This window comes from Janthinobacterium longum (assembly GCF_051380735.1).
Classification (GTDB): Bacteria; Pseudomonadota; Gammaproteobacteria; order Burkholderiales; family Burkholderiaceae_D; genus Janthinobacterium.
Genome location: NZ_JBNYXQ010000003.1, coordinates 397,138 through 437,914, shown reverse-complemented (window position 1 = coordinate 437,914; position 40,777 = coordinate 397,138). Strand labels below are relative to the sequence as shown.

Annotated in this window: 32 protein-coding genes, 2 rRNA genes and 1 pseudogene (1 of these 35 cut by a window edge); 20 read left to right on the top strand and 15 right to left on the bottom strand. The window is 60.1% G+C overall.

The annotated features are described in order from the left end of the window. Together ACQ4WM_RS12740 and rrf are read left to right on the top strand one after the other, a co-directional pair. Positions 1-93 (top strand): 23S ribosomal RNA (locus ACQ4WM_RS12740); the annotation flags it as partial. A gap of 137 nt (positions 94-230) precedes the next feature. Continuing rightward, positions 231-343, top strand: a 5S ribosomal RNA gene (rrf, locus tag ACQ4WM_RS12735). A 180-nt stretch (positions 344-523) separates the two neighbouring features. On the opposite strand, the gene uraH is transcribed toward rrf, so the two are convergent. Next, the gene (uraH, locus tag ACQ4WM_RS12730; RefSeq protein WP_436547029.1) at positions 524-877 is read right to left on the bottom strand and encodes a hydroxyisourate hydrolase; all 354 of its coding nucleotides are present in this window, start codon (positions 875-877) and stop codon (positions 524-526) included. A 113-nt stretch (positions 878-990) separates the two neighbouring features. Between uraH and puuE the strand changes: the two genes are divergently transcribed. The 10 genes from puuE (at position 991) to ACQ4WM_RS12680 (ending at position 18,188) form a co-directional block, all read left to right on the top strand. After that, entirely contained in the window at positions 991-1,944 is a 954-nt protein-coding gene (gene puuE / locus ACQ4WM_RS12725) for an allantoinase PuuE (protein ID WP_436547028.1), read from the top strand. 98 nt (positions 1,945-2,042) lie between these two features. Next, on the top strand, positions 2,043-3,509 hold the full coding sequence (xdhA, locus tag ACQ4WM_RS12720) for a xanthine dehydrogenase small subunit (protein ID WP_436547027.1): 1,467 nt from the start codon (positions 2,043-2,045) through the stop codon (positions 3,507-3,509). Positions 3,510-3,519: 10 nt separating this feature from the next. Next, positions 3,520-5,874, top strand: a complete 2,355-nt coding sequence (gene xdhB, locus ACQ4WM_RS12715; RefSeq protein WP_436547026.1) for a xanthine dehydrogenase molybdopterin binding subunit — start codon at positions 3,520-3,522, stop codon at positions 5,872-5,874. Between the two features lie 3 nt (positions 5,875-5,877). Continuing rightward, positions 5,878-6,945 (top strand): xanthine dehydrogenase accessory protein XdhC, encoded by a 1,068-nt coding sequence (gene xdhC / locus ACQ4WM_RS12710; protein WP_436547025.1) that lies wholly within the window; start codon positions 5,878-5,880, stop codon positions 6,943-6,945. 9 nt (positions 6,946-6,954) lie between these two features. Then, the gene (guaD, locus tag ACQ4WM_RS12705; RefSeq protein WP_436547024.1) at positions 6,955-8,271 is read left to right on the top strand and encodes a guanine deaminase; all 1,317 of its coding nucleotides are present in this window, start codon (positions 6,955-6,957) and stop codon (positions 8,269-8,271) included. A 38-nt stretch (positions 8,272-8,309) separates the two neighbouring features. Then, positions 8,310-9,806: an adenosine deaminase family protein gene (locus ACQ4WM_RS12700; RefSeq protein ID WP_436547023.1), complete on the top strand. Its 1,497-nt coding sequence runs from the start codon at positions 8,310-8,312 to the stop codon at positions 9,804-9,806. Positions 9,807-10,598: 792 nt separating this feature from the next. Continuing rightward, positions 10,599-14,072 (top strand): TonB-dependent receptor, encoded by a 3,474-nt coding sequence (locus tag ACQ4WM_RS12695; protein WP_436547022.1) that lies wholly within the window; start codon positions 10,599-10,601, stop codon positions 14,070-14,072. Positions 14,073-14,184: 112 nt separating this feature from the next. Then, complete coding sequence (locus ACQ4WM_RS12690; RefSeq protein WP_436547021.1) at positions 14,185-15,885, top strand: bifunctional metallophosphatase/5'-nucleotidase; 1,701 nt, start codon at positions 14,185-14,187, stop codon at positions 15,883-15,885. An 18-nt stretch (positions 15,886-15,903) separates the two neighbouring features. Further along, positions 15,904-17,127: a phospholipase D-like domain-containing protein gene (locus ACQ4WM_RS12685; protein ID WP_436547020.1), complete on the top strand. Its 1,224-nt coding sequence runs from the start codon at positions 15,904-15,906 to the stop codon at positions 17,125-17,127. After that, positions 17,124-18,188: a S1/P1 nuclease gene (locus tag ACQ4WM_RS12680; protein WP_436547019.1), complete on the top strand. Its 1,065-nt coding sequence runs from the start codon at positions 17,124-17,126 to the stop codon at positions 18,186-18,188. Before ACQ4WM_RS12685 ends, ACQ4WM_RS12680 begins: the two co-directional genes overlap by 4 nt. A gap of 3 nt (positions 18,189-18,191) precedes the next feature. On the opposite strand, the gene ACQ4WM_RS12675 is transcribed toward ACQ4WM_RS12680, so the two are convergent. Then, positions 18,192-18,956, bottom strand: a complete 765-nt coding sequence (locus tag ACQ4WM_RS12675) for a DeoR/GlpR family DNA-binding transcription regulator (protein ID WP_436547018.1) — start codon at positions 18,954-18,956, stop codon at positions 18,192-18,194. Between the two features lie 75 nt (positions 18,957-19,031). Between ACQ4WM_RS12675 and ACQ4WM_RS12670 the strand changes: the two are divergent. Beyond that, a pseudogene (locus tag ACQ4WM_RS12670) lies at positions 19,032-19,607 on the top strand (NUDIX domain-containing protein); the annotation flags it as partial. Positions 19,608-20,023: 416 nt separating this feature from the next. On the opposite strand, the gene ACQ4WM_RS12665 reads toward ACQ4WM_RS12670, so the two are convergent. The 7 genes from ACQ4WM_RS12665 to ACQ4WM_RS12635 all read right to left on the bottom strand — a co-directional run bounded on the left by ACQ4WM_RS12665 (position 20,024) and on the right by ACQ4WM_RS12635 (position 28,187). After that, positions 20,024-20,995, bottom strand: coding sequence for an ABC transporter permease (locus ACQ4WM_RS12665; RefSeq protein ID WP_436547017.1), 972 nt, complete (start codon positions 20,993-20,995; stop codon positions 20,024-20,026). A 4-nt stretch (positions 20,996-20,999) separates the two neighbouring features. Further along, complete coding sequence (locus tag ACQ4WM_RS12660; protein WP_436547016.1) at positions 21,000-22,079, bottom strand: ABC transporter permease; 1,080 nt, start codon at positions 22,077-22,079, stop codon at positions 21,000-21,002. After that, positions 22,076-23,605 carry an ABC transporter ATP-binding protein gene (locus ACQ4WM_RS12655; protein ID WP_436547015.1) on the bottom strand — a complete coding sequence of 510 codons (1,530 nt, stop codon included), beginning with the start codon at positions 23,603-23,605 and terminating at the stop codon, positions 22,076-22,078. The genes ACQ4WM_RS12660 and ACQ4WM_RS12655 overlap by 4 nt, the downstream gene beginning before the upstream one ends. Before the next feature lie 79 nt (positions 23,606-23,684). Beyond that, entirely contained in the window at positions 23,685-24,680 is a 996-nt protein-coding gene (locus tag ACQ4WM_RS12650; RefSeq protein WP_436547014.1) for a BMP family lipoprotein, read from the bottom strand. A gap of 283 nt (positions 24,681-24,963) precedes the next feature. Further along, positions 24,964-25,866: a LysR family transcriptional regulator gene (locus tag ACQ4WM_RS12645; RefSeq protein WP_436547013.1), complete on the bottom strand. Its 903-nt coding sequence runs from the start codon at positions 25,864-25,866 to the stop codon at positions 24,964-24,966. A gap of 245 nt (positions 25,867-26,111) precedes the next feature. Continuing rightward, complete coding sequence (locus ACQ4WM_RS12640; protein WP_436547041.1) at positions 26,112-27,032, bottom strand: pseudouridine-5'-phosphate glycosidase; 921 nt, start codon at positions 27,030-27,032, stop codon at positions 26,112-26,114. A 21-nt stretch (positions 27,033-27,053) separates the two neighbouring features. Further along, positions 27,054-28,187: a carbohydrate kinase gene (locus tag ACQ4WM_RS12635; protein WP_436547012.1), complete on the bottom strand. Its 1,134-nt coding sequence runs from the start codon at positions 28,185-28,187 to the stop codon at positions 27,054-27,056. A gap of 298 nt (positions 28,188-28,485) precedes the next feature. Here ACQ4WM_RS12635 and xapA point away from each other — a divergent pair, with 298 nt between their 5' ends. The 5 genes from xapA to ACQ4WM_RS12610 all read left to right on the top strand — a co-directional run bounded on the left by xapA (position 28,486) and on the right by ACQ4WM_RS12610 (position 33,707). After that, on the top strand, positions 28,486-29,325 hold the full coding sequence (gene xapA, locus ACQ4WM_RS12630; RefSeq protein ID WP_436547011.1) for a xanthosine phosphorylase: 840 nt from the start codon (positions 28,486-28,488) through the stop codon (positions 29,323-29,325). A 22-nt stretch (positions 29,326-29,347) separates the two neighbouring features. After that, positions 29,348-30,541, top strand: a complete 1,194-nt coding sequence (locus tag ACQ4WM_RS12625; protein ID WP_436547010.1) for a phosphopentomutase — start codon at positions 29,348-29,350, stop codon at positions 30,539-30,541. A gap of 113 nt (positions 30,542-30,654) precedes the next feature. Beyond that, positions 30,655-31,977 (top strand): thymidine phosphorylase, encoded by a 1,323-nt coding sequence (deoA, locus tag ACQ4WM_RS12620; RefSeq protein ID WP_436547009.1) that lies wholly within the window; start codon positions 30,655-30,657, stop codon positions 31,975-31,977. Positions 31,978-32,080: 103 nt separating this feature from the next. Further along, positions 32,081-32,488, top strand: a complete 408-nt coding sequence (locus ACQ4WM_RS12615; protein ID WP_436547008.1) for a cytidine deaminase — start codon at positions 32,081-32,083, stop codon at positions 32,486-32,488. A gap of 7 nt (positions 32,489-32,495) precedes the next feature. Then, the gene (locus ACQ4WM_RS12610; protein WP_436547007.1) at positions 32,496-33,707 is read left to right on the top strand and encodes a nucleoside deaminase; all 1,212 of its coding nucleotides are present in this window, start codon (positions 32,496-32,498) and stop codon (positions 33,705-33,707) included. On the opposite strand, the gene ACQ4WM_RS12605 is transcribed toward ACQ4WM_RS12610, so the two are convergent. The 4 genes from ACQ4WM_RS12605 to ACQ4WM_RS12590 all read right to left on the bottom strand — a co-directional run bounded on the left by ACQ4WM_RS12605 (position 33,638) and on the right by ACQ4WM_RS12590 (position 36,338). After that, a complete protein-coding gene (locus tag ACQ4WM_RS12605) occupies positions 33,638-34,864 on the bottom strand; it encodes a dipeptidase (RefSeq protein ID WP_436547006.1) in 1,227 nt (408 codons plus the stop codon). The genes ACQ4WM_RS12610 and ACQ4WM_RS12605 overlap by 70 nt on opposite strands. Before the next feature lie 11 nt (positions 34,865-34,875). Further along, entirely contained in the window at positions 34,876-35,310 is a 435-nt protein-coding gene (locus ACQ4WM_RS12600; RefSeq protein WP_436547005.1) for a VOC family protein, read from the bottom strand. Positions 35,311-35,435: 125 nt separating this feature from the next. Further along, positions 35,436-35,702 carry a hypothetical protein gene (locus ACQ4WM_RS12595; protein ID WP_436547004.1) on the bottom strand — a complete coding sequence of 89 codons (267 nt, stop codon included), beginning with the start codon at positions 35,700-35,702 and terminating at the stop codon, positions 35,436-35,438. Positions 35,703-35,840: 138 nt separating this feature from the next. After that, a complete protein-coding gene (locus ACQ4WM_RS12590) occupies positions 35,841-36,338 on the bottom strand; it encodes a hypothetical protein (protein WP_436547003.1) in 498 nt (165 codons plus the stop codon). A gap of 226 nt (positions 36,339-36,564) precedes the next feature. Here ACQ4WM_RS12590 and ACQ4WM_RS12585 point away from each other — a divergent pair, with 226 nt between their 5' ends. After that, a complete protein-coding gene (locus ACQ4WM_RS12585) occupies positions 36,565-37,518 on the top strand; it encodes a collagen-binding domain-containing protein (RefSeq protein WP_436547002.1) in 954 nt (317 codons plus the stop codon). Positions 37,519-37,548: 30 nt separating this feature from the next. Here ACQ4WM_RS12585 and ACQ4WM_RS12580 read toward each other — a convergent pair whose 3' ends face one another. Next, positions 37,549-38,229, bottom strand: a complete 681-nt coding sequence (locus ACQ4WM_RS12580) for a TetR/AcrR family transcriptional regulator (protein ID WP_436547001.1) — start codon at positions 38,227-38,229, stop codon at positions 37,549-37,551. Positions 38,230-38,239: 10 nt separating this feature from the next. Beyond that, positions 38,240-39,709 carry an aminotransferase-like domain-containing protein gene (locus tag ACQ4WM_RS12575; RefSeq protein ID WP_436547000.1) on the bottom strand — a complete coding sequence of 490 codons (1,470 nt, stop codon included), beginning with the start codon at positions 39,707-39,709 and terminating at the stop codon, positions 38,240-38,242. Positions 39,710-39,908: 199 nt separating this feature from the next. Between ACQ4WM_RS12575 and aptA the strand changes: the two genes are divergently transcribed. After that, positions 39,909-40,777 carry the 5' portion of an omega-aminotransferase AptA gene (aptA, locus tag ACQ4WM_RS12570; protein WP_436546999.1) on the top strand. 460 nt of this gene lie beyond the right edge of the window, so the window shows 869 of its 1,329 coding nt (coding positions 1-869); it begins with the start codon at positions 39,909-39,911; its stop codon lies beyond the right edge, outside the window.

Sequence of the window (40,777 nt, the reverse complement as noted above, 5' to 3'; positions counted from 1 at the left end):
GGTCGTTCGAGACCAGGACGTTGATAGGCTGGGTGTGGAAGTGCAGTAATGCATTAAGCTAACCAGTACTAATTGCCCGTACGGCTTGTCCCTATAACCTTAGCAGGTACAGAGGATAAGACGGTACAACGTTGTGAGTTTGTTGATACTACTATTCATTACCCGATCTTTGCTTCTTCCAGATTCAGGCTTTGTCGCTCCATCGAGGACAAATGCCAGTACAAGTTATGCCTGATGACCATAGCAAGTTGGTCCCACCCCTTCCCATCCCGAACAGGACCGTGAAACAACTTTGCGCCGATGATAGTGCTGCAACCAGTGTGAAAGTAGGTTATCGTCAGGCTTGTTATTCGTAGTAGAGAGAAACCCGTCAAGAAATTGGCGGGTTTTTTTTCGTCTGGTGATTTGTCATTGTTAACCCCAAGCGAAGTCTGGGGTCAGACCCCCACGACCGACGGCGCAAGCCTCTGAGTTTGCGGCATTGAGGGTCTGACCCCGGCTGTTCACGGTTTATGATTCAATATCAACTGCCGCGATACGTCGAATACGACCATGGCGATACCACCAGCGGCACATGGTAATTCTCATCGGTGTGGGCAATGCCAAATGACAGGGTTACCAGGTCGATAAAACGGGGCGAGGGCAATTGCACACCCTGGGCGGTAAAGTAGTCGCCGGCGTTGAAGACCAGTTCATACTGGCCCGCTTTCATCGCATCGCCTTCCAGCAGCGGCGTGCTGCAGCGGCCGTCCTGGTTGGTCACATCCATCTTCAGCAAGACCTTGCCTTCCGGTGCGACCGAGAACAGGGCAACCTTGACGCCGGCGCCGGGCCGGCCGTGGGCGATGTCGAGTACATGCGTGCTGAGTTTTCCCATTTGCTATCCTATACGTTAACGGTGAATGTGCTTATCGCACAAATGATATACCTGTCGCCGCGCCTGGCTATATGATTGGGCATATATTTCACATTCTTCCCAAGGCGAGCCGCATGAGCACTTACGACAATTATCCGCGTGACCTGATCGGCTATGGCCGCACGCCACCCCATCCGCAGTGGCCGGGCCAGGCCCGCATCGCGCTGCAATTCGTGCTCAACTATGAAGAGGGGGCGGAAAACAGCGTGCTGCATGGCGATGCGGCATCGGAAACGTTTTTATCTGAAATGATCGGTGCGGCGGCGTTTCCCACGCGCCACCTGAGTATGGAATCGATCTATGAGTATGGTTCACGCGCGGGACTGTGGCGCTTGCTGCGCATGTTCGAGGAGCGGCGCTTGCCCTTGACGGTGTTTGGCGTGGCTATGGCCTTGAAGCGCAATCCGGAAGCGGTGGCTGCTTTTCAGCAACTTGGTCATGAAATCGCCTGTCATGGCTTGCGCTGGATTTCGTACCAGAACATGGATGAGGCAAGCGAGCGCGAACATATGCGCGAAGCCGTGCAGATTATCCGCGAACTGACTGGTTCTGCACCGCAGGGCTGGTACACCGGGCGCGATTCGCCGAATACGCGCAAACTGGTGGTCGAACATGGCGGCTTTCGCTATGACGCCGACTATTATGGCGACGACCTGCCGTTCTGGGAAAAAGTGGCATACACCGATGCGTCCGGCGCATCGATCGTGCAGCCGCAGCTGATCGTGCCGTACACGCTCGATACCAACGATATGCGCTTTGCCGCCATGCAGGGCTTTAATTCGGGCACGCAGTTTTTTGATTACCTGAAAGATGCATTCGACGTGCTGTATGCGGAAGGCGATCCGAACGGCTTGAACCAGCCGAAGATGTTGTCGGTAGGGTTGCACTGCCGGCTGGTTGGCCGGCCCGGCCGCGCGGCGGCGCTGGCACGTTTTCTTGACTATGTGCAAGGACATGACAAGGTATGGATCACGCGCCGCATCGATATTGCCGAGCATTGGCATGCAACCCATCCATTCCAAGCCTGATCTTATTCATAAATATAGATAAGCAAAATACGTATTAGCATATAGTTGTACCGTATGCCGGTGTTACTCTGTACCACGAGGACTATACCGAGGCCAGCATGTCAGAACCGATTCGTTTTTATTACCGTGGCGCCGTGCAGGAAGTGCACACTGCTGCCCCCACGCAGACTGTATTGCAGCATTTGCGCGAGGACCTGCACTGCACCGGTACCAAGGAAGGCTGCGCCGAAGGTGATTGCGGCGCTTGCACGGTAGTGCTGGCCAGCCTGGTCGATGGACAGGTGGAAATGAAAACCGTAAACGCCTGCATACAGTTGACCCCCACGCTCGACGGCAAGGCACTGTTTTCCGTGGAAGACTTGCAACAGCCGGATGGCGAGCTGCATCCGGTGCAGCAGGCCATGGTCGAATGCCACGGTTCGCAATGCGGCTTTTGCACGCCCGGTTTCGTGATGTCGCTGTGGGGCATGTATCTGAAAAAAGATGGCGCCACACCCACCCGCTGCGAGATCGATGATGGCCTGTCCGGCAATCTGTGCCGCTGCACCGGCTACCGTCCCATTATCGATGCAGCCAAACGCATGAGCGAATTGCCGAAAGTGACGTTTGACCGCGCTGCGCTGGCCTTGCAGCTACAAGCTTTGCAGCGCGACAGCCTGCACACCTACGCCGCCTGTGGCCAGCAGTTCCATGCGCCACGCACCGTTGAGGAACTGGTACAACTGCGTGCCGACAAGCCACAAGCTACCTTGCTGGCCGGTTCCACCGATGTGGGCCTGTGGGTCACCAAGCAAATGCGCGAATTGAGCGAGATCATTTACCTGGGCAATGTGGCCGCCCTGAAAACCATCGCTACTCGCGATGGCATGCTGGAAATCGGCGCCAGCGCCAGCCTGAACGATGCATATGCGGCGCTGTGCGAGCATTACCGCGATGAACTGTCGGAACTGTGGCAGCGCTTTGCCTCCTTGCCGATCCGTAATGCCGGCACCCTGGGTGGCAATGTGGCCAATGGTTCGCCGATCGGCGATTCGATGCCATGGCTGATTGCGCTTGGCACGCAGATCGTGCTGCGCGGTGCTGCTGGCCAGCGCGAGATGCCGCTGGAAGATTTTTATCTCGGCTATCAAAAGAAAGACCTGCGGCCCGGCGAATTTGTCGAAGCGCTGAGGGTGCCGCTGCCGCGTGCGCAAATAAAGTTCCGCACTTATAAACTGGCGAAACGGTTTGACCAAGATATCTCGGCCGTCTGCGCCGCGTTTGCTTTCGAGTTCGACGGCGAGCGCATCGTTGACGCGCGCATCGCTTTTGGCGGCATGGCGGCCACGCCGCAGCGTGCCACGCAGACGGAAACCTTCCTGCGCAATCAAAGCTGGACCGAAGACAATCTGGTGATCGCCATGGGCTTGCTGGCGGACGACTATGCGCCGCTGTCGGACATGCGCGCTTCGAATACGTATCGCATGACGACAGCGCAAAACCTGCTGCGCCGCTTCTGGCTGGAAACACGCCACAGTGCGCCGCTGCTGCGCACGTCCTTGAACGCCTATGCCTGCCGCGCCTGAAAGGACCAGCATGAACCATCCTGTCACGCCTGAACTGCAAGCGGCCGCCTGGGCCGCCGTCGGCAAATCGAGCCCGCATGAATCGGCGCAATTGCACGTGCTGGGCCAGGCGACGTATACCGACGATATCGCCGAACTGCAGGGCACCCTGCATGCAGCGCTGGGCCTGTCGCAAAAGCCGCATGCGCGCATCACCGCCATGGATTTATCGAAGGTGCGCGCCAGCGCCGGCGTCACCGCTGTGTTCACGGCGCAAGACATTCCCGGCACCAACGATTGCGGCCCGATTATCCATGACGACCCCATCCTGGCCGACAGCCTGGTGCAGTATGTGGGCCAACCCATCTTTATCGTGGTGGCCGATACGCATGACCACGCACGCCGCGCCGCCCGCCTGGCGCAGGTCACGTATGAAGAATTGCCGGCCATTATGACGCCGCAGGCGGCAAAGGCGGCGCAGTCGTATGTGCTGCCGCCGATGCGCCTCACGCGCGGCGACGTCGAGTCGGCATTCAACCGTGCGCCGCATGTGGTCAAGGGCCAGCTGTACGTAGGCGGACAGGAACAGTTTTATCTGGAAGGCCAGATTTCCTACGCGATTCCGAAGGAGGCGCAGGGCATGCTGGTGCTGTGTTCGACCCAGCACCCGAGCGAAATGCAGCATGTGGTGGCGCATGCGCTGGGCGTGCATTCGCATAACATCACGGTCGAATGCCGGCGCATGGGTGGCGGCTTTGGCGGCAAGGAATCGCAGTCGGCGCTGTGGGCGGCAGCCGCTTCGATTGCGGCGGCAAAACTCAAGCGCCCCGTGAAATTGCGTGCCGACCGCGACGACGACATGCTCGTTACCGGCAAGCGCCACTGTTTTTATTATGAATACGAGGTCGGGTACGACGAGACCGGCAAGATCCTCGCTGCCAAGGTCGACATGACCTCGCGCGCCGGTTATTCGGCCGACCTGTCCGGCCCGGTTGCCACGCGCGCCGTCTGCCATTTTGATAATACCTATTATTTGTCCGATGTCGATATCCGCGCCGCCTGCGGCAAGACCAATACCCAGTCGAACACGGCGTTTCGCGGTTTCGGCGGACCGCAGGGCGCGATTGCCATCGAATATGTGATCGATGAAATCGCGCGGCACCTGCAGCGCGATGCGCTCGATATCCGCCTGCTCAATTTCTATGGCCGCGACGGCAGCGACGGGCGCAATGTGACGCCGTATGGCCAGGTGATCGTCGACAATGTGATCCATGAACTGGTGGCCGAGCTTGAACATAGCAGCGACTACCGCGCGCGCCGGCTTGCCATCGATGCGTACAACGAAGCGAGCCCGGTGTTGAAAAAGGGCCTGGCCTTCACGCCGCTGAAATTCGGCATCGCCTTCAATGTCAGCCATCTGAACCAGGCCGGCGCCCTGGTGCACGTGTATGTCGACGGCTCCGTGCTCGTCAACCATGGCGGCACGGAGATGGGGCAGGGCATCAATACCAAGGTGATGCAGGTGGTGGCGCATGAACTGGGCCTGGACCTGGAACGGGTGCGCGCCACCGCCACCGATACCAGCAAGGTAGCCAACACTTCGGCCACGGCGGCGTCCACCGGCGCCGACCTGAACGGCAAGGCAGCCCAGGATGCGGCGCGCCAGATACGTGCACGCATCAGCGATTACGCCGTCAAGCTGTACGGTGGTGCGGTGTCCGATGTACGCTTTTTCGACAACCATATTCACGTCAACGGCCATGTGGTGCCGTTTGCCGAACTGGTGCAAAAAGCCTACCTGGCCCGCGTGCAACTGTGGTCCGATGGTTTTTATGCCACACCGGGCCTGCACTGGGACGCGAAAACCATGACTGGCCACCCGTTTTCCTACTACGCGTATGGCGCGGCGGTGGCCGAAGTGGTGGTCGACACTTTGAGCGGCGAATGGAAACTGTTGCGCGCCGACGCCCTGTACGATGCTGGCCAGTCGCTCAACCCGGCCATCGATATCGGCCAGGTGGAAGGCGCGTTTATCCAGGGCATGGGCTGGCTGACGACGGAAGAGCTGTGGTGGAATGCGGCGGGCAAGCTGATGACGCATGCACCGTCGACCTATAAAATCCCCGGCATTTCCGATTGCCCCGAGGACTTTCGTGTGCGCCTGTTCCAGAACCGCAATGTGGAAGAGAGCATCCACCGTTCGAAAGCCGTCGGCGAGCCGCCGCTGCTGCTGCCGTTTTCCGTTTTCTTTGCGATCCGCGACGCCATTTCCAGCGTTGGCGGCCATGCCGTGCAGCCACCGTTGAATGCGCCAGCCACCGGCGAGGAAATCCTCAAGGCGGTGATGGCGGTGCAAGCGGCATCAACCGTGGCCGCCCGGGAGTAGCGCATGCATGACTGGCTGACGGCACTGCTGCATGATGACATTCCTTCGGTGCTGGTGACGGTGGCGCTGGTGGAAGGCTCCGGTCCGCGCGAAGCGGGTGCCCGGATGCGCGTCACCAATGAACGGCAACTGGACACCATCGGCGGCGGCCACCTGGAATTGCGCGCCGTGGAAATCGCCAAAACCATGCTGGCGCTCAAGCAAACCCGACCGCAGTTTCAACGCTTTGCGCTGGGCCCCAGCCTGGGCCAGTGCTGCGGCGGCGTGGTGCACCTGGCGTTCGAGCTGGTTGACGCCAGCGTGCATGCCCAGCTGCAAGCCTTGCGCGCGCGCCGGTCGCAAGACAGCTGGCGCGTGATCGCGCTCGATGGCGAGCCGGCATCGAGCCTGTTCGATGCCGATGGCACATGGCTGGCCGGCACGGCCGGCCAGGCGCCCGATACGTTTTCGCGCGAGCGCGGCGCCCATCTGGTGCAAGACGGCGCAGGCCGGCGCTGGCTGGTCGCCCCCTGCCTGGCGCCGCGCGCCCACCTGACCTTGTTCGGCGCCGGCCATGTGGGCGCGGCCATTGTGCGTGCGCTGGCCCATTTGCCATGCACTGTCACCTGGGTCGATGAACGCGAGGAGATGTTTCCGCAACAATTGCCCGATAATGTGTGCATCGCCGCCACCGATACGCCGGAAGAATTTGTCGCCATGGCGCCGGCCGGCGGCAGTTTCCTGGTCATGACGCACAGCCATGCGCTGGACCAGCGCCTGACGGAAGCGATCATGGCGCGCGAGGATGGCGGCTGGTTCGGCCTGATCGGTTCGCTCACCAAGCGCAAACAGTTTGAACACCGGCTGCAGGCAAAGGGCATTTCCGCTGTACGGATCGCGACCATGGTCTGCCCGATCGGTATGCCTGGCATCGGCAACAAGGCGCCGGCGGTGATCGCCGCCTCGGTAGCCTGTCAATTATTAATGGTGTGGGAGCAAGCCGAGCAAGCGGCCCTGGCCACGCCGCTGCGGCTGGTCCCTGCCAGCACGCCACCGCGCCGCAAGTCACGCGCTGCGGTTCACCAGTCATAGAAAGAAGTCATGCCGATAGTTCCTGTTTCAGTGCAAGCTTACCGTGCCAGCTTGCTGCACTTTCACGCCGATCCCGCCTTCAGCGAGGATGCGCACGCGTTTCATACGGATGGCTTGCTGATCGTGGCCGATGGCAAGGTGCTTGCCGCCGGCGAACACGATCAATTGTTGCCAAGCTTGCCGGCGGGTACCGCGGTCATCGACTACCGGGGCAAGCTGATCGTGCCCGGCTTTATCGATACCCATCTGCACTTCCCGCAGACGGAAATGATCGCCTCGCCCGCGCCGGGCCTGCTGCCCTGGCTGGAGCAGTACACCTTCCCCACCGAGCGTGCGTTTGAAGATACTGTCCATGCGCGCAATGTGGCCGAGTTTTTTCTTGATGAGTTGCTGCGTTGCGGCACCACCACCGCCATGGTGTATGGCAGCGTGCACCCGCAATCTGTCGATGCTTTCTTTGGCGCCAGCGAGGCACGCGGCCTGCGCATGGTGGCGGGCAAGGTGATGATGGACCGTAACTGTCCCGAGTTCCTGCGCGACACGGCCGAGTCCGGTGCGCGCGACAGCGAAGAACTGATACGGCGCTGGCACAAGCGCGGCCGCTCGCTGTATGCGATCACGCCCCGCTTCGTGCCGACCTCCACCGATGAACAGATGCACCTGGCGGGCGAGCTGGCGCGCGCCTACCCCGATACCTTTTTGCAGACCCACGTGTCGGAAAACGAAGATGAATGCCGCTGGGTACGTGAACTGCATCCGCAGGCGCGCAGCTATCTGGACGTGTATGACCACTACGGCATGATGCGCCCGCGCGCCATGTTTGGCCACTGTATCTGGCTCGACGAACGCGACCGTGCGCGCATGGCCGAAACCGGATCGGCGGCGGCCGTGTGCCCCACCTCCAACCTGTTCCTCGGCAGTGGCTTGTTTGATTTTGAAAAAGCCGATGCGGCGCGCGTGCTGCTGTCGCTGGCTACCGATGTGGGCGGCGGCACCTCGTTCTCGATGTTGCAAACCATGAACGAAGCCTATAAAGTAGCACGCTTGAAAGGCAGCTATCTGCCCGCCTTGCGCATGTTCTACCTGGCTACACTGGGCGCCGCACGCGCCATGCAGCTCGAAGGCGTGATCGGTAATTTTGCGCCTGGCACGGAAGCCGATTTCATCGTGCTCGACAAAAAATCCACGCCGCTGCTGGAACGCCGCACGGCCGCCTGTCAGAGCCTGGAAGAATTGTTGTTTGCCCTGGCGCTGCTCGGTGACGACCGCGCCGTGGCCGCCACGTATTCGGGCGGGGCGCGCGTGCATGTGCGCGGGCAGGGCTGACCTTACTTTTCAACCTACCACCCTGATCGGGATTCCTGATGCAAAAGAAAATTACTGGCCTGGCCCTGAGCATGGCGCTGGCCATGTCCGCTTCGGCGCTCGCCCATGCCGCCAGCCCGGCGGCCAACGAAGCGGCCACCGCGCGCCATTTTGCCGCGCTGGTTTCGGGCACCCAGCCCAAAACAGCCGAGCTGAGCCTGTTCTTTTCCATGATGCCCAAGGGCGGCGACCTGCATCACCACTACTCGGGTTCCATCTACGCCGAGCAGTTCCTGGAATGGGTCGACAAGGAAAACTACTGCGTCAACAAGACCACATACCGCATCGAAAGCCGCAAGGACGTGGTCTCGTTTGAACGTGCCAAGCCGGCCGGCCAGCGTGGCTGTTTGTCATCAACTGAAGTGTTTGCCGATGCGGGCCTGTACGCGGAACTGCTGCAGCGCTGGTCGACCAAGGATTTCTATAACCACAGCGGCCAGCAGACGCCACCCGACCGTACCTTTTTTGACACCTTCGGCTACTTCGGCCCGGTGGCCTCGACCAATACGGGCGAGGGCCTGAAAACGCTCAAGCAGCGCGCCATCGCCGAGAACCTCAGTTATATCGAAACCATTTTTGAATTGTCGCCGTTCGTCTCGAACCCCCAGTTCGACCAGCAAGTGCTCACCCCTGGCATGAAGCGCGAAGCGCTGCAAACTGTGCTTGCCGGTTGGACGCAGCAGCTGGAGCAGGATGCATCGTTCCAGAAAAGCATCAGCGCCTATAACGACAATGTGAACACCAGCAGCGCCGGCATCGATGACGCCCACTTCACCATGCGCTACCAGGCGTATGTGCTGCGCTTTTTATCGCCATCGCAAGTGTTCTCGTCGATGGTGGCCGGTTTCAAGGCCGCCAGCCTGAACCCGCTGGTGGTTGGCGTCAATATTGTTGGCCAGGAAAGCGTGAACGTATCCATGCGCGACTACAGTCTGCATATGGAGATGTTCAAGTTCCTGAAATCCAAGTATCCGAACGTGAAGATCGCTTTGCACGCGGGCGAACTGGCGCTGGGCATGGTGCCGCCCGAGGGCATGACGTTCCATATAGCCGAAGCAGTCAACGTGGCTGGAGCCAACCGTATCGGCCATGGCATGGACATCGCCTACGAAAACAACGCGCTGGCCACCATGTATGCAATGCGCACGCGCGGCATCCCGGTAGAAGTGAACCTGACCAGCAATGACTACATTCTTGGTGTGAAGGGCCAGGCCCATCCGGTCACCCTGTACCGCAAGTACGGCGTGCCATTCGTGATCTCTACCGACGATGCTGGCGTGTCGCGCAATACCCTGTCGAACGAGTACGTGCTGTTTGCCAGCCAGTACAAGACCGATTACGCGGAAATCAAGAAGCTGTCGTACAACAGCCTGCGCTATTCCTTCCTTGCTGACGCAGATAAACAACGTTTATTGAAATCGCTGGACGCACGCTTTGCCACATTTGAAGCGCAGATCGCCTTGTCGGACGCTGCCGGCAAAGCCATCAAACCGTAAGTTTCTCCCAGTTCAATACTGACATCCTCAGGGCGGCCGGCTTCTGCGGTCGCCCATACCCCTGCCTTCCTGCCTCCCCCACTGTTTTTCTGCTAATTTTGTGGCGGCCAAGCGACACAATATTCGACGGTGCGTGCTCTTTTTCTGTTTTCTTATGTGAAACAATTTCAAGCACAATTTGCTCACTTATAATCTCGCGCCATAAGCCCGGACCGCGCAGTCATACAAAAACTTTCTTGTAACCCAGCTGTAATTCAGACTTTTTTAGTATGAATAGCTAAAAAAAAACGTATTTGTCATTCATTTTTTGATGATGCATAGTGGGATGAGGGTGATAATAAAAAGTCACAATTTAGTTTGATGTAGCGGCAGTAGGCGTGGTTTTCGCAGTAGATCAATGTGACATGCAGAGTGAAATGACAGGGCTTCGTCCTTTGTGTCTCAAATTGCCACATGTCATGGCCGTGTCACAGTCTTGAAATATTTAACAATTACACTTCCGCCTTGGCTTGCAGCGCTGGCCAGGTTGTTGGACGCATGTCACGGGAGCTAGCGCCCCGTGTGATGGGGAATAGTGGCTTGCCGCCGTCCATTTTTTGTTTGAATCGACAAGTCTGTGGCGGTGGAAAAACAAGGCCGCGTGGTCCAGTCAAGACCCGCAGCCGGTCCGGCCAGCGTAACAGTTGCAGCATAGTAAAGAGGAAATGGGGTGGTAGTGTTGCTGTGCGGCGCAGCCGGGCAGTGAGGCAATCACAATATTTCAAAAATAATAGTCTTTTTTGGGGTTACAAGATGATCAATCACAAACGACTTCGGCTAACGCAAATCGCGCTAAGCCTGTCTATCGCTCTGGCGGCCGCACCATCGTTCGCACAGAATACGACTTCCTCCATTGGCGGACGCATTTCCTCCAGCAATGGCCAGCCGGCAGCCGGCGCCGTCGTCACCATCGTCCATACCGAATCGGGTTCCGTCAGCAATGTGACAACCGATGCGGAAGGCCGCTACGTCGCGCGTGGTTTGCGCGCTGGCGGTCCTTACACGATTACCATCACCAAGGACGGCCAGGTTGAAAAACGCGAAGGCGTGTACGTGCAGCTGGCCGAAACGGCCAGTGTGGACGCCACCCTGGGTGCGCAGATGCAAACCGTGAACGTCACCGGTACCGGCGCGCGCGCGCAGATTTTTAACCGCAGCAATATGGGTGCAGGCACCAATATTGGCGCGAATGAACTGGCGATGCAGGCGTCGATCCAGCGCAACTTGCAAGATTATGCGCGTTCCGATCCGCGTGTTTCGCAAACCGACAAAGAGCGCGGCGAAATGTCCGTTGCCGGCCAGAACTCGCGCTACAACTCGATGACCATCGATGGCGTGGCGGTGAATGACACCTTCGGCCTGGAATCGAATGGCAGCCCGACCGCCAAGCAACCTATTTCAATCGACGCCATCCAGTCGGTACAAGTCAACGTAGCCAACTACGACGTCACGCAAAAAGGCTACACTGGCGCCAATATCAATGCCGTCACCAAGTCCGGTACCAACGACTTCAAGGGTAGCGTCTATTACGTTTTCCGTAATGACAAGACTGCCGGTGATCGCTACGATAACGTCAAGGACACCTACGCCGCGCCGCCCAAGTTCCGCGAAACCACCAAAGGTGCTTCCGTTGGCGGCCCCCTGATCAAGGACACCTTGTTTTTCTTCGCGAACAAAGAGCAGCTGGAAAGTACCCGTACCGCCCCGAACTTTGGTCCGATAGGCAGCTCCCTGACGAACGTTGCCATCACGCAGTCTGCCATCGACCAAGCTCAGAGCATTGCCAAGAGCCAGTATGGCCTTGATATCGGTACGACCCAGGTACCGGCTGGTACCAAGCTGAAGGTTGACGATACGCTGCTGAAACTGGACTGGAATATCAATGACAATCATCGTGCGATGGTTCGTTATTCGAAAACTGATCAGTCCGAACCGATGTTTACCGGTGTGTCGGCGAGTGGTATAGCTTTGAACTCCGCCTGGCGCCAGCAGAACAAGACCATCGAAACGACGGTAGGCCAATGGTTTGCAGACTGGACGCCGAATTTCTCGACGGAATTCAAGGTGTCGTCGCGTGACTATGAGAGCCTGCCGAAGAATAACTCGACGTTGCCAACGATGGCGCTGCAGTTTTCCAGTCTCGCCCTGCCGGCAGGCACGCCAGCAGGAACATCGACATCGAGCCGCTTCCTGAACTTTGGTACCGATCAGTCTTACCAGTTCAACGTCTTGCGCACCAAGACCAAGGACGCCTATCTGGGCGCCAATTGGGCTTTGGGCGACCATGAAGTCAAGTTTGGTGGCGACTTCAGCAAAAACGACGTCTACAATGCGTTTTTGCAAAATGTGAATGGCAACTACACGTTTGGTTGTATCAACAACGTTCAATATTCGTTCCTGAGGCCGACTGGCGTTGGTGCTAACAATCAGCCGACTTATACATTTAACTGCAGCGGAGCAAGCGCTGAATTGCATCAGCAAGCCGTATTGGAAAACTTCCGTACCGGTCGTCCAAGCTCTTACCAGGTACAAGTGCCGGTCGCAGGCGGTTCGTTGGATAATGCTATTGCTGACTTCAGCCTCAAAAATTACGGCTTCTTTGCGCAAGATGTCTGGACCGTCAACAAGCAATTGACCGTGCAGTACGGCGTGCGTGTAGATAAGGCCGCTATTAGTGACCGTCCTTTGCGTAATGTAGCAGCAGCAGCGCCGATGGTTGCAGGTGTCGTTAATCCAGCTAACCTTGTTCGCGGTGGTACCGCGCAGACTGGTGGTTTTGGTCTGGACAACACGCAGACGATCGATGGCCAAACGCTGGTGCAACCACGTGTCGGCTTCAACTACAAGTTTGAAAGCACCCGCCCAACGCAATTGCGCGGCGGCTTCGGTTTGTTCCAAGGCGCTGCGGCGACGGTTTGGATGTCGAATCCTTTCGCCAATCCTGGCGTGGCAACGACCATCGTTGGTTGCGGTGGCAGTTTCCCTGCTTGCCCGAACGTTGGGGGTACATTCAGCCCGGATCCAAACGCGCAGCCAACCAGTTTCACTGGTGCTGCACCAGCGGCAAACGTCGACTACCTATCCTCCGATCTGCGTCAGCCGTCGATCTGGAAAGGAAATCTGGCACTGGAGCACGAATTACCATGGATGGGACTGGTATTTGGTGCTGAGTACCTGCGGACGCAGAACAAGGACGCGATATATTATGAGCATTTGAATCTGGGTACAGCGACCCGTACCGGTACCGATGGTCGTCAGCTGTTTTACACCGCTAATGCGTACAACACCAGTTGCTGGACTGCCTCTGGTGGTCTGAGCACGACGGCGGCGGCAACTTGTAGCGGGGCCAGCAATCGTGCCTTGAAAAACGCCAGCTATAACAACGTACTAGTGGCCAAGAAGACGGACAAAGGTGAAGGTAATCTGGTGACACTCTCGATCACTCAGCCGATGAGCAAAGGGTTTGGCTGGTCGGTTGCTTACACCTATACCGATGCAACTGAAGTATCGCCGCTAACCTCGTCGGTATCGAATTCAAACTTCATTGCGCGCTCGATTTTCAACCCGAACGAAAACGTTGCAGCCAATTCAGGTTATCTGGTCAAAGACCGTTTCAACGCCGTATTCAATTGGCAGAAGCGTTTCTTCGACAACTACAAGACCAGCTTTGGCCTGTTCTATGAAGGCCGCAAGGGCAAACCATACAGCTGGACTTTCGCCAATGACTTGAATGGTGACGGAGTTGCAGGTAATGATCTGCTGTATATTCCATCGGCACCAGGTTCGGGCCAAGTAGTATTCCGTGGCGATACTGCTACCAACCATGCCAATGAAGATCGTTTCTGGGCATTCGTTAACAGCTATGGCGATCTGCGTAACAAAGCCGGTGGTGTGGTCAAACGCAATGACAGCTTCTCGCCCTGGACCAACAGCTTTGACATGCGCGTCAGCCAGGAAGTGCCAGGCTTCTTCAAAGGTAACAAAGGTGTGTTCACGATGGACTTCTTCAACGTGGGTAACATGATCAACCGCAAGTGGGGCCGTATCAATGAAATGGCTTTCCGCTCCGCTGGTGGCCAGACGCGCAGCTTCGTTGACTTTGCCGGTCTGGATGCAAACGGCCGTTATATCTACCAAGTGCGTGAGAAGGTAGAGGACTACACCGTGCGTCAGCAAAAAGGCGAATCGCAATGGGCGCTGCAAGCAACCGTCAAGTACGAATTCTGATGGTAGCTGCCTTGTAAGTTAGCAAGCTCAAAAACGGCTGGTGGCGACACCAGCCGTTTTTTTTATACGCAAGATGGTTTACCCTTTTCTTTTTTTGATGAGTAAAAAATTCATGGTTCATTTTTCACGCAAGCCACTGGCCCATGCGGCCCTGATCCTGACTCTTGCCACTCTGGCCGGCTGCGCCTCGCCGCCACGCGGCCCCGTCGAACTCAATCTGGTGGCGCTGAACGATTTCCATGGCAATCTCGACAGCAGCAAATTCACTTATACCAGCGCTGCCGATCCTGCCCGCAAGGTCACCGTGCAGGCCGGCGGTATCGATGTGCTGTCCGGCGCACTGAAGGCCTGGCGGCGCGAGGACGCGCAGCTGCTTTTTGTCGGCAATGGCGACCTGGTTGGCGCCAGCCCGGCCATGTCGTCGCTGTGGGCGGACGAACCGAGCATTGTGGCGATGAATATGCTGGGCATGACGGCCAGTTCCGTCGGCAACCATGAATTCGACCAGGGCAAGGCGGAACTGATGCGCCAGCAGCGCGGCGGCTGTGAGTCGGCGCGGGCCGACAAGGCCTGCAAATACAGCACGGATTTTGCTGGCGCCAGCTATACCTATCTGGCGGCCAATGTAATCGACACGCAGACAGGCAAGTCCCTGCTGCCGTCATACAAAATTGCAACAGCGCATGGCGTCAAGGTCGGCCTGATCGGTGCCGTGCTGAAAGATACGCCATCCGTGGTAACGGCGGCCGGTATTGCCGGCCTGCAGTTCGGCGATGAAGCCGACGCCATCAACGCTACCTTGCCGGCGCTGCGCGCGCAGGGCGTGGGCGTGTTCGTCGTGCTGCTGCACCAGGGTGGCGAGACGGAAGAATATGTCGACCAGCCCGACTGCAGCAAACTGAAAGGCCCGGTGGTCGATGTCGTCAAACGTCTCGACCCGGCCATACAACTTGTCATCAGCGGCCACTCGCACCAGGGCTATCTGTGCCGGGTCGATGGCCGGCTGGTGACCCAGGCGCAGATGGGCGGCCATATGCTCACGCGCATCAAGCTCAAGGTCGATACCGAAAAAAATGCCGTGATGGACGCCAGCGCGCAGAACGTCGTCATGTCGCCAAACATATTCGAGCCGGATGCCAGCGTTGCCGCCTACCTGGCCGCCGTCAAGCAGCGCAGTTCGGCAGAATTGTCGCGTCCGGTAGCAAAAATCGCCGTGCCGCTGGTGGGCCGCAGCACCAAGGGTAGCGGTGCGTCCGCACTGGGTGACCTGGTAGCCGACAGCACCCTGTTCGGCGCGCGCGCTGCCGGTGCGCAGATCGGCCTGATGAATAATGGCGGCATCCGCAAGGACCTGGAAGCGGGCCCCGACCTGATGACCAATATGGGCCAGAACCAGGCCGTGGTTCCGTTCGGCAATACCCTGATCGTGCTCAGCCTGTCCGGCGCGCAGATACGCACCTTGCTCGAACAACAGTGGCCCGATGCCGAAGCCGAAGAGGGCAATCTGTTGCAGGTGTCCGAAGGTTTTACGTATCGCTGGGACAGCACCCGTCCGCAAGGCCAGCGCGTGCTGCCGGGCAGCGTCATGCTCAATGGCGTGGCGCTCAAGGATGAGCAGCAATACCGGGTTGCCGCCAACAGTTTCCTCGCTGGCGGCGGTGACCGCTTTACCGTACTGGCCAACGGCACGCGCCGGCTGGACACGGGCGTGCGCGATATCGACGCCTTCAGCAATTACCTGATCGATCGCGCACGCGCCGGCAAGCCGGCCGGCAGCGCTACTTCGGCAGGGCGCATCGTGCGCGTCAAATAATCATTACAAGGAAAACCCATGCGTCGTTTATTTGTTTCTGTTCTGCTGTCCAGCCTGTTCGCGGGCAGCGCCCATGCCGACTTCACGATTCCCGGTTTTGAGCTGGTGCACACGTCGCCGGTGGAAACCACGCTGGCCAATCCGGACCTGCGCGAGCCGGTCACGGTCTGGAGCGAACTGTTCGATGCGGCCAAAAAAGAGATCGTCATTGCCCAGTTCTACGCCGTCAGCAAGCCTGGCACGGCGTTCGACAAGGTGCTGGCCAGCTTGAGCGCCGCCGGCCAGCGCGGGGTGAAGATCCGCTTTCTGCTGGACCTGAAAGGCGTGGGCCTGTCGGAAGCGGCCACCATCGAGCAACTGAAGGCAATACCGAACCTGGATTTGCGCATTATCGATTTCAACAAGATCACCGGCAACGGCATTGTGCACGCCAAATACCTGGCGGTGGACGGCAAGGTGGCGTATATCGGCAGCCAGAATTTTGACTGGCGCTCGTTCGAGCATATCCATGAAACGGGCCTGAAGATCACCGAGCCGGCGATGGTTGCCCAGGTGCAGGCGATTTTCGAACAGGACTGGCAGGCGCAGGCAGCAACCAGCAAGGGCGGGCGCGCCACCGTGCTCAACAGCAAAACCATGCCGGCCAACTATGCGCAGAACGCCTTTTTACTGGCCAGCCCGAACGCCTACAATCCGGCCGGTGTAGGCGACTCGGAAAGCGGCTTGCCGGCCCTGCTGGCCGAGGCGAAAAGCGAAGTACGGATCCAGCTGCTCGACTACGCGCCGCTGTCGTACGGGCCGAATCGCACGCGGCCGTACTACGCCGTGATCGACAACGCTGTGCGCACGGCCGCCCAACGCGGCGTGAAAATCAAATTGATGGTGTCCGCCTGGAACACGGAAGCGCCGGCGATTGCCTACCTGAAAAGCCTGGCCTTGGTGCCCAACGTCGAGATTCGCATCGTGACGATACCTGCCGCCAGCACCGGCTTTATTCCGTTTGCGCGCGTGATACACAGCAAAACCATGACCATCGACGGCAAGCTGGCCTGGGTCGGTACCAGTAACTGGGCTGGCGGCTATTTCGACCTGTCGCGCAACCTGGAAGTAGTGCTGCGCAGCGAAGCGATGGCGCAGCGTCTGGCGGCCCTGCATGAGCAGACCTGGAGTTCCAGCTACGCGCAGCCGATCGATATCAACAAGCAGTATGCAAAACCGGCCAAAGGGACGCCACAATCATGAAAAAACTGACATGCGCGCTGGCGCTGGCCGGCGCATTCATGACCGGCAATGCACTGGCCTGGGGCAATGACGGCCACCGCGCCGTGGGGGCAATTGCAGATCAGCTGCTCAAGGGCAGCGCTGCTCAGGCGAACATCGCCGCCTTGCTGCTGCCCGGAGAAACGCTGGAATCGATCGCCAACTGGGCCGATTGCGTGAAGGGCACCTACTGTGGCCCGCAGTCGCCCGAGATGCTCGCCTATGTGGCGGCCAATCCCAAGCACAGCGAATACCACTACACCGACATCCCGTTCCAGAATGCGCATTATCACGACGGCGCCACCGGCAGCGCCGACGACGATATCGTGCAGACGCTGAAACAGGCGATTTCTGTCTTGCAAGGCAAGAGCGATGCAGCCAGCAATCCGCACCAGTTCACGCCGCGCCAGGCGCTGATATTGCTTACGCACATGGTTGGCGATATCCACCAGCCGCTCCATGTGGGCGCCGCGTATGTGGCAAAAGATGGCCGTTTTGTGGTGCCGGAAACCCAGGCGCAGATCGACGGCCTGGCAATTTTCGATGCGCGCGGCGGCAATAATCTGTTGCTGGACGACGCGCAGATTACGGCCTTGTCCGATGCAGTGATTCCCGCGCCATTGCCGCCGGAAGAGGGCGCCGTCAAACCGGCCGCTTATCCGAAGTCGCCCACCAAACCGCTGCACTCGTACTGGGACAGCACGGTGGTCGATTACGCCATGCGCCGCCTGTCCACGCGCACGCCGCGCCAGTTTGCGCAGACGGTAATCGCCAGCAAGCCTGACGTTCCCGGCAACAGCGGCGACCCGGCTACCTGGCCGTATCAATGGGCTGACGCCTCGCTGGCCGCATCAAAAATCGCCTATGCCGGCGTGGTGGCCGGCCCGGCCATGCAGCAGACCAGCCGCAAAGGCGAACCCTACTATGTATGGTCCTTGACGGTGCCCAGCGACTATCCGGTGCCCAGCTCGGCATTGGCGAAAACCCAGCTGATCAATGGCGGCTATCACCTGGCGGCGGTGTTGCAGGCGATCTGGCCTTGATGGTCAGGCCAGCGTGATGGCGATGCCCATCTCGCGGTAGGGCGCCAGCAGCGCCTGGTCCGTGTCGCGCAGCACGACGATATCGCTCACTTCGCTTAACGGCGTGATCTGGAATGGCGAGACGGTATTGAGTTTTTCCGGCGAGGCCAGCACCACCGTGCGGGCCGCAGCATCGGAAAGCGCGCGCTTGACGCAAGCTTCCTCGAAGTCACCGGTGGTGATCCCCGCCTGCGGATGCAGGCTCGATACACCCATGAAATACAGGTCGGCCCGGATGCGGCCGATCGCTTCCACGGTGGCAGCGCCCACATTGACGATGGAATGCCGGAACAACCTTCCCCCCAGCATCACCACCTCGATCAGGGGGTGGTATACCAGTTCCACTGCAATCGACGGGCTGTGCGTGACCACGGTGGCGTGCAGCTCGCGCGGCAACTGGCGCACCAGTTGCAGGCAGGTGGTGCCGCCGTCGATAAAGAGCACCTGACCGGCGTCGATCATGGCTGCCGCCGCGCGCCCGATGGCAGGCTTGGCATCGAGTGAAATCTGTTCGCGACTGGCATACGGCGCCAGCGCGGGAGAGGCGGGCAGGTTCGGTATTGCGCCGCCATGCACGCGCTGCAGCAGGCCTTCTTTTGCCATCTCGCGCAGGTCGCGCCGTATCGTGTCTTCCGATAATTGCAGGGCATCACTGACGGCTTTGGCAACGATCTGGCCTTCGCGCTGCAGCAGGTCCAGCAGGTATTGTTTGCGCTGATGGGTAAGCATGATTTTTCTTGAATAATCTTGATATTGCACGAGTTTGCATGATAAAGTCGGATTACGCAAGCACAAGGAGACAATATGACCCAAGAAAGAGTACGCATCGGTAACGTGACCACGCTGTCGCACGACTGGTATCTGTTAAAGAAAACCACGTTCGACTATCTGCGCCGTGACGGCCAGTGGCAGACGCAGACGCGTGAAACCTACGACCGCGGCGATGGCGCCACCATCTTGCTGTACAACAGGCAGCAACGTAGCGTGATCCTGATCCGCCAGTTCCGCTTTCCCACCTATCGCGACGGTCACGACGGCTTCCTGATCGAAGCGGCGGCTGGCCTGCTGGAGCAGGCCAGCCCGGAACAGCGCATCCGCGCTGAAGTGGAGGAAGAAACCGGCTACCGGGTAGGGGAGGTGAGCAAGGTGTTCGACGCCTTCATGAGTCCGGGTTCCGTTACCGAGCGCCTGCATTTCTTTGTCGCCGAATACGATCCGTCCAGCCGCCTGAACGATGGTGGTGGCCTGGCCCATGAAGGCGAAGATATCGAAGTGCTGGAGCTGCCGCTGGTGCAGGCCATGCAGATGGTGGCCGACGGGCGTATCTGCGACGGCAAGACCATCATGCTGCTGCAGCATGCGCAGTTGCATCTGCTGCCGGCAAAGAAGGGCCTGCAGATACTGATCGCCGGGCCGTATCGCTCGGGCACGGGTGACGATCCGGAAAAGATGGCAGCCAATGTGGCGGCGATGGAAGCGCAGTGCCTGCCGCTGTATGCGGCAGGCCATATGCCGGTGCTCGGTGAGTGGCTGGCCCTGCCGATGCTGGCGCTGGCCGGTTCGCGCCAGGTCGGCGATGCGGTGTATGAAGCACTGTTTCACGCGCACTGTGAGCGCTTGCTATCCCATTGCGATGCGGTACTGCGCCTCAAAGGGCCATCGTCCGGCGCCGACCGCATGGTGGCGGTGGCGCGCGGCCTGGGCTTGCCGGTCTGGTTTTCACTGAACGACATTCCGGTGGCATAAAAAAAAAGCGAAGCCCGCGGGCTTCGCTTTTTTACAGGCGCTCGATAAAACTAGCGCGACTTCACAAACGGTATGCCGATCGCTTTGGGCGCTACCGACTTGGCCATCAGGCCGGCCAGCACGATCACGGTCACCACATACGGCACCATCTGAATCAGCGAGCCCGGGATGCGACCTACCACCGGCAAATCAACGCCTTCGATCTGGATCTGGATCGCGTTGAAAAAGCCGAACATCAGGCAGCCGAGGAAAGTGTAGACGGGGCGCCAGTTGCCGAACACCATCGCTGTCAGTGCCAGGTAGCCGGCACCTGCCGACATGTCGCGCAGGAAAAAGCCGCTTTGCACGATCGCCAGGTAGGCACCCGAGAACGAGCACAGAATGCCGGCCACCAGCATGGCCATATAGCGGGTCGCTTCCACGCTGACACCGGCCGAATCGGCCGCATGCGGATTTTCGCCGCAGGCGCGCAGGCGCAGGCCGAAGCGCGTGTGGTACAGCAGCCAGTGCACCAGCGGGACCAGCAAAAAGGCCACATAGACGAGGATGGAATGGCCGCCGATCAGGTGTGCATACACCCAGCCGATAAACGGAATGTTCTCCACATACTGCGTGCCCGGCAGCACCACGTCGAACAGGCGCGCGCTACCGAGGTCGGGCGTACGGCCGCCCTGATGGAAGAAGAACTGCGCCAGCACGAACGTCAGCCCGCTCATGGCGATATTGATGGCCATGCCGGCAACCAGCTGGTTGCCCTTTTGCGTGATGCTGACATACGCCTGCAGCAAGGCCAGCGCGACGCACACCACCATGCCGGCGGCCATGCCGTAGTAGGGGTTTTGCGTGGTGTAGGCAACCGCGGCCGAGGTAAAGGCGCTGGCCAGTATCTTGCCTTCCAGGCCGATATCGATCATGCCGCTGCGTTCGGCAAACAGGCCGGCCATGGCGGCAAAGATCAGCACCGGCGCATTGCGCACGGTCGAGACCAGGATGCTGGCGAAATGAAAGTCGTCGAGTGTCATGGTGTCAGCCTTTGGTGCGCTTGAGCAGGGCGGAAATGGCCGGCGCGTAGAAGTTTTCCATCGCGCCGCAGAACAGGATGATCAGGCCCTGGATAAAGATAAAGGTCTCGGTAGGGATATTCGGTTTTTCCAGCGACAGGTCAAAGCCGCCCTGTATCAGCGCGCCGAACAGTACCGACGACAAAAAGATGCCGATCGGATGCTGGCGGCCCATCAGCGCAATCGCGATACCGATAAAGCCGGCGCCGCCCACGAAGTTGAGCGACAGATAATGGGTCGAACCCATGATGGAATTGACCGAGCCGAGGCCCGCCAGCGCGCCCGAAATCAGCATCACGATAATGATCATCTTGCTGATCGACACGCCTGCATAATGGGCCGCATGCTTGTTCAGGCCGGTGGCGCGCAGCTTGAAGCCCCACGACGAACGCCACACCATCACGCCGTAAATTGCCAGCGCAATGATGGCCAGGATAAAGCTGATATTGAGCGGCGTGTCACCGAGGGCCGGGAACCAGGTGGACAGGCGTGGCATTTCGCCGCTTGCAGCAAACACACGGCTGGCCGTGTTCTGTTCGCCGGGCGGTATCAGGTATTTCACGATCACGAAGTTCATCAGGCTGGCCGCGATGAAGTTGAACATGATGGTAGTGACCACGATATGGCTGCCGCGTTTGGCTTGCAGATAGCCGGGCAGGAAACCCCATAGCGCACCGAACAGGGCCGCGCCGATCATGGCAACCGGTATCAGCAGCCAGGCCGGCAGGGTCTGGTCGAAGGCCAGCATGGCCACCGTCAGGCCCAGGCCGCCGATATACATCTGGCCTTCGCTGCCGATGTTGAACAGGCCGGCCTGCATGGCCACCGACACGGATAGCCCCGTGAAGATGAATGTGCTGGCGTAGAACAGGGTGTAGCTCAGGCCTTCCGGATTGAGAATGGCGCTGTTGACGAGAATGCCGAGCGATTCGCCCGGGTCTTCGCCCAGCAGGTAGATCACCAGTGCGGCCACCAGCAAGGCCGACAGCAGGTTTAACATGGGCATGACAAAGGCTGTCGCCCAGCGTGGCAGGTCGTTATTCATGATTTGTGCATTCCCCCCATCAGCAGGCCGATGCGGGTGGTATCGAATTCTTCAATTTTCAGTTCGCCGGTAATGCGTCCGCCGCACATGACCAGAATGCGGTCGGCCAGCGCCCGCACTTCTTCCAGTTCGACCGACACCAGCAGGATCGCCACGCCCGCGTCGCGCAGGGCCAGCAATTGCGTATGGATGCTTTCGATGGTGCCGATATCGACGCCGCGCGTCGGTTGCCCGACCAGCATCAGTTTCGGTTTCGCCAGCACTTCGCGCGCGATCACCACTTTCTGCTGGTTGCCGCCAGACAGCAGGCCTATGCGCAGGTCCGGGTTGGCCGGGCGCACATCAAAGGTTTTCAGCAGTTCCGCGCAGCGCGCGCCGATGGCCTTGAAGTTGAACAGGCCCCAGCGGTTTTTCAGATGATCCTGGTAGCCAAGGATGGTGTTGTGCATCACCGAGAAATTTTTCACCACGCCATCGCGCAGGCGGTCTTCCGGGATATGGGCTATGCCCAGGTCACGGAATACCAGCGGCAGGCCATCGGCATCGTGGCGCTTGCCGAAAGGCAGGTCCTTGCCATGCAAGCGCAGCTTGCCCGAGGTGGGCAGGCGCATGCCGGACAAAATTTCCAGCAGCTCGCTCTGTCCATTGCCCGACACGCCGGCAATCGCGACGATTTCGCCGGCGCGCAGATTGAAACCGATATCGGCCAGCAGCTTCACCTGCTGCTCGTCTGCCAGTTGCAAGCCATCGACTTCCAGCACCGTGGCGCCCGGGTTGTACGGCGCACGCGGCAAATGGCTCTGGATGGGGCGGCCCACCATCATGTTGGCCAGCGCTTCCTTCGAGGTGCCGGCCGTGGCCACCGCGCCTACCACTTTGCCGCTGCGCATGACCGTGACGTTGTCGGTGATTTCCAAAATCTCTTGCAGCTTGTGGGTGATCAGGATAATGGTCTTGCCCTGCTCCTTGAACAGCCGCAGGATTTCAAACAGCGAAGCCGTTTCCTGCGCCGTCAGCACGGCCGTCGGCTCGTCGAGGATCAGGATATTGGCGCTGCGGTAGATCTGCTTGAGGATTTCCACGCGCTGCTGGGCGCCGACGGACAAATCTTCGATCTTCGCAAGCGGGTCGACGTCGAGGCGATAGCGCGTGCAGATCTCGCGCAGTTTCGCTTCGGCTTCGGCGCGGTGGCTGGCCAAACGGAACCCGCCTTCCGTGCCCAGCATGATATTGTCGAGCACGGTGAAGTTCTCGACCAGCATGAAATGCTGGTGCACCATGCCGATGCCCAGTTCGATGGCTTCCTGGCTGTTGCGGATAGGCTGTACTTTTCCGTCGAGCAGTATGTCTCCGCCGTCGGCACGGTAATACCCGTACAGGATGCTCATCAAGGTCGATTTGCCGGCGCCGTTCTCCCCCACCAAACCATGGATGCTGCCCTTGGCGATGGAGAAGCTGACGTCGGTGTTCGCCTTCACATGTCCAAAATGCTTGGAGATGCTGCGAAATTCTACTGCTGGCTGCATAGGCTCATAACTGGATAGTTTCATGGAAACGCGCCGCGCGGAGAGAACCCCGGCGGCGCGTCTAGAGATGAGTCGAAAGTTAAACCGGGCAGCTGCTGCCGACGCGGTAATCGATCACTTTGATCTTGCCATCGATAATGTCCTTGCGCGCACCGAGCACGCGCTTTTCGATTTCCGGCGTGATCAGCTTGCGGTTGTTCGCATCAAGCGCCCAATCCACGCCGCCTTCTTTCAGGCCCTTGTAGCTGACGCCGCCTTTCCAGGTGCCGTTTTTCACTTGCATGAAGCTGTCATATACCGTGTTGTCGACGCGCTTGACCATCGAGGTCAGCATGGTGCCCGGGTACAGATGATTCTGGTTCGAATCGACGCCGATGGCCAGCTTGCCTTTTTCCTTGGCCATCTGCAAAGTGCCCATGCCGCTGCCGCCGGCAACCGCGAAGACCACGTCGACGCCGCGCTCGAATTGCGAGCGCGCCAGCTCACCGCCCTTGGCCGGGTCATTCCAAGCGCTGGACGTGGTGCCGACCATGTTTTGCGTCAGTTCCGCTTTCGGATTGACGGCCTTGATACCTTGCGCGTAGCCGCAGGCAAAGTTGCGGATCAAGGGAATATCGATGCCGCCGATAAAACCGATTTTCTTGCTCTTGCTGGCCATGGCCGCAGCCACGCCCACCAGATAGGAGCCTTCTTCTTCCTTGAACACCACCGAGTTGACGTTGGCGCCAGCGGCCTGGCCGTCGATCAGCACGAATTTCACGTTGGGAAATTCCTTGGCGACCTTTTGCACGGCTTGCGTCTGGGCAAAGCCAATCGCTGCAATCATGTCGAGCTTCTTGCGGGCCAGGCCGCGCATGACTTGCTCGGCTTGCGTATCGCTGGAAGCCTGTACTTCGATAAAGGAGATGCCGGTGTCTTTTTTGAAGCGCTCGGCGCCTTCGAAAGCGGATTGGTTGAACGACTTGTCGAACTTGCCGCCCGCGTCATACACGACACCCAGTTTTGGGTTTGCCGCGGACGCTTGAGCAGCCAGAAAAGCGGCTGCGATCGTCAAACTAAATTGTGTAAGTTTCATGAATTGGCTCCTGGAAGATCGACATTGTATATTTTTTATAGGGCAAACAGAAAATTTGGGGCCGATTTAGCCTGTTACGCCTGCAAGAATCGATGTTTCCTTATCAACATTGCACCGTAGGGCAGCAGAATATTGCTGTTGCCTGCCATTTTGTCGTGCTGCTGTGATGCGTATGCAACAGTTCGCCTTGGGCGTTCGAACCACTATGCATCATGGCCGATATGTATGGCAAATACGTTTTTGTTTATGGATTTATATTTATCGGATATAAATCCAGGGCAAATCAGGCGGCTGGCGGGTTGAGGATATTCAGGAAGGCGCGCACCACGGGCGCGTCGTCGAGCGTGGTGTAGCTGATATACAGATTGGCCGATGGCGGATCGGTCTTGATCGGCAGGAATACCACGCCAGGCCAGCCGATGCGGCTGGTGGTTTCCGGCACCAGGGTCACGCCCAGGCCCACGCCCACCATGGCCAGCAGGGTTTGCGGCTCGTTGGCTTCCTGGAAAATCATCGGCTCGAAACCGGCATTGACGCAGCATTGCACCAGGTAGCGGGGAAAGGCCGACTTGTCCAGCGCCAGGCTCAGCATCGGTTCGTCGGCGATATCGATCAGTTCGATGGAAGCGCTCTTGGCCAGACGGTGGTGTTCATTGACGGCCACGCAGACATTTTCACGGAAGCACAGTTCCTGGCGCAGATTGTCGTGGCGCAGGTCATCATCGTTGAGCTTGGGTTCACGCCAGAAACCGACGTCGATCTGCTTGCTGCGCAGCGCTTCATATTGCACCGTGGGACCCAGTTCATGGATGGTCCAGGTGACGCGCGGAAATTTGGACTGGAATTGTTCCAGCAGGCTGGGAATCGGCCCCCACATCGCCGAGCCGACGATGCCGACCCGCAAGCGGCCCACTTCGCCACGGTCGATCTGGCGGATGGTGTCGATGGTCATGCGCATCTTGCCCAGCAAGTCGGCCGCCTCGTGCATCAGCGCCTTGCCCGCCACGGTCAGCTCGAAGGTACGGGTGGTGCGCGCAAACAGGCGCACGCCGAGTTCATTTTCCAGTTTCATGATCTGCTGGCTCAGGGGCGGCTGCGAGATATGCAGGCGCTCGGCCGCGCGGCTGAAGCTTTTCTCCTCGGCGACGGCGAGAAAATACTTTAACTGTTTCAGATCGATGGACATGCTTTCCTTGGCGTGCGTGATGCCTGGCAGCCTGTCGGACTTAGGATCGTCAGCTGCAAAGATACCTGGATCGGTCCATATTTCGCCGCTTTCTCGGCCCATAGCCCGCTATGGGCGCTGCGAAATCGACAAAATCTGTCCTCGACCAGCTATTTTTTCGCTCTGACTCCCCAAGTCCGACAGCCTGCTGGAGGGAACAACATGCGAGCCAGTTTCTACTCGCATGTTTCTTTACAGCAGTCCTATTATCGGGGCAGCACCGCCTGCATGGCAATGGCAAGCTTGGTGCCGACCTGGGCATTGTGTTTGACCAGCGCAATATTGGTCGCCAGACTGCGGCCATCCGTCAACTGCTTGATGCGCGACAGCAAAAATGGCGTGACCTGCTTGCCTTTCACGCCGCCTGCGTCCGCTTCCTGCAGCGCCTGCGCCGTGATGGTGTCGATTTCTTCCTTAGGCATCGCCTGCGCGGCCGGTACCGGATTGCTGACCACCACGCCGCCCTTCAAGCCCAGCTGCCATTTGGTGCTGATGAACGCGGCCTGTTGGTCGGCGCTGTCGAGCCGGAAATCGGCCTTGAAGCCGCTTTCGCGCGTAAAAAACGCCGGGAAGCCTTCCTGGCCCACGCTGATCACCGGCACGCCATGGGTTTCCAGGTATTCCAGGGTCAAGCCGATGTCGAGGATCGATTTCACGCCGGCGCAGACGACGGCGACCGAGGTCTGCGCCAGTTCCTGCAGGTCGGCCGAAATATCGAAGCTGGTTTCCGCGCCACGGTGCACGCCGCCGATGCCGCCGGTGACAAACACGCTGATGCCTGCCAGCTCGGCGCAGATCATGGTGGCGGCCACCGTGGTGGCGCCGAGTTTCTTTTGCGACAGCACGAAAGGCAGGTCGCGGCGGCTGACCTTCATGGCGTCGGGCGAGGTGCCCAGCAGTTCCAGTTGTTCGGGCGACAGGCCGATGCAGATCCTGCCGTCGATAATGGCGATGGTGGCCGGCACGGCGCCGCCATCACGGATGATTTGCTCCACTTCGCGCGCCATTTCCACGTTTTGCGGATACGGCATGCCGTGCGAAATAATCGTCGATTCCAGCGCCACGATGGCCTTGCCGGCCGCGCGCGCGTCCAGCACTTCTTGCGAGAACAAAAGGGAAGGGTGCAGTTGGGTCATGAGTTTATCCAGTCAGGAAAGAGGGAGTGGAGCGTCTTCAACATCGCTGAGGACGCTGGCGGAAATCAATGGCGAGACGGTGGCGCTCGACGCCAGCGTCATGGCGGCCAGTTTCAGGCCGCGCCGGCACGCCAGCGCCAGGCTATGGCTGTCGTGGTACAGCGACCAGCTGACGGCGGCCGAAAAGGCGTCGCCGGCGCCGGTGACGTCGACTGCATCGACGGCCAGGGCAGGCAGGTGGACCATGCCGGCGTCCGGTGTTGCGCCATCGCCAAACAGCACGCCGTTTGCGCCCAGCGTGACGACCAGCTGGCGCACGCCCTGGCGCAGCACCTCGCGGCAGGCCGCTTGCAGCGCCGCGTCGGTCGGCAGGGCGCGTGCGACACGCGTTTCCAGTTCGCCACGGTTCAGTATCAGCAGTTGCAGCCCCGTCAGGTCTTGCGGCAGATGCGCCATCTTCGGCTGCGACACGGCCACGATCACCAGCGGCGCAGCGTTATTCTCGGCGGCTTTTGCTTCGTCCAGCAGAAAGGCCACGCTCTCATGCGGCAAATTCAGGTCGCAGATGGTCAGCGCCGCTTGCGCGCGCTGTGGCTGGCGGCTGCGCAAAAATGCCGGCGTCAGCTGTTCATACAGCTGCATATTGGCCATGGCCAGCAGCATTTCACCGTGTTCATCCAGCACGGCGGTATAGGTGCCGCTGCCGGTATTGGCCAGATGCAAGCTGCCGCGCAGGTCGATGCCGGCGTCTTCCGCATGGGTTTGCAGGGCATGGCCGGCCGCATCGTCGCCCAGCGCCGTCAACAGCGCCACCGGCAGGCCCAGGCGGGCCAGGTTTTCCGCGATATTGCGGCCCACGCCGCCAAATACTTCGGTCGAGCGCACGGGATTCGAGGTGCCCATCTGCAAGGTGGCCAGCGTACGCATCTTGCGGTCGAGGTTGGCGGCGCCCAGGCACAGCACGGGCCGGCTGTCGGGCAGCACATAGGCGCGGCCCAGCAGGCGGCGTTCGCGGATCAGGCCGGCAATATGGCCGGCCACGGCCGAGCGCGACAAGCCCAGTTCGGTCGCCAGTTCCTGCTGCGAAATAAAGGGATTGCTGCGTATCAGCGCATACAGCTGGTCTTTTTTGGAGAGCTCGGTCACGGCAGGCCTGTATTAACAATTGTTTGCAACATTAAACTTTTGTCTTTCACCTGTCAATCACCTGCTCTGGCAGGGCAGGTGCAGCTGCTTTATAATGCCGGCCATTTATATATCTTTTGTATAAATGTGCAAGAAAAATGGTATTTGCCATACATATGACGCTTGATGCATAGTGGCGCCTGATAGCAGCCATACGCACGCCGATATATCTGCACCAGCATCGCGCCAGCGCACCGCAGAATTCAAACAAAAGATCGCCCGGATCAGCACGCCTAATCAACCATACACGAGGACCATCATGTCGAACAACGCCCCTTTCCACGCCGCCGAAATCATCCGTGCCCGCGCCCCAGAAAATTTCAAGCCGCGCGTGGCGATGATACTTGGCTCCGGCCTGGGCGTACTGGCCGAGCAGATGACGGACGCCGTCAGCATCAGCTTTGACGAACTGCCGGGCTTCCCCATCAGCACCGTGCACGGCCATGCCGGCGAGCTGGTGGTCGGCACCCTGTCGGGCGTGGCCGTGGTGTGCATGAAAGGCCGCGGCCATTTCTACGAAGGCTACGGCATGGGCGTGATGACCAGCGCGATCCGCACCCTGAAGCTGCTGGGCTGCGAAATGCTGTTCGTTACCAATGCCGCAGGTTCCCTGCGTCCTGAAGTGGACGCCGGCAGCCTGGTCGCCATCACCGACCATATCAACCTGTTGCCGGGTACGCCGATGGTTGGCCCGAACGACGACCGTTTCGGCCCGCGCTTCTTCAGCATGGCCAACGCCTATGACGCCGAACTGCGCCAGCAGGTCAAGGATACCGCTGCCGCCAACGGCATTACGCTGCACGAAGGCGTGTTCGTGGCCTATCCTGGCCCGAACTTCGAGACGGCCGCCGAGATCCGCATGATGGCCCGCCTGGGCGCCGACACGGTCGGCATGTCGGTGGTGCCGGAAGTGGTGTCGGCCCGTCATTGCGACCTGAAAGTGGTGGGCGTTTCCGTCATCACCAACCTGGCCGAAGGCATGTCACCGTTTGCCCTGTCGCACGAGCAGACCCTGAAATACGCGGCCATCGGCGCGAAAGACCTGGTCAAGCTGATCCTGGCTTTCCTGGCCAACGTTGCCGCCAAGCCGCAAGCGTAAGCACTTTAAAGCGAGCCTTATCATGTCACGTGCATTTATCCTCCTGCTTGATTCCTTCGGCCTGGGCGCAACGCCAGACGCCGCCAAGTACGGCGATGCAGGCGCCAATACCTTTGGCCATATTGCCAGCACTGTCGCCAAAAGCGGCAAGACCTTGAAACTGCCGAACATGGAGCGCCTGGGCCTGGGCGCCGCCGCCCACCTGGCCAGCGGCGAATGGGCTACCGGCTTCGAGCAGCGCGACGGTTTTACGGGCGCGTATGGCGCCGCGCGCGAGCGCTCGACCGGCAAGGACACGCAAAGCGGCCACTGGGAAATCGCCGGCGTGCCGGTCGAATTCGACTGGGGGTATTTCCCGCGCACCACGCCGTCGTTCCCGCAAGACCTGACCGACAAATTGAAGGCGATGGCGGGCGTGCCCGGCTTCCTCGGCGACTGCCATGCCTCGGGCACCGACATCATCAACAAGCATGGCGATGAACATGTCGCCACCGGCAAGCTGATTATTTACACCTCGGGCGACTCGGTGATGCAGATCGCCGCGCACGAAGAATCGTTTGGCCTGGAACGCCTGTATGCAGTGTGCGAAATGGCCTTCAAGCTGGTCGAACCATACAATATCGGCCGCGTGATCGCGCGCCCGTTCACGGGCAGTAACGGCAACTACACGCGCACCAGCAACCGCCACGATTACGCTGTTGCCCCGCCAGCACCGACCTTGCTCGACCATGTCAAGAACGCCGGTGGCGAAGTGGTGGGCCTGGGCAAGATCAGCGATATTTTCGCGACGCAAGGCATCTCGCGCGTGGTCAAGGGCGTCGACAATATGGCGCTGTTCGAAGCGCTGCTCAACACCGCCGATGAAGTAGGCGACAAGTCGCTGACGTTCGTCAACTTCGTCGACTTCGACCAGGCCTACGGCCACCGCCGCAATACCGAAGGCTATGCCGACGCGCTGCGCGAAATGGATGGCCGCCTGCCCGAATTTATGGCCAAGCTGAAACCGGGCGACCTGATGGTGATTACCGCTGACCATGGCTGCGACCCGACCTGGCACGGTTCCGACCATACGCGCGAACATATCCCGATGATTTTCTACGGCCCCGGCTTGGCGCCGCGCGCGCTCGGCATTTCCGAGAGCTTCTCCGACATCGGACAGACGCTGGCCCATCACCTGGGCGTGGTGCCGCTGGCCAATGGCGTCAATGTGCTATAGGCCGTCCGTTGTACTGCATGCGGCAGTAAAGTGCCGCTCCGTCGAATCAGCAGAGTACTGGGGTCAGACCCGACGGGTCTGACCCCGGCATTAAAGACTTTATTGGAATATCCATGTTTTTAACCCAGGAAATCATCCGCAAGAAGCGCGACAAGGGCGTACTGAGCGCCGAAGAAATCGAGTTTTTCGTGCGCGGCATTACCGACGGCAGCGTCAGCGAAGGCCAGGTGGCCGCGCTGGGCATGGCGGTATTTTTCAATGACATGAACATGGACGAGCGCGTGGCGTTCACCCTGGCCATGCGCGACTCCGGCCAGGTGCTGGACTGGCGTGCGCTGAACCTGCCGGGCCCGGTGGTCGACAAGCATTCGACCGGCGGCGTCGGTGACGTGGTGTCCTTGCTGCTGGGGCCGATGATTGCCGCTTGCGGCGGCTATGTGCCGATGATCTCGGGCCGCGGCCTGGGCCATACCGGCGGCACGCTCGATAAATTCGACGCCATTCCTGGTTACTGCACCGTGCCGGACAATGAACTGTTCCGCAAGGTGGTGCAGGAAATTGGCGTGGCCATTATCGGCCAGACGGCGCAACTGGCGCCGGCCGACAAGCGTTTCTACAGCATCCGCGACGTCACCGCCACGGTGGAATCGGTGGCCATGATCACCGGCTCGATTCTGTCGAAAAAACTGTCAGCCGGCCTCGATGCACTGGTGATGGACGTGAAGGTGGGCAGCGGCGCTTTTATGCCGACGTACGACAAATCGGTGGAGCTGGCCGAGAGCATCGTCGCCGTCGGCAATGGCGCCGGCATGCAGACCTCGGCCATCTTGACGGACATGAACGAATCGCTGGCGCCGTACGCCGGCAATGCGCTCGAAGTACGCGGCGCCATGGATTACCTGACGGGCCGTTCGCGCCCGGCACGCCTGCATGAAGTGACGCTGGCACTGTGCGCGGAAATGCTGGTATTGGGTGGCCTGGCCGCCACCGAGGAAGAGGCACGCGCCCAGCTTGAAGCGGTACTCGCTTCGGGCGCGGCGGCCGAACGCTTCGCGCGCATGGTGTCGGCCCTGGGCGGTCCGGCGGACCTGATCGAGAACCCGGACAAGCACCTGGAGCGCGCGCCGTTCGTGGTGCCGGCGCCCGCCTTGTCGGCAGGCTTTGCGAATGTGCGCGATTGCCGCGCCATCGGCCTGGCCGTGGTGTCGTTGGGCGGTGGCCGCCGCCGTCCGACCGATGCGATCGACTTTGCCGTCGGCCTGAGCGAACTGGTCGGCCTGGGCGAGCAGGTCGCCGCTGGCCAGCCACTTGCGATGGTGCACGCGCGCACGGAATCGGCGGCGCAGCAGGCCGTAAAGGAAATCCAGGCGGCGTATGAGATCAGTCCGGTCGCCCTGACTGCCAATCCGGTGATTTATCGTACCATTCGTCCGTAAATATAATCTGGGGTCAAACCCCCTCCACCGTTAGCGCTGATCTTTGCGTTAGCGGCATTGAGGGTCTGACCCCGGCCTTAACGACTTCAAAGGTAATGCAAGAATGAACAACCAGGAACTGATCGCCGAAGCCAATGCTGGCCGCGAGCTGGCTTACGCGCCTTATTCGCGTTTCAGGGTGGGCGCGGCGCTGCTGTGCAAGGATGGCCGCGTGTTTCGTGGCTGTAACGTGGAAAACGCCGCTTACGGCCTATGCAACTGCGCCGAGCGCACGGCGTTTTTCAGCGCCATCGCGCATGGCTGCAAACCAGGCGACTTTGCCAGGCTGGCGGTCACCGGCGATACGGCGGAGCCGATTTCGCCCTGCGGCGCCTGCCGCCAGGTGATATTCGAGCTTGGTGGCGCCGACTTGCCAGTGCTGCTGACCAACCTGAAAAACGATATCATGGAAGTGACGGCGGGCTGGCTGCTGCCGCATGGTTTCGGCAGTTCCGACCTGGACATGAAATAAACTCGGCTTGAACAAAACCATCGACATCCAGGCCGCCGTGGCGATTGCCGCGGCCGAGGCCCTGGCGGCAAAGACCCAGGGCACCTTCGGTGTCGGCGGCGTGCTGCTCGACGGCTTTGGCAATGTGCTGCAGTCGATGCACAACAATGTGGTGCAGGGCGGCCTGGTGCTGGACCCCACCGCGCATGGCGAACGCCAGCTGGTCGACTGGTATTTTGCGCAAGTCTCGGCAGGCGCCGCCTTGCCGCCGCCGTGGGAGCTGACTCTCGTCACCTCGCTCGACCCCTGTTGCATGTGCACCGGCGCCATCCTGGCTGCCGGCTTCAATGTGGTGGTGGCGGCGCCCGATGCCAATGCCGGCATCAATTACGATGGCGCGGCCACCTTCACGGCCTTGCCGGCGTCGTTGCGGGCGCAGGCCGGCGCCAGCTTTTGCTATCCCGCCGTGCGCGGCGCCACGCCGTATGCGCGCGCCGCATCGGGTGCGGCGCCAAAATCTTTTTTTATCGGCAAGAGCATCAGCGAAGCCACGCAGGCGCTGTGCACGCTGGTGTTCGAATCGAAGGTCACGCAGGTGATGCAGTTGCTGCATGCCGGTGACGAAAGCCCTGCCGGCGATCCGGCCACCTTGCCGGACGACCATGCGGTGGTGCGCGCCTTGCGCCAGCGCTACCCCGATGCATTGAAACATCGCAGCGCGCCCCATGCGCCCGGTGCCGGCCTGGCGCCGTTCCTGCTTGCCGCCATGGAGCAGGATCGCCGCAATGGCGGTGCAGGGGAGGCGGCTGCCTTGCTTGACTCCTTCGGCAACTTGCTGCTCTGCCTGCCGGGCCAGCAGGCACTATCGATGATACGCACACCATTTATGGAATGCACGCGCCAGTATGCGCAACTGCGCCATGAATTGATGGCAGGGAAAGACAGCGCGCAACAGGAAGAATGCAAGCGCTATCTGAGCCATCCCAAGCACGGCACTTTTGTGTTGTCCGGCGGGTTTGACGATAGCGCCGCCAGTTTCATGACCCTGGGCGCCTACGGCTCGACCATGGAAGGCGCGCTACCGGAGAACAATCCGGCCCAGTTCCAATATGTGCGGCCAGGCATGGCGCACAGCGCATTGCTGGCGCTGTGCCAGGCGCTGCCGCCGCTTTACAGCAAGCTGATCAAAATCGAGCCACGCCAGGTGGCCGATGCCGCCTTGATCGCGGCGCTCGCCTGAGCGTCGTCGTCCGGCAAATTTTTCAACAGGAAATCGCGTACGTTTTCACCGGCGATGCGGCGTATCTGCTTTGGTGACAGGCCTGTGTCCAGCAGTGCCTGCGTCAGCCGCGGCAGGCCGGCCGCGTCGATGGCGGTGGTCACGGCGCCGTCGAAATCCGAGCCGTAGGCCACATGTTCCACGCCCATTACCGACACCGCATGCTTGATCGCGCGCGCGATGGCCTGCACGTCCTTGCCGCAGACGGCGGTGTTCCAGAAGCCGATGCCCACCAGCCCGCCTTGCGCGGCGATGCGCTTCAATTGCACATCGCTGAGGTTGCGGCCGTTGGCGCAAGTGCCGCGCACGCCCGTGTGCGACACCATCACGGGGCGTTGTGCCAGCGTCAATACCTCGTCGATGGTGGGGCCGGACGCATGCGCCAGGTCGACGATCATCTTGCGCTGCTCCATGGCCCGCAGCCAGTCGCGCCCCAGGGGCGTCAGGCCGCCTTTTTTCATGCCGTGCTGCGAGCCCGACAGTTCGGTGTCGAAAAAATGCGTGGGCGCGGCCATGCGGTAGCCGGCGCGGTACAAGGCGTCAAGATTGCCAAGCTTTCCTTCGAGCGCATGCGCGCCTTCCAGCGTCAGCCAGCCGGCCATCAGTCGAGGGTCCTTGTCGCGCGCAGCAATAAAAGCGCGCAGCTGGGCGCGGCTGCCGATCACGCGCATGCTGCCCTGGCTGGCGTTGGCCAGCTGATGCAGTTCCCTGGCTTGGTACAGCGCGCGTGCCAACAGGCTGTTCCAGGTGTCCGGCGGCAAGCCCTGCGCCATCACCAGCGCCGTGATGTTGTCGCTGTCGCCGTCGTTGTGGTCGATATTCATCTTGCGCGGGGTTTTCGTCACCACCGAAAAGGCTTGCAGCGCCACATTGCCTTGCGCCAGGCGCGGAAAGTCCACATGGCCGCGCCCACCGGCCTGGTTCAGGTTGCGCTGCCACAGCAGGCTGTCCGCATGCAGGTCGGCGATCCACAGGCTGCGATGCAGCGCCTGTGCCTGTGCCGATGGTGCTGGCGAGGTGATGGGGTAGACTTTGTTGATGTTCTGGTCGACCAGCGCGGGGGCGGCAAGTAAGCCGCCGAGCAAGACCAGGCCGGCGGCGGAAATGCTGATAATCATGGTTCTCCGTTTCACCATGGGTCGTAAGTGCCCAGGCTCCAGACATGGCCTTCGGGATCGCGGCAGGTAAAGCCGCGCCCGCCGTATTCTTCGTCCTTGATATCGAGCACGATCTCGGCGCCGGCTTCCACCGCCCGCCGGTAGACCTTATCGGCGTTGTCGACCACCAGATAGCAGCTTTGTGTATTGGCGCCATCGAGCTCACGCGGCTGGCGCATCAAACGGCCGTATTCGCTGTCGGTGACAGAGCCGAGCATGATCATGCCGTTGCCGAAGCTTAACTGGGCATGGGCGATGCCGCCGTCGTTGTCGGGCACGACCAGCTGCTTTTCAAAGCCCAGCGCCTGGCACAGCCAGGCTATGGCGGCCGGCGCATCGTGGTAGCGCAGACAGGCGATGGTGGTGGCCCTGGTGGCTTTTGCCGTGATATTTATGGGAACATTCATGGGAACACTCCTGTAATGGGGATGGAGTAGCTGCTATCGTCGATGGTGCGCGGCGTTGCGTGCCGCGCATCGCATTTCACTATAAGCTACCCTTGCTATCCCGGCAAGAATGATTGCCTTGCCTTTTATTGCGGCGGTTGTTGCGCTGAGGTTTTTTTATTCCAGCCGAAGCTGTCGCTGTTGCTGGCCCATTTGACCAGCAGAAAGATCAGGAACAAGGTCAGCACCAGCGGCAGGATGGTGATGAACAGCGCCAGGCCGATGGCGCAGGCCAGCAGCATGGGCCAGGACATGGCGCCCAGCGCATCGATACCCTGGCGCGTCAGGCCGCACAAACCTTGCCAGAAACTGTCGAAGCTCGTATTGCCCGGTGCCGAATTGATGTCTTTCATGCCGTTCTCCTGTCGTTGTTGGTGAATCTTGCCTGTTGGTGATGGCTGCACTATAGCCGCCGACTTGTTGGCAGGCATCAAGCCTGCGACGAATTGCAGCATCGCCGGCATGAATGACGGCATGACAGGATAAAACGTTTACTCGAAGACTTTCAGTTTCAGCTGGAAGCTCAGCGCGCCGTACAGGCGGTCCTTGTAGGACGGCACGATGGCGATATTCACGCCAACGCGCTGGTACTCATAGCTGACGGTGGGGATCAGGGCCGGGAACCAGCCGCCATCGCGCATCTTCGGGTAGCCGTTGAAGCCGCCGATCACGGCGCCTATGCGCACCGGGCCGACATGGAAGGGCTGGTAGTACACGCCGAGGTAATTCGAATAGGCGCGGTCGCTATTGTAGAAGCGGCCCGCCGTGGCCGATGCCACGGTGGAAAACCGGTATTCGGCTCCCAGGCCCGGATTGCCATCGTTGAGGTTCTTGTCACGTTGAAAGTGGTAAGAGTAAAAACCCGCGTTGAGCCAGGTTTCGTTCAGGGGCTGGTTCTCTATCATGCCCACGGTCTGGGCCTGCGCGGCCGACGCCACGGTGATGAGCGCCGCGCAAGCCGCCTGGTGCAGCAATCGTAACTGTTTCATGCCTGTCCTCTGTCAGTATTGAGCGCGCCATGCTATCACTGGAATATTGTTGCTTGGGAATTTCATTGAAGGCTTGCGCGGCCGGCCTGCTGGCGGTGGACGTTGATAGAGTTGCTCGATGGAAAACATATGTTGTTTATTTAGTATAAGCAATCCATTTTGAGCCAGGTAAAAATGGGTAAATGTGATATCCTGCAGGCAAGTTAATGTTAATTTTGGAAATAAAATGCAAAGCTTGTCGAAACTGCCAGCACTATTGATCTTGTCCGCCGCCTTGTCCGCAGGCTCCGCCCAGGCTGACGTGCTGGACCTGTCAGGCCTGGTCGGCAAGGCAAATCTTTATTCCCTCAGCAATATCTCGCTCAGTAACAACAGCGTCGCCGGCGGTATCGTTGCAAACGGCAATGTATCGGGCAGCGGGTATAGCGTCGGCACTGGCGCCTACGGCAATTATTCGGTGATCGCCAGCGGCAACTTCTCGTATTCCAACGGCCAACTGGCAGGCGGCTATTACGCGGGCAGCACCAATATCGCTGCCAACACCAACCTGTCCCACACGCCGGCATCGGCTGCGCCAGCAATGTCGTTTGCTACCACATCGAACAATGTGGCCAAGACATCGAGCGCCATTGCCGCTTTGTCGTCAACCGGCAGAGCTCAGGTACTCAATACGTACTCACCGAATCAGGTGACGCTTACCAGCGGCGCCGGCGGCGCCAAGTCAGTGGAAGTGTTCAACATGACATCCAGTGCGTTCGCATCGATCAACAACCTGCAGTCGACGCTCGACAGCAGCGTGACCAAGACTCTGATCTTCAACCTGACCGGCAATGCCAACTGGAACAACATGGGCATGAGTGCCCTGAATGGCTACAACGTGCTGTTCAACTTTGTCGATGCCACCAGCGTCAATTTCAGCGGCATCGACGTGCTGGGCAGCGTGCTTGCGCCGAAGGCGGTGATCGGCGGCGGCAATGGCATTATCGAGGGCACCGTGGTGGCTGGTGGCTGGAACTCCAACCTGACGCTGAATAACAAGGCGTTTGCCGCCACCGATGTGACCGGTTTCGCGGCCGCCGTGTCGCCGGTGCCGGAGCCAGGCACCTGGGCCATGCTGCTGGCCGGCCTGGGCCTGCTTGGTTTTGCCGCGCGCCGCCGCATGGACAAGGCCGCAGCGTAAGCCTGCGCCGCCTGTTTCACAAGCCGCCTGTCAAGGCGGTTTTTTTTCGTCCGGAGAGTTTGCCACCGCTGCCAGCACCATCTGCGTGATCAACCTTTCGGCGTCGTCGAAGTCCTGGCGCAGCAGCTGCTTGCGCTCCAGCACCAGCGTCATCTGCGCAGAAAAATCCGCATAGGACTGTGTCATGGCCCAGATGGTAAACATCAGGTGGGTGGCGTTGACGGGCGCAATTTTTCCTGACGCTATCCATTGCTCGAACACGGCGATGTCCTTGCGCAGCAGCGGCACCACGCGTTCGCGTATCTGTTCGCCATACAGCGGCGCGCCATTGATCACTTCCAGCGCATACACGCGCGAGGCCCAGGGCTGCTCGCGTGAAAAGCGCAGCTTGGCGCTGATATAGGTGCGCAGCACATCGCGCGGTTCGTCGTCGGGATGGGCCAGCAGGTCCATGCGCGCCAGCCAGTCATCGAGCACATCGTCGAGCACGCGCTGGTACAGCTGCTGCTTGGTGGGGAAGTAATACATCAGGTTCTGTTTCGACAGCCCGGCCCGTTCGGCGATCGTCGCGATCGACGCGCCTTCGTAGCCGCTTTCGGCAAACACGCGCACGGCTTGCTGCAGGATGTCGCTTTCCAGGCGGTCGCGGTTCTGCATGCGCCGTCCGCTGGCGCTTTTCAGCTGCGGGACAGGGGATTTGTCGCTGGCCATGGGATTGCCTTCAGCTTGGGCGTATCGATTGCAGGAATGCCTGCAGCACGGGCGTATCGGTGTAGGCGACGTTGAAGCGGAACCACACGGTTTCCGGCGCGCGCAGCATGAAAAATTCATTCGGCGACAGCAAGATGCCCGCCTTCAGCGCCAGGTCGGCCACCAGCTTGCCGTTCCATTGCGGCGTTTGCAGGTCGGGCCAGCCGGCGCTGACGAACATGCCGCCACGCGGACGCGCCACGGGCGCCATGCCGCACTGCGCCAGGCAGTCGATGCTGCGCTCGCGTCCCGCATCGAGCTGCGCCACCAGCCGTTCGATCATGCGTTTGTAGGGCCGCGCCGAGATGGCGTGCAATACCGCGCGCTCATTGATCTCCGAGGTCGTCAGTCCGGCCAGCATTTTTACACGCACCAGTTCTGCCACCAGCGACGGCGAGGCGCAGATCGAGCCCACGCGCAGCACCGGCGACAGGGTCTTGGAAAAGCTGCCGACGCGGATCACGCGGCGCAAGCCGTCCATGGCCGCCAGCGATGCCTCGCCGCGCGCGGCCAGTTCGCGGTAGATATCGTCTTCCACCAGCCAGAAATCGAACTGTTCGGCCAGCGCCAGCAGCCGGTGCGCTTGCGCCTGGCTGAGCGAGGTGCCGAGCGGATTTTGCAGCACCGTGTTGACGAACATGATCTTCGGCTGGGTGCGTGCGGCCACTTCCGCCAGCACATCGAGATCGAGGCCCGCTTCGCCGCGTGCAATGCCGACCGGGATACAGCCGTGGTGGCGTATCAGCGACTGCAGATTGCTGTAGCCTGGGTCTTCCACCAGCACTGTGTCGCCCGGCTTGGTCAGGCTGCGCAGGATCAGGTCAAAGCCATGGGTGGCGCCGTGCGTCAGCAGCACCTGGTCTGGCTCGACCTGGAACAGCTCGTCGGACAGGCTGCTGGCCAGGTGCTGGCGCAGCGATGCAAAACCGAGCGGGTGGCCATAGCCGCGCAGCCGGCTGGCCGGAATGCGCATGGCCTGGCGCACGGCGTCGAGGATGGTGGCTTCGCCATACATTTCCGGTGGCAGCCAGCCGGCGCCGACCGGCAGCGCTTCGGACACGCCCGAATACAGGTCGGGCGCAAGGGCGTCGATGGCAATCGGGCTGGCGCTGGCGTGGGCGGCAGTCTGTGGCGATCCGGCCACATCGTGGCGCGCCACGAAATAGCCGGAGCCGCGCCGCGATGACAGCAGGCCCAGGTTGACCAGCCGGTCATACGATTCGACCACGGTAAACGTCGAGACGCCATTGCATTTGGCAAATTGCCTTACCGACGGCATGCGGGTACCGATGCGCAGGGCGCGGCTGCCCACCATGATGCTGATGGCGTTGACGATCTGTTCGACCAGCCCGCCTTTCTTGTGGCGGCCGATTTCCAGCACCGGCCAGCCGCTGCCGGTATCCGTAACGTCGTCTGCTGCCTCGCCTGCATGGTGCTTCACGGTGGCTCCTTCTGCTGCCTGCACAAAAACTGTAGTGGTTTTACGACCTGTACGGTTGGGGATTTTTGCTGTTTGTGTATCTGTGCTTATCGTTGATGGCCTGCCTATTATTACATCAGCTTTTTGCCAACTGGTAAATTATTTTACGCACCGTCAAAAACAATGTTTGGCGGCATGTCAGCATTCCTGGGAGAGTTTCATGAGCGAATTGAGCCACACGGCAAGGCCGGAATCGATGTCGGCATTCTGGATGCCATTCACCAATAACCGCGACTTCAAGGCCAACCCGCGCCTGCTGGTGTCGGCCGAAGGCATGTATTACAAGGATGTCGACGGCAACAGCATCCTCGACGGCACGGCCGGCCTGTGGTGCGTGCCCTGCGGCCACGCGCAGCCAAAGATCGTCGGCGCCATCCGCGACATGGTAGGCCAGCTCGACTTCGCGCCCACCTTCCAGATGGGCCATCCGGCCGCTTTTGAACTGGCCGAAAAACTGATGGATTACACGGGCCATAAATTCGGCCACGTGTTCTATACCAACTCCGGCTCCGAAGCCGTCGATACGGCGCTGAAAATCGCACTGGCTTATCACAAGGCACGCGGCGAGGGCGGGCGCACGCGCCTGATCGGCCGCGAGCGCGGCTACCATGGCGTGGGTTTTGGCGGCATTTCCGTCGGCGGCATCGCCGGCAACCGCAAGACTTTCGGCCCCATGCTGCCCGGCGTCGATCATCTGCCGCACACGCACAACCTGGAAAAAAATGCCTACACAGTGGGCGAGCCAGAATATGGCACCCATCTGGCCGACGAACTCGAACGCATTGTCGCCCTGCATGATGCCTCCACCATTGCCGCCGTCATCGTCGAACCGGTGGCCGGCTCGACCGGCGTGCTGATACCGCCCAAGGGTTACCTCAAACGCTTGCGCGAGCTGTGCACCAAACACGGCATCCTGCTTATTTTCGACGAAGTGATTACCGGTTTTGGCCGCATGACAACACCGTTCGCGTTTGATTATTTCGACGTCGAACCGGACCTGATGACCACCGCCAAGGGCCTCACCAACGG

Excerpts from the sequence above, each read along its gene's own strand:
- ACQ4WM_RS12700 (WP_436547023.1), top strand. The coding sequence starts at position 8,310 with ATGCAAAAGAAAATTACTGGCCTGGCCCTGAGCATGGCGCTGGCCATG.
- ACQ4WM_RS12645 (WP_436547013.1), bottom strand. The coding sequence starts at position 25,866 with ATGTCCATCGATCTGAAACAGTTAAAGTATTTTCTCGCCGTCGCCGAG.
- ACQ4WM_RS12615 (WP_436547008.1), top strand. The coding sequence starts at position 32,081 with ATGAACAACCAGGAACTGATCGCCGAAGCCAATGCTGGCCGCGAGCTG.
- ACQ4WM_RS12585 (WP_436547002.1), top strand. The coding sequence starts at position 36,565 with ATGCAAAGCTTGTCGAAACTGCCAGCACTATTGATCTTGTCCGCCGCC.
- ACQ4WM_RS12660 (WP_436547016.1), bottom strand. The coding sequence starts at position 22,079 with ATGAATAACGACCTGCCACGCTGGGCGACAGCCTTTGTCATGCCCATG.
- xdhC (WP_436547025.1), top strand. The coding sequence starts at position 5,878 with ATGCATGACTGGCTGACGGCACTGCTGCATGATGACATTCCTTCGGTG.
- ACQ4WM_RS12695 (WP_436547022.1), top strand. The coding sequence starts at position 10,599 with ATGATCAATCACAAACGACTTCGGCTAACGCAAATCGCGCTAAGCCTG.
- ACQ4WM_RS12675 (WP_436547018.1), bottom strand. The coding sequence starts at position 18,956 with ATGCTTACCCATCAGCGCAAACAATACCTGCTGGACCTGCTGCAGCGC.
- puuE (WP_436547028.1), top strand. The coding sequence starts at position 991 with ATGAGCACTTACGACAATTATCCGCGTGACCTGATCGGCTATGGCCGC.
- ACQ4WM_RS12685 (WP_436547020.1), top strand. The coding sequence starts at position 15,904 with ATGCGTCGTTTATTTGTTTCTGTTCTGCTGTCCAGCCTGTTCGCGGGC.
- ACQ4WM_RS12680 (WP_436547019.1), top strand. The coding sequence starts at position 17,124 with ATGAAAAAACTGACATGCGCGCTGGCGCTGGCCGGCGCATTCATGACC.
- ACQ4WM_RS12655 (WP_436547015.1), bottom strand. The coding sequence starts at position 23,605 with ATGCAGCCAGCAGTAGAATTTCGCAGCATCTCCAAGCATTTTGGACAT.
- ACQ4WM_RS12590 (WP_436547003.1), bottom strand. The coding sequence starts at position 36,338 with ATGAAACAGTTACGATTGCTGCACCAGGCGGCTTGCGCGGCGCTCATC.
- ACQ4WM_RS12605 (WP_436547006.1), bottom strand. The coding sequence starts at position 34,864 with ATGATTATCAGCATTTCCGCCGCCGGCCTGGTCTTGCTCGGCGGCTTA.
- xapA (WP_436547011.1), top strand. The coding sequence starts at position 28,486 with ATGTCGAACAACGCCCCTTTCCACGCCGCCGAAATCATCCGTGCCCGC.
- xdhB (WP_436547026.1), top strand. The coding sequence starts at position 3,520 with ATGAACCATCCTGTCACGCCTGAACTGCAAGCGGCCGCCTGGGCCGCC.
- guaD (WP_436547024.1), top strand. The coding sequence starts at position 6,955 with ATGCCGATAGTTCCTGTTTCAGTGCAAGCTTACCGTGCCAGCTTGCTG.
- ACQ4WM_RS12595 (WP_436547004.1), bottom strand. The coding sequence starts at position 35,702 with ATGAAAGACATCAATTCGGCACCGGGCAATACGAGCTTCGACAGTTTC.
- deoA (WP_436547009.1), top strand. The coding sequence starts at position 30,655 with ATGTTTTTAACCCAGGAAATCATCCGCAAGAAGCGCGACAAGGGCGTA.
- ACQ4WM_RS12690 (WP_436547021.1), top strand. The coding sequence starts at position 14,185 with ATGGTTCATTTTTCACGCAAGCCACTGGCCCATGCGGCCCTGATCCTG.
- ACQ4WM_RS12580 (WP_436547001.1), bottom strand. The coding sequence starts at position 38,229 with ATGGCCAGCGACAAATCCCCTGTCCCGCAGCTGAAAAGCGCCAGCGGA.
- ACQ4WM_RS12650 (WP_436547014.1), bottom strand. The coding sequence starts at position 24,680 with ATGAAACTTACACAATTTAGTTTGACGATCGCAGCCGCTTTTCTGGCT.
- ACQ4WM_RS12600 (WP_436547005.1), bottom strand. The coding sequence starts at position 35,310 with ATGAATGTTCCCATAAATATCACGGCAAAAGCCACCAGGGCCACCACC.
- xdhA (WP_436547027.1), top strand. The coding sequence starts at position 2,043 with ATGTCAGAACCGATTCGTTTTTATTACCGTGGCGCCGTGCAGGAAGTG.
- ACQ4WM_RS12665 (WP_436547017.1), bottom strand. The coding sequence starts at position 20,995 with ATGACACTCGACGACTTTCATTTCGCCAGCATCCTGGTCTCGACCGTG.
- uraH (WP_436547029.1), bottom strand. The coding sequence starts at position 877 with ATGGGAAAACTCAGCACGCATGTACTCGACATCGCCCACGGCCGGCCC.
- ACQ4WM_RS12625 (WP_436547010.1), top strand. The coding sequence starts at position 29,348 with ATGTCACGTGCATTTATCCTCCTGCTTGATTCCTTCGGCCTGGGCGCA.